The organism is Aquificaceae bacterium (genome assembly GCA_037481935.1).
Lineage (GTDB): Bacteria > Aquificota > Aquificia > Aquificales > Aquificaceae > Pampinifervens.
Map to the genome: position 1 here is coordinate 53,709 of JBBFKQ010000004.1, position 52,951 is coordinate 106,659.

Annotated in this window: 68 protein-coding genes and 5 tRNA genes (2 of these 73 only partly in view); 38 read left to right on the top strand and 35 right to left on the bottom strand. The window is 47.1% G+C overall.

All coding sequences use genetic code 11. The features are described from left to right. The 9 genes from WHS43_04600 to WHS43_04640 form a co-directional block, all read right to left on the bottom strand. A protein-coding gene (locus WHS43_04600; GenBank protein ID MEJ5338918.1) for an NADH-quinone oxidoreductase subunit F crosses the window boundary here: on the bottom strand, positions 1-747 show its 5' portion. The gene continues 531 nt to the left of window position 1, outside the view; the window shows 747 of its 1,278 coding nt (coding positions 1-747); its start codon is at positions 745-747; the stop codon falls past the left edge of the window. Beyond that, positions 722-1,168: an NADH-quinone oxidoreductase subunit NuoE gene (gene nuoE, locus WHS43_04605; GenBank protein ID MEJ5338919.1), complete on the bottom strand. Its 447-nt coding sequence runs from the start codon at positions 1,166-1,168 to the stop codon at positions 722-724. The genes WHS43_04600 and nuoE overlap by 26 nt, the downstream gene beginning before the upstream one ends. A gap of 23 nt (positions 1,169-1,191) precedes the next feature. Beyond that, entirely contained in the window at positions 1,192-2,034 is an 843-nt protein-coding gene (locus WHS43_04610) for an MqnA/MqnD/SBP family protein (protein MEJ5338920.1), read from the bottom strand. Next, complete coding sequence (lpxD, locus tag WHS43_04615) at positions 2,006-3,004, bottom strand: UDP-3-O-(3-hydroxymyristoyl)glucosamine N-acyltransferase (protein MEJ5338921.1); 999 nt, start codon at positions 3,002-3,004, stop codon at positions 2,006-2,008. The genes WHS43_04610 and lpxD overlap by 29 nt, the downstream gene beginning before the upstream one ends. Continuing rightward, positions 3,001-3,486, bottom strand: a complete 486-nt coding sequence (locus WHS43_04620) for an OmpH family outer membrane protein (protein MEJ5338922.1) — start codon at positions 3,484-3,486, stop codon at positions 3,001-3,003. Before WHS43_04620 ends, lpxD begins: the two co-directional genes overlap by 4 nt. 32 nt (positions 3,487-3,518) lie before the next feature. After that, a complete protein-coding gene (gene clpX, locus WHS43_04625; protein ID MEJ5338923.1) occupies positions 3,519-4,757 on the bottom strand; it encodes an ATP-dependent Clp protease ATP-binding subunit ClpX in 1,239 nt (412 codons plus the stop codon). A gap of 1 nt (position 4,758) precedes the next feature. Next, a complete protein-coding gene (gene clpP, locus WHS43_04630; protein ID MEJ5338924.1) occupies positions 4,759-5,355 on the bottom strand; it encodes an ATP-dependent Clp endopeptidase proteolytic subunit ClpP in 597 nt (198 codons plus the stop codon). Then, a complete protein-coding gene (tig, locus tag WHS43_04635; GenBank protein ID MEJ5338925.1) occupies positions 5,342-6,637 on the bottom strand; it encodes a trigger factor in 1,296 nt (431 codons plus the stop codon). The genes clpP and tig overlap by 14 nt, the downstream gene beginning before the upstream one ends. A 16-nt stretch (positions 6,638-6,653) precedes the next feature. Then, positions 6,654-6,739, bottom strand: a tRNA-Leu gene (locus WHS43_04640). A gap of 72 nt (positions 6,740-6,811) precedes the next feature. Here WHS43_04640 and WHS43_04645 point away from each other — a divergent pair. From WHS43_04645 to rseP, 7 genes are read left to right on the top strand one after another with little or no spacing between them, the layout of a single operon-like run. Then, positions 6,812-8,002, top strand: coding sequence for a (Fe-S)-binding protein (locus tag WHS43_04645; GenBank protein ID MEJ5338926.1), 1,191 nt, complete (start codon positions 6,812-6,814; stop codon positions 8,000-8,002). 14 nt (positions 8,003-8,016) lie between these two features. Then, a complete protein-coding gene (gene galE, locus WHS43_04650; protein ID MEJ5338927.1) occupies positions 8,017-8,997 on the top strand; it encodes a UDP-glucose 4-epimerase GalE in 981 nt (326 codons plus the stop codon). Next, positions 8,994-9,305, top strand: coding sequence for a metal-sulfur cluster assembly factor (locus tag WHS43_04655; GenBank protein MEJ5338928.1), 312 nt, complete (start codon positions 8,994-8,996; stop codon positions 9,303-9,305). The genes galE and WHS43_04655 overlap by 4 nt, the downstream gene beginning before the upstream one ends. Further along, complete coding sequence (locus WHS43_04660) at positions 9,293-9,778, top strand: V4R domain-containing protein (GenBank protein ID MEJ5338929.1); 486 nt, start codon at positions 9,293-9,295, stop codon at positions 9,776-9,778. The genes WHS43_04655 and WHS43_04660 overlap by 13 nt, the downstream gene beginning before the upstream one ends. 1 nt (position 9,779) lies before the next feature. Beyond that, complete coding sequence (locus WHS43_04665) at positions 9,780-10,178, top strand: secondary thiamine-phosphate synthase enzyme YjbQ (protein ID MEJ5338930.1); 399 nt, start codon at positions 9,780-9,782, stop codon at positions 10,176-10,178. Between the two features lie 2 nt (positions 10,179-10,180). Next, positions 10,181-10,465, top strand: coding sequence for a hypothetical protein (locus WHS43_04670; GenBank protein MEJ5338931.1), 285 nt, complete (start codon positions 10,181-10,183; stop codon positions 10,463-10,465). 10 nt (positions 10,466-10,475) lie between these two features. After that, the gene (gene rseP / locus WHS43_04675) at positions 10,476-11,771 is read left to right on the top strand and encodes an RIP metalloprotease RseP (GenBank protein MEJ5338932.1); all 1,296 of its coding nucleotides are present in this window, start codon (positions 10,476-10,478) and stop codon (positions 11,769-11,771) included. Here rseP and fsa read toward each other — a convergent pair. Genes fsa through WHS43_04695 form a run of 4 tightly spaced genes read right to left on the bottom strand, consistent with a single transcriptional unit; the run spans position 11,768 to position 14,126 of the window. Then, positions 11,768-12,424, bottom strand: coding sequence for a fructose-6-phosphate aldolase (gene fsa / locus WHS43_04680; GenBank protein MEJ5338933.1), 657 nt, complete (start codon positions 12,422-12,424; stop codon positions 11,768-11,770). The genes rseP and fsa overlap by 4 nt on opposite strands. Before the next feature lie 3 nt (positions 12,425-12,427). Continuing rightward, the gene (locus tag WHS43_04685; protein MEJ5338934.1) at positions 12,428-12,796 is read right to left on the bottom strand and encodes a thioredoxin family protein; all 369 of its coding nucleotides are present in this window, start codon (positions 12,794-12,796) and stop codon (positions 12,428-12,430) included. A gap of 2 nt (positions 12,797-12,798) precedes the next feature. Further along, a complete protein-coding gene (locus tag WHS43_04690; GenBank protein MEJ5338935.1) occupies positions 12,799-13,554 on the bottom strand; it encodes a pseudouridine synthase in 756 nt (251 codons plus the stop codon). Next, complete coding sequence (locus tag WHS43_04695; protein MEJ5338936.1) at positions 13,530-14,126, bottom strand: sulfite oxidase-like oxidoreductase; 597 nt, start codon at positions 14,124-14,126, stop codon at positions 13,530-13,532. Before WHS43_04695 ends, WHS43_04690 begins: the two co-directional genes overlap by 25 nt. A gap of 91 nt (positions 14,127-14,217) precedes the next feature. Between WHS43_04695 and WHS43_04700 the strand changes: the two genes are divergently transcribed. Continuing rightward, positions 14,218-15,354, top strand: a complete 1,137-nt coding sequence (locus tag WHS43_04700; protein ID MEJ5338937.1) for a hypothetical protein — start codon at positions 14,218-14,220, stop codon at positions 15,352-15,354. Here the strand turns inward: WHS43_04700 and lptB are convergent. Further along, positions 15,344-16,060, bottom strand: a complete 717-nt coding sequence (lptB, locus tag WHS43_04705; GenBank protein ID MEJ5338938.1) for an LPS export ABC transporter ATP-binding protein — start codon at positions 16,058-16,060, stop codon at positions 15,344-15,346. The genes WHS43_04700 and lptB overlap by 11 nt on opposite strands. A gap of 23 nt (positions 16,061-16,083) precedes the next feature. On the opposite strand from lptB, the gene WHS43_04710 reads away from it, so the two are divergent. Next, complete coding sequence (locus tag WHS43_04710) at positions 16,084-16,737, top strand: rhomboid family intramembrane serine protease (GenBank protein MEJ5338939.1); 654 nt, start codon at positions 16,084-16,086, stop codon at positions 16,735-16,737. 26 nt (positions 16,738-16,763) lie between these two features. On the opposite strand, the gene WHS43_04715 is transcribed toward WHS43_04710, so the two are convergent. Further along, the gene (locus tag WHS43_04715; GenBank protein MEJ5338940.1) at positions 16,764-18,020 is read right to left on the bottom strand and encodes a transglutaminase domain-containing protein; all 1,257 of its coding nucleotides are present in this window, start codon (positions 18,018-18,020) and stop codon (positions 16,764-16,766) included. Between WHS43_04715 and WHS43_04720 the strand changes: the two genes are divergently transcribed. Next, positions 18,001-18,474 carry a cytochrome P460 family protein gene (locus WHS43_04720; protein MEJ5338941.1) on the top strand — a complete coding sequence of 158 codons (474 nt, stop codon included), beginning with the start codon at positions 18,001-18,003 and terminating at the stop codon, positions 18,472-18,474. The genes WHS43_04715 and WHS43_04720 overlap by 20 nt on opposite strands. Positions 18,475-18,477: 3 nt before the next feature. On the opposite strand, the gene WHS43_04725 is transcribed toward WHS43_04720, so the two are convergent. Further along, the gene (locus WHS43_04725) at positions 18,478-19,107 is read right to left on the bottom strand and encodes a Crp/Fnr family transcriptional regulator (protein ID MEJ5338942.1); all 630 of its coding nucleotides are present in this window, start codon (positions 19,105-19,107) and stop codon (positions 18,478-18,480) included. A 17-nt stretch (positions 19,108-19,124) separates the two neighbouring features. Between WHS43_04725 and WHS43_04730 the strand changes: the two genes are divergently transcribed. The 6 genes from WHS43_04730 (at position 19,125) to rpsT (ending at position 22,276) form a co-directional block, all read left to right on the top strand. Next, complete coding sequence (locus WHS43_04730) at positions 19,125-19,514, top strand: Rid family detoxifying hydrolase (GenBank protein ID MEJ5338943.1); 390 nt, start codon at positions 19,125-19,127, stop codon at positions 19,512-19,514. Between the two features lie 10 nt (positions 19,515-19,524). Beyond that, the gene (gene dnaB / locus WHS43_04735) at positions 19,525-20,925 is read left to right on the top strand and encodes a replicative DNA helicase (GenBank protein MEJ5338944.1); all 1,401 of its coding nucleotides are present in this window, start codon (positions 19,525-19,527) and stop codon (positions 20,923-20,925) included. Between the two features lie 15 nt (positions 20,926-20,940). Next, complete coding sequence (locus tag WHS43_04740; protein ID MEJ5338945.1) at positions 20,941-21,789, top strand: DUF1732 domain-containing protein; 849 nt, start codon at positions 20,941-20,943, stop codon at positions 21,787-21,789. Positions 21,790-21,811: 22 nt separating this feature from the next. After that, positions 21,812-21,883, top strand: a tRNA-Gly gene (locus WHS43_04745). Between the two features lie 4 nt (positions 21,884-21,887). Then, positions 21,888-21,959: transfer RNA gene (locus tag WHS43_04750), tRNA-Cys, on the top strand. 29 nt (positions 21,960-21,988) lie between these two features. Then, positions 21,989-22,276 (top strand): 30S ribosomal protein S20, encoded by a 288-nt coding sequence (rpsT, locus tag WHS43_04755; protein MEJ5338946.1) that lies wholly within the window; start codon positions 21,989-21,991, stop codon positions 22,274-22,276. On the opposite strand, the gene murJ is transcribed toward rpsT, so the two are convergent. From murJ to WHS43_04780, 5 genes are all read right to left on the bottom strand, one after another. Beyond that, on the bottom strand, positions 22,217-23,707 hold the full coding sequence (gene murJ / locus WHS43_04760; GenBank protein MEJ5338947.1) for a murein biosynthesis integral membrane protein MurJ: 1,491 nt from the start codon (positions 23,705-23,707) through the stop codon (positions 22,217-22,219). The genes rpsT and murJ overlap by 60 nt on opposite strands. Continuing rightward, positions 23,694-24,146, bottom strand: a complete 453-nt coding sequence (locus WHS43_04765; protein MEJ5338948.1) for a hypothetical protein — start codon at positions 24,144-24,146, stop codon at positions 23,694-23,696. The genes murJ and WHS43_04765 overlap by 14 nt, the downstream gene beginning before the upstream one ends. Before the next feature lie 47 nt (positions 24,147-24,193). Then, the gene (locus WHS43_04770; GenBank protein MEJ5338949.1) at positions 24,194-24,625 is read right to left on the bottom strand and encodes a hypothetical protein; all 432 of its coding nucleotides are present in this window, start codon (positions 24,623-24,625) and stop codon (positions 24,194-24,196) included. After that, on the bottom strand, positions 24,615-25,169 hold the full coding sequence (locus WHS43_04775; protein ID MEJ5338950.1) for a hypothetical protein: 555 nt from the start codon (positions 25,167-25,169) through the stop codon (positions 24,615-24,617). The genes WHS43_04770 and WHS43_04775 overlap by 11 nt, the downstream gene beginning before the upstream one ends. A 23-nt stretch (positions 25,170-25,192) precedes the next feature. After that, a tRNA-Leu gene (locus WHS43_04780) sits at positions 25,193-25,276 on the bottom strand. 21 nt (positions 25,277-25,297) lie between these two features. Here WHS43_04780 and thiE point away from each other — a divergent pair. Genes thiE through WHS43_04795 form a run of 3 tightly spaced genes read left to right on the top strand, consistent with a single transcriptional unit; the run spans position 25,298 to position 26,992 of the window. Further along, positions 25,298-25,891: a thiamine phosphate synthase gene (gene thiE / locus WHS43_04785; protein ID MEJ5338951.1), complete on the top strand. Its 594-nt coding sequence runs from the start codon at positions 25,298-25,300 to the stop codon at positions 25,889-25,891. Then, the gene (gene miaA, locus WHS43_04790; GenBank protein ID MEJ5338952.1) at positions 25,860-26,777 is read left to right on the top strand and encodes a tRNA (adenosine(37)-N6)-dimethylallyltransferase MiaA; all 918 of its coding nucleotides are present in this window, start codon (positions 25,860-25,862) and stop codon (positions 26,775-26,777) included. Before thiE ends, miaA begins: the two co-directional genes overlap by 32 nt. A gap of 5 nt (positions 26,778-26,782) precedes the next feature. Further along, positions 26,783-26,992, top strand: coding sequence for a hypothetical protein (locus WHS43_04795; protein MEJ5338953.1), 210 nt, complete (start codon positions 26,783-26,785; stop codon positions 26,990-26,992). Between the two features lie 9 nt (positions 26,993-27,001). On the opposite strand, the gene WHS43_04800 is transcribed toward WHS43_04795, so the two are convergent. Then, positions 27,002-28,384 (bottom strand): TldD/PmbA family protein, encoded by a 1,383-nt coding sequence (locus tag WHS43_04800; protein MEJ5338954.1) that lies wholly within the window; start codon positions 28,382-28,384, stop codon positions 27,002-27,004. Between the two features lie 45 nt (positions 28,385-28,429). On the opposite strand from WHS43_04800, the gene efp reads away from it, so the two are divergent. Genes efp through rpsU form a run of 7 tightly spaced genes read left to right on the top strand, consistent with a single transcriptional unit; the run spans position 28,430 to position 34,595 of the window. Further along, positions 28,430-29,005, top strand: a complete 576-nt coding sequence (gene efp / locus WHS43_04805; GenBank protein ID MEJ5338955.1) for an elongation factor P — start codon at positions 28,430-28,432, stop codon at positions 29,003-29,005. Further along, complete coding sequence (accB, locus tag WHS43_04810; protein MEJ5338956.1) at positions 29,005-29,448, top strand: acetyl-CoA carboxylase biotin carboxyl carrier protein; 444 nt, start codon at positions 29,005-29,007, stop codon at positions 29,446-29,448. The genes efp and accB overlap by 1 nt, the downstream gene beginning before the upstream one ends. A gap of 1 nt (position 29,449) precedes the next feature. Then, on the top strand, positions 29,450-29,854 hold the full coding sequence (locus WHS43_04815; protein ID MEJ5338957.1) for an OsmC family protein: 405 nt from the start codon (positions 29,450-29,452) through the stop codon (positions 29,852-29,854). Continuing rightward, complete coding sequence (trpA, locus tag WHS43_04820) at positions 29,844-30,626, top strand: tryptophan synthase subunit alpha (protein ID MEJ5338958.1); 783 nt, start codon at positions 29,844-29,846, stop codon at positions 30,624-30,626. The genes WHS43_04815 and trpA overlap by 11 nt, the downstream gene beginning before the upstream one ends. A gap of 4 nt (positions 30,627-30,630) precedes the next feature. After that, on the top strand, positions 30,631-32,004 hold the full coding sequence (gene ftsY, locus WHS43_04825) for a signal recognition particle-docking protein FtsY (protein MEJ5338959.1): 1,374 nt from the start codon (positions 30,631-30,633) through the stop codon (positions 32,002-32,004). 9 nt (positions 32,005-32,013) lie between these two features. Continuing rightward, entirely contained in the window at positions 32,014-34,380 is a 2,367-nt protein-coding gene (gene lon / locus WHS43_04830) for an endopeptidase La (GenBank protein ID MEJ5338960.1), read from the top strand. 14 nt (positions 34,381-34,394) lie between these two features. After that, on the top strand, positions 34,395-34,595 hold the full coding sequence (gene rpsU / locus WHS43_04835; GenBank protein ID MEJ5338961.1) for a 30S ribosomal protein S21: 201 nt from the start codon (positions 34,395-34,397) through the stop codon (positions 34,593-34,595). Here rpsU and WHS43_04840 read toward each other — a convergent pair. Genes WHS43_04840 through WHS43_04855 form a run of 4 tightly spaced genes read right to left on the bottom strand, consistent with a single transcriptional unit; the run spans position 34,573 to position 37,216 of the window. Then, positions 34,573-35,646, bottom strand: a complete 1,074-nt coding sequence (locus WHS43_04840) for a PilZ domain-containing protein (GenBank protein ID MEJ5338962.1) — start codon at positions 35,644-35,646, stop codon at positions 34,573-34,575. The genes rpsU and WHS43_04840 overlap by 23 nt on opposite strands. Positions 35,647-35,662: 16 nt before the next feature. After that, entirely contained in the window at positions 35,663-36,604 is a 942-nt protein-coding gene (gene trxB, locus WHS43_04845) for a thioredoxin-disulfide reductase (GenBank protein MEJ5338963.1), read from the bottom strand. After that, positions 36,604-36,924 carry a thioredoxin gene (trxA, locus tag WHS43_04850; GenBank protein ID MEJ5338964.1) on the bottom strand — a complete coding sequence of 107 codons (321 nt, stop codon included), beginning with the start codon at positions 36,922-36,924 and terminating at the stop codon, positions 36,604-36,606. The genes trxB and trxA overlap by 1 nt, the downstream gene beginning before the upstream one ends. A 1-nt stretch (position 36,925) precedes the next feature. Next, positions 36,926-37,216, bottom strand: a complete 291-nt coding sequence (locus WHS43_04855; protein ID MEJ5338965.1) for a metalloregulator ArsR/SmtB family transcription factor — start codon at positions 37,214-37,216, stop codon at positions 36,926-36,928. 37 nt (positions 37,217-37,253) lie between these two features. Here WHS43_04855 and WHS43_04860 point away from each other — a divergent pair, with 37 nt between their 5' ends. The 3 genes from WHS43_04860 to WHS43_04870 are packed head-to-tail and all read left to right on the top strand — an operon-like array spanning position 37,254 to position 38,301. Beyond that, a complete protein-coding gene (locus tag WHS43_04860; GenBank protein MEJ5338966.1) occupies positions 37,254-37,670 on the top strand; it encodes a hypothetical protein in 417 nt (138 codons plus the stop codon). Beyond that, positions 37,667-37,891: a YdcH family protein gene (locus WHS43_04865; GenBank protein ID MEJ5338967.1), complete on the top strand. Its 225-nt coding sequence runs from the start codon at positions 37,667-37,669 to the stop codon at positions 37,889-37,891. The genes WHS43_04860 and WHS43_04865 overlap by 4 nt, the downstream gene beginning before the upstream one ends. Next, positions 37,888-38,301: a secondary thiamine-phosphate synthase enzyme YjbQ gene (locus WHS43_04870; protein MEJ5338968.1), complete on the top strand. Its 414-nt coding sequence runs from the start codon at positions 37,888-37,890 to the stop codon at positions 38,299-38,301. The genes WHS43_04865 and WHS43_04870 overlap by 4 nt, the downstream gene beginning before the upstream one ends. Here WHS43_04870 and WHS43_04875 read toward each other — a convergent pair. Further along, positions 38,288-38,890 carry a 7-cyano-7-deazaguanine synthase gene (locus tag WHS43_04875; GenBank protein MEJ5338969.1) on the bottom strand — a complete coding sequence of 201 codons (603 nt, stop codon included), beginning with the start codon at positions 38,888-38,890 and terminating at the stop codon, positions 38,288-38,290. The two genes, WHS43_04870 and WHS43_04875, sit on opposite strands and share 14 nt — an antisense overlap. After that, a complete protein-coding gene (locus WHS43_04880; protein ID MEJ5338970.1) occupies positions 38,868-39,599 on the bottom strand; it encodes an SDR family oxidoreductase in 732 nt (243 codons plus the stop codon). Before WHS43_04880 ends, WHS43_04875 begins: the two co-directional genes overlap by 23 nt. On the opposite strand from WHS43_04880, the gene bioD reads away from it, so the two are divergent. After that, entirely contained in the window at positions 39,598-40,269 is a 672-nt protein-coding gene (bioD, locus tag WHS43_04885; GenBank protein ID MEJ5338971.1) for a dethiobiotin synthase, read from the top strand. The two genes, WHS43_04880 and bioD, sit on opposite strands and share 2 nt — an antisense overlap. On the opposite strand, the gene WHS43_04890 is transcribed toward bioD, so the two are convergent. From WHS43_04890 to WHS43_04900, 3 genes are all read right to left on the bottom strand, one after another. After that, positions 40,219-41,904, bottom strand: a complete 1,686-nt coding sequence (locus tag WHS43_04890) for a penicillin-binding protein 2 (protein MEJ5338972.1) — start codon at positions 41,902-41,904, stop codon at positions 40,219-40,221. The two genes, bioD and WHS43_04890, sit on opposite strands and share 51 nt — an antisense overlap. Then, positions 41,891-43,012 (bottom strand): glutamine-hydrolyzing carbamoyl-phosphate synthase small subunit, encoded by a 1,122-nt coding sequence (carA, locus tag WHS43_04895; GenBank protein ID MEJ5338973.1) that lies wholly within the window; start codon positions 43,010-43,012, stop codon positions 41,891-41,893. The genes WHS43_04890 and carA overlap by 14 nt, the downstream gene beginning before the upstream one ends. Positions 43,013-43,028: 16 nt before the next feature. Continuing rightward, positions 43,029-43,118: transfer RNA gene (locus tag WHS43_04900), tRNA-Ser, on the bottom strand. 64 nt (positions 43,119-43,182) lie between these two features. On the opposite strand from WHS43_04900, the gene WHS43_04905 reads away from it, so the two are divergent. After that, positions 43,183-43,389, top strand: coding sequence for a hypothetical protein (locus WHS43_04905; GenBank protein MEJ5338974.1), 207 nt, complete (start codon positions 43,183-43,185; stop codon positions 43,387-43,389). A gap of 21 nt (positions 43,390-43,410) precedes the next feature. On the opposite strand, the gene WHS43_04910 is transcribed toward WHS43_04905, so the two are convergent. After that, on the bottom strand, positions 43,411-45,423 hold the full coding sequence (locus WHS43_04910; protein ID MEJ5338975.1) for a carbon starvation CstA family protein: 2,013 nt from the start codon (positions 45,421-45,423) through the stop codon (positions 43,411-43,413). Next, positions 45,420-46,124: a dienelactone hydrolase family protein gene (locus WHS43_04915; GenBank protein ID MEJ5338976.1), complete on the bottom strand. Its 705-nt coding sequence runs from the start codon at positions 46,122-46,124 to the stop codon at positions 45,420-45,422. Before WHS43_04915 ends, WHS43_04910 begins: the two co-directional genes overlap by 4 nt. Positions 46,125-46,304: 180 nt before the next feature. On the opposite strand from WHS43_04915, the gene WHS43_04920 reads away from it, so the two are divergent. The 7 genes from WHS43_04920 (at position 46,305) to WHS43_04950 (ending at position 51,664) form a co-directional block, all read left to right on the top strand. Beyond that, a complete protein-coding gene (locus WHS43_04920) occupies positions 46,305-47,081 on the top strand; it encodes a heme-copper oxidase subunit III (GenBank protein ID MEJ5338977.1) in 777 nt (258 codons plus the stop codon). A 3-nt stretch (positions 47,082-47,084) separates the two neighbouring features. Beyond that, positions 47,085-47,855, top strand: a complete 771-nt coding sequence (locus tag WHS43_04925; GenBank protein ID MEJ5338978.1) for an SCO family protein — start codon at positions 47,085-47,087, stop codon at positions 47,853-47,855. After that, a complete protein-coding gene (gene coxB / locus WHS43_04930; protein ID MEJ5338979.1) occupies positions 47,852-48,628 on the top strand; it encodes a cytochrome c oxidase subunit II in 777 nt (258 codons plus the stop codon). The genes WHS43_04925 and coxB overlap by 4 nt, the downstream gene beginning before the upstream one ends. Positions 48,629-48,646: 18 nt before the next feature. Beyond that, a complete protein-coding gene (locus tag WHS43_04935; GenBank protein MEJ5338980.1) occupies positions 48,647-50,296 on the top strand; it encodes a cbb3-type cytochrome c oxidase subunit I in 1,650 nt (549 codons plus the stop codon). A 75-nt stretch (positions 50,297-50,371) separates the two neighbouring features. Continuing rightward, entirely contained in the window at positions 50,372-50,554 is a 183-nt protein-coding gene (locus WHS43_04940; GenBank protein ID MEJ5338981.1) for a hypothetical protein, read from the top strand. Further along, complete coding sequence (locus WHS43_04945) at positions 50,551-51,117, top strand: hypothetical protein (GenBank protein ID MEJ5338982.1); 567 nt, start codon at positions 50,551-50,553, stop codon at positions 51,115-51,117. The genes WHS43_04940 and WHS43_04945 overlap by 4 nt, the downstream gene beginning before the upstream one ends. Further along, positions 51,107-51,664, top strand: a complete 558-nt coding sequence (locus WHS43_04950) for a tetratricopeptide repeat protein (protein ID MEJ5338983.1) — start codon at positions 51,107-51,109, stop codon at positions 51,662-51,664. The genes WHS43_04945 and WHS43_04950 overlap by 11 nt, the downstream gene beginning before the upstream one ends. On the opposite strand, the gene WHS43_04955 is transcribed toward WHS43_04950, so the two are convergent. Both WHS43_04955 and WHS43_04960 read right to left on the bottom strand, forming a co-directional pair. After that, positions 51,661-52,617, bottom strand: a complete 957-nt coding sequence (locus tag WHS43_04955; GenBank protein ID MEJ5338984.1) for a gluconokinase — start codon at positions 52,615-52,617, stop codon at positions 51,661-51,663. The two genes, WHS43_04950 and WHS43_04955, sit on opposite strands and share 4 nt — an antisense overlap. Then, on the bottom strand, positions 52,614-52,951 hold the 3' portion of the coding sequence (locus tag WHS43_04960; GenBank protein MEJ5338985.1) for a nucleotidyltransferase substrate binding protein. The gene runs 31 nt beyond the window's last position; the window shows 338 of its 369 coding nt (coding positions 32-369); its start codon lies beyond the right edge, outside the window; the stop codon is at positions 52,614-52,616. Before WHS43_04960 ends, WHS43_04955 begins: the two co-directional genes overlap by 4 nt.

The window sequence follows — 52,951 nt, forward strand, 5'->3', positions numbered from 1 at the left end:
TGGTCCCGGATAGTCGCTCGGTCCTATGTAGCGGTATTCTTCCCAGCCCATACCCACTATAAGGGGAATATTGCAGAGGGTCTCCACGTTGTTTACCACCGTGGGCCTTCCAAAAAGACCATACTGAACTGGAAAAGGAGGCTTTATCCTCGGAAAACCCCTTTTACCTTCAAGAGACTCAATAAGAGCGCTTTCCTCTCCGCAAATGTAGGCGCCTGCACCTCTTGCCACATAAATTTCAAGGTCAAAGCCAGAACCCAGAATATTTTTCCCCAGAAAGCCCTTCTTCTTTGCCTCTTCTATGGCATCTCTGAGGATGTAATAGCCCGCCGGATACTCGCCCCTTATGTATATGAAGGCCTGGTTGGCACCTATGGCATAGGCGGATATTATCATACCCTCTATCAGAAGATGAGGGTCTCTCTCCATGAGTATTCTGTCTTTAAAGGTGCCGGGTTCAGATTCGTCTGCATTGCATATGAGGTATCTGGGAGCTGGGTTCTGCACCGCAAACTTCCACTTTCTTCCTGTGGGAAAACCCGCACCACCCCTTCCTCTGAGCTGGCTTCTGTCAACCCAGTCTACTATTTCTTCCGGTTTCATGTTGAGAGCTTTCTCCAGAGCCTGATACCCACCGTCTTTGAGATATTCCTCTATGGTGTGAACTCTTGGCTTTTTTGCCCTCTTGAGCAAAAGGTTGAGGGTAGTCTCTGCGTATATATCAGGTGTAACGGGATAGGACCTCATGGAGCTTCTCCTTTGATTCAAACTTGTAGGTGTCTTCGTCCACCATAAAACACGGTGCTTCCGAGCATGCACCTATACACTGCACACCTATTAATTTGAACCTTCCGTCTTTGGTTACCTCGCCGGGTGATATACCTAGGAGTTCATTTATGGCTCCGAGCACTTTTTTTGAGTCCATAAGGTTGCAGACAACGCTTACGCATACCCTTATCCTGTGTCTGGCAGGCTCTCCCCTGTCAAACATGTCATAAAAAGAGACCACGTTTTCCACATGATTCAGCGGAACTTCTAAGAGCCTTGCCACCTCCTCGAGAGCAAAGAAGGGGATGTGTCCGTAGTGGTCCTGAACTTCGTGAAGACAGATAAGAACAGCCTGCTCCTTTCTTGGGAAGTAGTCTGCATGCTCTCTCAACTTCTGCATTAACTCCTCAGGTAAGACACCCATTAGTCTATCACCTCATCGCTAAAGATTACCTGTGGCATTTTAGCTTCAATTATACCTCTTTCAATACCCATCTGTAGCAGAAGCCTTACCGCTCGCCTGCCATCTTCTCCATAATCCAGAGTTCGCTGGTTTACATACATACTCACGAACCTCTCAGTTCTTGCCGTGTCCTCTTTTATCTCTCTGGCATACTCTCTGGCAAAGCTGAGGGCTTCACCCCTATTTTCAAGGGCATATTCTATGCTCTTTTTCATGAGTCTCTCCATCTTTTTTATCACTTCCATGCCCAGGTCTTTTCTTATAACGTTGCACCCTAAGGGAAGGGGAAGCCCGGTTTTTTCCATCCACCACTGGCCAAGGTCAAGGAGCTTTTTGAGCCCTCTGTCCCTGTAGCTGAGTTGCCCTTCGTGAATTACCAGCCCGGCGTCAACCCTACCCTCTGCAACCGCATCCAGCACCCTGTCAAAGGGGAGCACAATCTCTTCAAAGTCCGGCTCGTAAAGCTTCAGAACAAGGTATGCGGTGGTGAGTTTACCCGGAATTGCTACCCTTTTACCTTTAAGACTCTCCAAATCTCTCACAGATACTACGATTGGACCATATCCCTCTCCAACGCTTCCACCACTGGGAAGCACGAGATAATTCTCTGCCACATAGGGGTAGGCATGAAAGGAAAGTGCCGACACCTCGTAAGTGCCCTTCAGAGCTTCTCTGTTGAGTGTCTCAATATCCGCAAGCACATGCTCAATCTGGAGACCTTCTGTGTCTACCTTGCCCGTGGTGAGTGCGTAAAACATAAAGGCATCGTCCGAGTCAGGACTGTGGGCTATTCTTATCCTCATGCCTTCTCTCCTTAAAAAGCTCAGGCAGTTTTAAAATATATGCATAAAGCCTCTTCCACTTTGACCACTCCATAGCCGGAATGGCTCCTCCATAAACCTTTCCGCCTTCAAGGCTTTTTGAGACGCCTGCCTTTGCAGAGACAACTGCCCCATCGCCTATTTCCACATGGTCTGCGACACCCACCTGTCCAGCCAGAACTACCCCCCTACCCGTCTTGACGCTACCAGACAGACCCACCTGAGATACAATTATGTTCCCCGCACCTATCCTGCAGTTGTGACCTATCTGAACAAGGTTGTCTATTTTTGTGCCGCTCCCTATTAAGGTCTGGTCTATTAAGGCTCTGTCTATGCATGTGTTGGCTCCTATCTCCACATGGTCCTCTATGACCACCTTCCCAATGTGGTTTAGTTTGAGTATCCCCTCTGGACCCACGTAGTAGCCAAAGCCATCCGCCCCTATCACAGAACCGCTGTGAATTTTTACCCCTTCACCAATCACGCAACCGGGATAGACATGAACACCGCTGAAAAGAACGCTGTTCTTTCCTATTCTCACACCCTCACCTATATAGCAGAAGGGATATACCTTCACGCCATCATCAAGAACTGCACCCTTTCCAAGATAGACAAAAGGACCCACATAGACATCTTTCCCAATGCGAACGCCTTCTTCAATATGGGCCTTTTCAGATATGCCAGAGGGATGCTTCTCTGGATACGCATAGGACAGGAACCTGGCAAGGGCAAGTCTTACCGCTCCTACCCTGATGTAATTGGGGAAATCTACCTCTTCAGAGACCACCAGCACAACTCTCAGACCCTTTAGTTTTTCCACCTGCTCTTTTTCCTGACAGAAAACTACGGTGCCTTCCCTCGGGTTTTCCACAGAAGAGAGGCCTTCTACTTCAAAGTCTGGGTCTCCATACAGCTTCCCCTGCAAGAGCTCAGCAACCTCAGAGAGCTTCATTTTTGCTGGTCAAGCCTCTGGATGACCTCCGCCGTTATGTCTATCTCCGCAGACCTGTATACGAAGGCTGAGCAGTCTAGAATCCCTGTGAAGCCTTGCCTTTTGGCTATGTCCTCTGATATACTCCTCACTCTGGATATTATTTCTTCTTCCATCTTCCCCTTAATTTCTGAAAGCTCCCTCTGAGCCTTCTGCTGGAGCTCCATACCCTCTGCCTCTGCCTTCTGATATTCTCTTATCCTCTGTTCCCTGACGTTCTGGGCAATTCCCTTGCTTTCTATCTGTTTTCTGAGCTCTTCAAGCCTCTTGTTAATCTGGTCCAGTTGCTTCTGATACTCTTCCGCCTTTGTTCTTAGCTGGGTTTCTTTGCCTTTTACCAGCTGAGATTCGGAGAGTATTCTGTTAGGGTCTACGCAGGCGAACTTCTGCTGGGCAAAGCCAAGTGTGGAAACAAAAAGGAACATAATCAGCGATTTCTTCATTCTTTACCTCCTTTAAAAATGATAGCATAGACTCAGACTGCCTCCCTCATTATGTAGGTGGGTTTGAGCTTGTTTTTTACCACCTCAGCGTTTACGAGAACCTTTTTCACGCCACGCATGGAGGGTATCTCAAACATCACATCCAGCATTATTTCCTCCATAATCGCTCTTAGACCTCTTGCACCCGTTTTTCTTCTTATTGACTCCCTTGCTATCTCCACAAGGGCATCATCGGTGAACTCAAGCTCCACCTCTTCCATCTCAAAAAGTTTTTTGTACTGTTTAACAAGGGCATTTCTCGGCTCTACAAGGACCCTTATAAGTTCCTCCTCTGTTAGCTCATCCAGCACTGCAATGACTGGAAGCCTGCCCACAAACTCGGGTATTAGCCCGTAGTGTATAAGGTCGTCCACCTCCACAAAGTGAAGAGGGTTTTCCCCCTTCTCAAACTTTCTTATTTCAGCCTCAAAGCCAACCACTGACTTTCCGAGCCTTCTCTTTACTATGTCTTCAAGCCCAACGAAGGCTCCACCGCATATGAAGAGTATGTCGGTGGTGTCTATCTGTATAAACTCCTGATGAGGATGCTTCCTGCCTCCCTGGGGTGGAACATTAGAAACTGTCCCCTCAATAATCTTCAGGAGCGCTTGCTGAACTCCTTCACCGGAGACATCTCTTGTTATGGAGGGGTTTATACCAGCCTTCTTGGCAATCTTGTCTATCTCGTCAATGTATATTATTCCCCTCTGCGCCGCCTTCACATCATACCCGCAGTTCTGCAAAAGCCTTACCAGCACATTTTCCACATCCTCTCCCACATAACCCGCTTCCGTGAGAGTGGTTGCGTCGGATATGGCAAAGGGCACATCCAGTATCTTTGCAAGGGTTTTTGCCAGAAGGGTCTTGCCAGAACCTGTGGGACCTATCAGGAGTATGTTGCTCTTTTCTACCTCCACGTCGTCAAGGCTCAGTCCCAGTTCTTTTGCCCTTATCCTCTTGTAGTGGTTGTAAACTGCAACAGATAATACCTTCTTTGCCCTTTCCTGACCTATCACATACTGGTCAAGCTGTCTTTTTATTTCCTCCGGGGTAGGGATTTCTTTTGAAAGGTTGTAGCTGAGCTGTTTTTTCTGGTCTTTTATGATGTTGTTGCATACCTCCACGCACCGGTCGCATATGAAGGTGTCGTTGGGTCCTGCAATGAGCACAAGCACCTCGCTCTGAGACCTGCCACAGAAGGAACAGTGATTTTCCTGCCTTTTTCTTGACATATCAGCTCCTCTTCTCTATGACTCTGTCCACTATGCCGTATTCCATAGCCTCCTGAGCAGACATAAAATAATCCCTTTCCACATCTCTTTCAATCTTTTCAAGGGGCTGTCCTGTGTGCTTAGCAAGAATTTCATTCAGCATGTGCTTTATCCTCTTTATCTCCTCCGCGTGAATTATTATGTCTGTTGCCTGACCTGTTATACCTCCCAGAGGCTGGTGAATCATGATTCTTGAGTGTGGCAGGGCATACCTTTTGCCCTTTGCACCTGCGGAAAGAAGAACTGCACCCATGGAGGCTGCCTGACCAAGGCATATGGTAACCACGTCGGGCTTTATATACTGCATGGTGTCGTATATGGCCATGCCGGCAGTAACGGAGCCACCCGGGGAATTTATATACATATATATGTCCTTGTCAGGGTCCTGAGCCTCCAGAAAGAGGAGCTGCGCCACTATGAGGTTCGCTATGTGGTCATCAATGGGAAAGCCAAGCAGGACTATCCTGTCCTGAAGCAGTCTTGAGTATATGTCGTAGGCTCTTTCACCTCTTGGGGTTTGCTCAATAACTATGGGAACAAGCTGGTCAAGTATTTTCATCCTTTTCCTCCTTTTTCTCTTCAATTTCTTTCACAACAGCCTTTGAAACTATATCTTCAAGTGCCTTTTCCCTCTTTATGTCCTCCTCGAGGACAGGTAGCAGGTTTTCTCTCTGCAAAAATTCCCTCATCTCCTCAACAGACCTTTCGTAAGCCTTTGCCAGCTCCTCTATCCTCTTCTGCAGTTCTTCCGCACTTACCTGAATACCTTTCTCCTGAGCATATTTGTCCAGTATGTATCTGAGCTTTATGCTCATGACTGCCTGAGGTGTGAGCTCCTGAGCTATTGCCCTGTAGTCCAGATATTTGGGGTCTATGCCCCACTGGGAAAGTTCCCTGACCCTTCTCTCCACAAGGTGTGAAAGTTCCCTCTGCAGAAGGGTCTGAGGGATGTCAAACTCATGCATCTGAACCAGCTTTATTGCCACTGCATCCGCTATCATGGCCTTCCTCAGGTTTTCAAGTCCTGACCTTACCTCTTCCCTTATCTTCTCTTCTGCCTCTGCCCATGTTTGACCAAGCCCCAGCTCCTTTGCAAAGTCGTTGCTGAGCTCTGGAAGCACCTTTTCCTTTACGCTCTTGAGGGTTATCTCAACCTTTGCCTTTCCTGCAGGCTTGCCCTCCGTATCATAAAGGGTAAGGTCATGAAGCACAAAGCTGTCTCCCTCCCTCTTTCCAATAAGCTCTCTTTCTATCTCTTCTCTGAAGGTCTTTGTTCCTATTACCCCAGAGGTCTCTCCCTCTGTGGTCTCACCACTCTCAGTTTCCTCAACCCTGTAGTCCACAACTGCAAGGTCGCCTTCTCTCACTTCCCTCTCCACAGGCTCCCAGACCGCATGCTCCTCCCTTATCTCCTCTATCCTCTTCCTTACCAGCTCGTCGCTGAACTCAACCTTCCTTATCTCAACCTCAAGACCTTCTAAGTTCTGGAGCTCAAACTCCGGAGGGACTTCAAAGGACACACTGTAGCTGAGTTTCTGGGAAGGCTCTTCCAGCTGAACCTTCTCAAGGTATATGTCAGCAACTGGCCTCAAACCACTTTCCTGTATGGCACCTGCCAGCGTTGCGTTTGCCACTTTCTTGCCCACCTCTTCCTGTATGAAGTCCCTGAACTTGGCTTTTATTACCCAGAGGGGGGCTTTGCCTTTCCTGAAGCCTTCCACCTCCGCATTCTGCCTGAGGTAGTTGTAAACCTCATCCAGAGCAGACCTGACCACATCGCCCTCTACCTCAACCTTAAGGGCTTTAAAAAGTCCCTGTCTGTCTTCTACGCTTACCTTCATACAAACCTCCTGCTTTTGGTGCGGGTGGAGGGAGTTGAACCCTCACGGGCTATGCCCACAGGATCCTAAGTCCTGCGCGTCTGCCAGTTCCGCCACACCCGCTCAGAAATACAAAATTATAACCTGCTTTTAGTCAATTCAACGTGCACTGAGAGCCATATATTTACATAGACTATGGAAAAGTTTATAGAGCTTCCTCTAGACCTTGCTCAGAAGTGCGTAAAGTGTGGACTATGCAAGTCTGTCTGCCCCACCTATCCCTATGTGCAGGAAGAGGCAGGCTTTGCCCGTGGAAGGCTTGCCCTGGCAGAGATGGTGGTAAAAGGAGAATTGCCCCTATCTGAGGAGGTGGCAAGGCAGTGGGACCAGTGTGCCATGTGCAGAAGGTGTGAGTGGATATGTCCCAACAACGTGGAATACAAAGAGATAATGGTAAAAGCGAGGGACATGCAAAGAGAAAGCCTCGGGCAGGGAGTGGTGAAGTCTCTTGGTCTAAAATCCCTTGAACTCATGCAGTCTGGTTTTGGCAGAAAGGCTATAAAGCTCGCCGGAAAGCTCCTGAGTCCGTTGCCCTCGGAGATAAAAACCCCCTTTCCCACCGGTGCAGTGAAGTTTATGCCAAAGCCCACAGCCAGGGCTTTTGGACTGAGGGGCAAGGTCTTTGAGGCTCAGGAGGAGAAGGGAAAGCTCTTATTTTTCACCGGCTGTATGATAGATGCTTTCTACGGAAAGACCGGGGAAAATGTGATAAAGCTCATGAACAGGGCAGGCTATACGGTGGTGGTGCCAGAGGATATAAAGTGCTGTGGTGCTCCACACTACTACTCGGGAAACCTTCAAGCCTTTGAAAGGTTGAGAGACCATAACTTGAAAGAGATGGGGAAATATGACTTCGACGCAGTGGTGGTTGCATGCCCTACGTGCGGGGGAGCCCTGCAGGAGGACTATAAGTTAGACAAGCCAGTGTATGACTTTGCGGAAATCGTCTTCAAAAGTCCCTTGAGGTTTAGAGGCTCAGGAAAGAGGCTGACCTTTCATGTGCCCTGCCATTCATACAGCGCCATGAAGGTAAACGATAAGGTTTTCTATGGAGTTATGGAGAGGGTTGAAGGTGACGAGGTGAGGAAAGCTGAAAAGGACAAATCCTGCTGTGGCTTTGCAGGTCTCTTCTCCATTACAAACCCCAAAATGTCCGACCAGATACAGAGGGAAAAGATAGAAGACCTTCAGAAAACTCAGGCTCAGGTGGTGCTCACCACATGCCCTGGCTGCGTGCTTAACCTCAAGGACGGGGTCAAAAAACACTGCACGGGTCAGGAAGTTATGCACCTTGCGGACTACCTTGCGGAGAACCTTCAGGGATGATAGAATAGAAGAGCATGAGAATACTCGTAACGGGGGGAGCCGGATACATAGGCTCACACATGGTAAAGCTTCTCGGGGAAAGGGGTTACGAGGTTCTTACAGTGGATAACCTCTCTGAGGGAAACCCGTGGGCAGTGTTGTATGGGGACCTCAGGGTGGTGGACCTTCTGAACTACAAAGCCCTTGAAGAGGTCTTGCTTGATTTCAGACCAGAAGCGGTCATACACTTTGCCGCAAAGGTAAAGGTGCCAGAAAGCGTAAGGAAACCTCTCCATTATTACGAGAACAACCTTATGGGCACGGTAAACCTCCTTCAGGCTATGCGGAGGGCAGGGACTGAGTATCTCGTCTTTTCTTCAACCGCCGCCGTCTACGGAATTCCGGAAAGAATACCCGTAAGAGAGGAAGACCCCACAGTTCCCATAAACCCCTACGGATGGAGCAAGCTCTTTGCAGAGCAAGCAATAAGAGACTTTTCTCATGCCACAGGGCTGAAGTATGTTATTCTCAGATACTTTAACGTGGCAGGAGCAGACCCTGAGGGAAAGATAGGTCAGGTAAGCAAGGAGCCCACCCATCTCATACTGAGGGCTGTAAAAGTGGCAACCGGTCAGATACCCTACCTTGAGGTCTTTGGCACCGATTATCCCACAACAGACGGGACATGCATAAGGGACTTTGTGCACGTTATGGACCTCTGTGAGGCACACCTCGATGCCCTCAGTTATCTGCAGGAGGGTGGAAAGCCAGACATCTTCAACGTGGGTTACGGCAGAGGATACTCGGTGCTGGAGGTGATAAACAGGGTAAGGGAGGTTTCGGGGGTGGACTTTGAGGTAAGGTATGCACCAAGGCGTGAGGGAGACCCTCCAGCTCTAGTGGCAGACAGCACAAAGATAAGGGAAAGGCTCGGCTGGAAGCCAAAATACGAAGACCTCCCATATATAATAAAGACCGCCCTTGATTGGGAAAAGTCCTATATTTATTCTGAATGATAGAGTTTGAAATTCTGGAAAGGTTGAAGGAGATAAGAGACCCGGAGATACCCATAGATATAGTGAACCTGGGGCTCATATACGGTGTGCAGTTAAAGGAGAATGTGGCATACGTGGACATGACGCTCACGGTCCCTTCCTGCCCTGCAAGGGGCTTCTTCGCCCAACATATAAGAGAACACCTCCTCAAAAACTTTCCACAGTTAAAAGATGTTGTGATAAACTTTGTATTTGAGCCTGCCTGGAGCAGGGATAAGATATCTGAGGAAGGCTTGCAGAAACTCAGGAGTATGGGATGGAATATCTGAAGGATAAGTTCAGGGCGCTTGCAGAAGCCATCGAAAGGGAGTCTGTGCTTGTCCACCGTGCTGCCCTTGTGGATGGATACAGGGACATACACAAACTCAGCAAACTGGGCATTGACAAGGTAATAAAGAAGGCAACTCAGTTTGGCGGGAAAAAGGGTGCGAAGATACTCAAAGAAAGGTATGGCATATACACAGACAGACTGGATGAAGCCCTCGATGTGCTGACAGTCATAGCAGAATCCTCAAGGCTTCTGGATGTGTTTGAATATGACCTTGACAGGATGGAGATAAGAGTTGATGGCTCAATTCTCGTTGAAGCCGTTGGGCAGAGCAAAAACCCCGTATGTGAGCCTATGGCTGGCTTCTTTGAAGGTTTTCTTGGCGAGCTTCTGGAGAGAAAACTGAGCGTTAAGGAAATTGCCTGCAAGGCTCAGGGACATGAAAGGTGTGTTTTCAAGATAACTCTCAAGTAGCATGGTGGTAATCAAGGTCAGGACCACAAAACATACCAGTTTTGTAAACATAACAAGTCAGGTCCGAGAAATAGTGAAGGCATCCGGTGTAAAATCGGGCATATGCCTTGTCTATGTCCCTCATACAACTGCCTGTGTCCTTATAAATGAGGGTGCAGACCCTGATGTGATAAAGGATATAGCTTACTCCATAGAGAAGCTGGTTCCATGGAGGGACGCCTATGCCCACTCGGAAGGGAACTCTGCAGCGCACATAAGGAGTGCCATAATAGGCAACTCAAGGGTCATACCCATAGAGGATGGAGACCTTGTCCTGGGCACCTGGGAAGCCATATTCCTTACAGAGTTTGATGGTCCAAGGGAAAGAAAGGTAGTGGTTAAAATCATAAGGGAAGAATAAGCATGAAGCTAATCTTGCTCCTGATTATGCTCGCTGGTTTAGCGTTTCCAAGAGAAGTTCCTTTTACGCAGGAGGACAGGGACAGGATTATAAGACTTGAGGAAGGACAAAAACATCTTCAGAAGCAGATAGATGACCTTAAAAAGCAGATAGATGACCTTAAAAGAGACACACAGCGTCAGTTTGATGAACTCAGAACCTTCCTTTACTGGGGCTTTGGCATACTTTTTGGAGGCATGGAGATACTAATAGGCTTTGTATTGCTAAAAGAAGAAGGACTTGTGTAGGAGGTAAAGTATGGAATATGTGCTGGCTTTTCTGGTTTTGATAGGTGTGCTCATATGGTTTCATGAGCTCGGGCACTTTCTCATGGCAAGGCTCTTTGGTGTCAGGGTGGATATATTTTCCATAGGCTTTGGTCCTGTGCTTTTCAGCAAAAGGGTTGGGGACACTGAATACAGGGTGTCCGTCCTTCCCCTTGGTGGCTTTGTCAAGCTCTACGGGGAGGAGGAGCAGATTCAGGACCCGAGAGCCTTTTCCTCAAAACCCAACTGGCAGAAGATACTCATAGCCTTTGGAGGACCCCTGTTTAACTTTATTCTCGCCATAATTCTATTTGCCCTTATATCAGTGGTAGGCAGAGAAGTGCCGAAATATCTTTCTGAGAAGCCCCTTGTGGGCCATGTGGTAGAAAACAGCATAGCCCATAAACTGGGCATAAGGGAGGGGGACATCATAATAGAAGTCAATTCAAAACCTGTAGATAAATGGAGAGATGTGGAAAAGGTGGTCTTTGAAAATATACTCAGCAAAAGCTGGACAGTAAAGGTCCTCAGAGACGGCAGGGAATTAAGCCTTCATGTGAAAGACAGCATAAGTAGGTCTGCAGGCTTTGGTGCAGAGCCGTGGCTTCCCGCCGTGATAGGAAGGGTGGTGGAAGATAGTCCTGCAAGTCAGGTGGGGCTTCAGGCTGGGGACAGAATACTCCGGGTTAACGGTCGTGAGGTAAGGGGCTGGTATGAGCTTGTAAGGCTTATAAGAGAATCTGGGGACAGACCAATAACCCTCGCCATACAGAGGGGAGAGTATATGGAGGAAAAGACGGTCATTCCAAAAGTAGACCAGAGGACAGGTCTGCCAGTTCTGGGTATAGCTCCCCACGTGGAAAGAGAGGAAAGCAGAGAGCCACCACTGCAGGCTTTTATTGATGGAGTTCAGAGAACCTATATGCTGAGCCTTCTTTCTCTGAAAGCTCTCTGGAGTCTTATAACGGGCGGTCTGTCCATAAAGACCCTTGGGGGCCCCATAGCCATAGCTCAGCTGGCAGGTGAGTCCGCACAGCAGGGCATACTTCCCTTTGTGGGCATGATGGCTTTTATATCCGTTCAGCTTGCCATATTCAATCTCATACCCCTTCCCGTTCTTGATGGAGGTCTTATACTTCTGTTTCTTATGGAATCCATAAGAAGGAAGCCTTTCTCACCAAGGTTCAAAGAGGTATGGGTAAAGGCCGGCTACGCCATAATAATAGCCCTTGCGGGCTTTGTGATAATAAACGACATACTGAGAATACTGAGCGGCGGAAGGCTCTAAAAGGGCCTTTCCGGGACCTTTTCCCAGTCTTTTATGAAAAGTTCCATGCCCTTATCGGTAAGAGGGTGCTGGAAGAGCTTTTTCATGACTTCAAATGGCATGGTGCATATGTCTGCACCTATAAGGGCTGCCTCCACCACATGCATGGGATGTCTCACACTGGCAACTATAATCTCTGTGTCCACTATGTCGTAGTTGTCAAATATCTGCTTCACCTCCCTTATAACCTTCATTCCATCGCTTGAAACATCGTCTATTCTACCTATGAAGGGAGATACAAAGCTTGCACCCGCCTTCGCTGCGATAAGGGCCTGAGCAGGTGAAAAAACAAGGGTGACGTTTGTGGGTATACCCTCAGATTCCAGAACTTGAACCGCCTTCATGCCTTCAGGAGTCATGGGTATCTTAACCACCACGTTGTCGCCCAGCTCCGCCAGCATCCTTCCCTCCCTTATCATGCCCTCTGCATCCCTTGAGACTGTCTCAAGGCTCACTGGACCGTCCACCAGCTGGAGTATCTCCTTAGCCACTTCCAGAAAGGGTCTTCCTGTTTTTGCTATCAGGCTCGGGTTGGTGGTCACACCGTCAAGTATGCCCCATTCAATAGCCTGTTTTATTTCGTCCACCATACCGGTATCAAGGAAAAACTGCATAACTTACACCTCCTGAAGTATTCTCTGGTGCCTAACAACACCCACAAACACCTTCTTAATTATACCATCCTTAACCACAAGGGTTGTAGGCGTTGCCATGATTCCCAGCTCTTTTGCCTTCTGGAAGCCCTCGGGCTTTGCCACATCCATCTCTATAATTGTCAATTTCTCCTTGAGTTTTTCTATTTCGGGCTTCATCAGCTTGCAGGCTCCGCATCTCTCAGAATAGAAGTAAACTATCCCATCCCTTAGTATTTCAGTTTTCCTTCCAAGCATCTTCTTGCTCCTCATGCCTGCGTAAAATCTCAAGCCCAGCATCAGTCCAAAGAAAAGAGCCAGAAAAAGTGCAATGAGCTTCAGGATGTTCTCCACTCTTATCCCCTCCTTACAGGTGTTAGACCAAGGGCTTTATGCAGGCTCTTTAGTTCCTCTTTTGTCATGTCCCTCCACTGACCTGGCTTGAGATTCCCCAGCCTTACAGGTCCTATGGCGACCCTTTTTAGCCTTGTAACTCTGTGCCCGAAGCTGGAGACAAACCTCTTTACTATATGCTTTCTCCCCTCATGGAAAACCAGTTCTATAAGGCTCATATCTTTTTCATGCTTTATAAGTCTGACACTGTCTGGTTTTGCAGGACCATCTTCAAGCAAAGCACCTTTTTTCATGGCGTCAATCGTATCTTTGCTCACTTTCCCAGAAACCCAGACAAGGTAGGTCTTCGGAAGTTTGTGCCTGGGGTGCATTATCCTGTGAGCAAGCTCGCCATCGTTGGTAAGTATGAGAAGCCCCTCTGCATTGTAGTCAAGCCTTCCTGCGGGATAGACCTTTTCAGGGATATCCTTTATCAGCTCCTCAATGGTCTTTTTGCCATCTCTGGGTGGTCCAAGGGCAGTTAGATAACAGCAGGGCTTGTAGAGGATTATGTATCTGCATCTTAGAGGCTTTACTTCTTTTCCATCCACCTCCACCACGTCCTTCTGCGGGTCTACTCTCCATCCCAGCTCTTTCACCACAAGCCCATTCACCTTTACCCTTCCCTGCAGTATAAGCTCATCTGCCCTCCTTCTTGAAGCAACTCCGCACATGGAGAGATATCGGTTCAGTCTTACCAGTATCGCTCCTCCTTCCATGGGTCACCCCTCATGTTATAACCCCTTTGCTCCCAGAAGCCCGGCACATCCTCATCAATCAATTCTATACCCCACACATACTTGGCACTCTTCCAGGCGTAGAGCTTTGGAACTATAAGCCTGAGTGGGTAGCCGTGTCTCAGAGGTATGGGTTTTCCATACATTTTATAGGCCAGTATGCTGTCCTCTTCGTAGAGGTATTGGAGTGGTAAGTTTGTGGTGTATCCTTCCAGACAGTGAACCATAACATACCTTGCGGTGGGCTTTGGCTTTGCAAGGCTGAGTATGTATGAGGTCTGCACACCTTCCCATTCTATCTCCTTTACGCTCCATCGCGTAACGCAGTGAAAGTCCGCTATGAGCTCTACAGAGGGTAGTTTTAGGAGCTCTTCGTAGGTAAGCTCAAGGGGATTCTCCACAAGACCGAACACTCTGAAGCGATAACCCTTAACATCCCAGCTGGGGATTTCCTCTACTATGTCATAGACTATGGGCGCAGATATCCATCTCTGACCGGGCGGAAGCCTGTCTTCCTTGAGGTTTATGGGGCTAACAATAATTTTTTTCTCCATGCTCTTTTATTATAGGCTTTAACTTCCACCATTCACTGCTTTCTGTCATCCTGACTTGACAATAAATAAGTAATCGCTTACTATATAAATCATGTTTTACATATCAAGGGTAAGCATACCCTTTTTCTTTCTGGCTATATCTGATCTTCTTTACTCTTTGATAATCAAGAGCCTTCAGCTTGACCAAAAAGCCGTTTGGATAGTTGCGGTTTTTGGCTTTGTGGCCCATACCATAATGTCCGCCATGTATCAGATAGTTCCCAACTCTCAGGGCAGGCCTCTCGGACTTCAGTGGCTTTCCTACCTGGTCTTTGTCCTCAGTTTCCTTGCCTCTCTTCTTTTTTACTCTTTCCAGACGCTCCACGCAAGCCTCTTATATGCCTTTGCCTCTTTACTCTTTACAGTAAACATACTGATATCCGTAAGAAACTGGCAACCTGTAACTGTTAAGTTCCTTGGTCTTGGCACCTTCTACCTTCTTCTTGCCAGCATTTTTCTTCTTCTTTCAGAACTTGGCTATCTTCCCCTTGCACTTGCAGTGCATACGCTTACTCTGGGTTTTATGTTAAATGTGGTTGTTGGTGTTGAGCTTGCGTGGATACCCATGCTTTATATGGAACCTCTCAACATAGTCCTGAGTAGAAGGCTTTTCTACCTGAGCCTTTTATACCTTCCTCTTTTTCTTCTAAGCCTTTATTTCCTTAACTACAGGCTTGTTTCCCTCGCAAGCCTTCTAGTGCTTGCTTTTGCTGGATACTTTCTATACATACTCTACTCGGTATTTTCCAGAAGACGCATGCCTAAGGAGATTCCCCTTGTGGTAAGGTATTTTCTCTTGGCCCTCATCATATTGCCCTTCGGTCTTCTTCTCGGCTCTATAATGGCAGGTGAGGGACTTGTTTCCTTTCTTCTTCCCATACATTTTGACCTTCTAATTTACGGCTTTACTGGAATAACCATAATGGGCGGGCTTGCACACCTCTATCCGAGGATTGTTTACAACTGGAGGTTCTCTGGAATACGGGGGATTTCCATATCAGACCTTCTTGATGAAAAGGCTCTGAGAAGAATTCTCCCCTTATTACCTTTCAGCCTTTCATGGATGGTCTTTGCAGATGCTTATGGCAAGCCCATTTCTTTCTTCTCAAACTTTCCTTATCTAATTCTCTGGCTGTATTTTATGGTGTCAGTCCTCATAAAATCCCTTCTTTTCAGACCTACCAGCTAAAATCTCTCCCCAGATACACTTCTCTCACATCCTCCCTCTCGCTCACCTCGTGGGGCTCACCCTCTGCAAGTATCATACCATCGCTTATTATGTATACCCTGTCCACCATCCTTATAGTTTCCCTGACGTTATGGTCTGTTATGAGAACTCCTATGTTCTGATGTTTGAGGCTCATAATCATGGACCTTATGTCTGAGAGCATTATGGGGTCTATACCGGTGAAGGGTTCATCAAAGAAGATGTATCTTGGCCTGGGTATCAGGGACCTTGCCACTTCAAGCCTTCTCTTCTGACCCCCTGAGAGCCTCCCCGCCTTTTGATTCCTGAGCTCCCAGAGCCCAAAGTCTGCAAGAAGCTCCTCTGCTCTCACAAGCTGTGATTCTCTTCCCTCTTCAAAAAACTCAAGGAATATGAGGAGGTTCTCAAGGACTGTAAGGTCTTCAAAGGTTGTATGCTCCTGAGGAAGGAAGGTTATTCCCTTTCTTGCCCTTTTATGGGCTGGTAGATGGGTTATATCTTCACCCTCAAGCTCTATCCTCCCGCCATCAACGGGTAAAAACCCCACAAGGCAGTTAAAGAGCGTTGTTTTACCGGCACCGTTTGGACCAAGAAGCCCCACTATCTCTCCTCTTCTAAGCTCAAGGTCTACCCCTCTTAAAATTTCCCTTTTTCTAAAGCTCTTTTTTATCTCCCTTGCAACCAGCACCTTAAAGATTTTAAACTATTGGCATGATACCCATAAAGGATGTCAACCCTCACAGGAGCTTTCCTGTGGTAAACCTTGGCATCATACTTACCTGTTCCGTTGTGTGGCTTTATGAAGTAAGCCTTTCTGATGAGAGGTTGAATCTTTTTATATATTACTACGGGCTTGTCCCTGCCGACCTTTTTGAAAGACCTCAAACGCTTCTCACACACATGTTCCTCCACGGAAGCTGGCTCCACATAATAGGCAACATGTGGTTTCTCTGGGTATTTGGGGACAATGTGGAGGACAGAATGGGCAGGCTCAAGTATCTTCTTTTCTATATTCTGTCAGGACTAGGCGCGGCTCTAATTCAGATGCTTGTCAGCCTGCTTTTTGGCGGGGCCGAAATTCCTATGGTGGGTGCCAGTGGTGCCATAAGCGGTGTTCTTGGTGCATATCTCTGGATGTTTCCCCATGCCCGCATACTCGCCCTTGTTCCCATTTTCTTTTTTCTTACCTTTATGGAGCTTCCTGCAGTCTTCTTCATAGGCCTGTGGATACTCATACAGGTCATAAACGGGCTCATAACCCTCCCCCTTATGGGTGTTGGAGGCGTGGCATGGTTTGCCCACATAGGAGGGTTTGTGGTAGGTTATTTGCTTGCCAAGAAAATGTTCAGGAGAAGATGGTATTAAATTGAAAAAGACCAAACGAATGGTTACTAAAGGACCTGAACCGTATATTTTGAATATTCAAAAGTAAGCGTGAACTTGTTTATCATTTTGCCCTCTACTTCTGCCACAGGATACATGAATTCATTAAGAAATTCCCCGCTTGACATGGGCGGCTTCAGTTGAAAATCTCTTGCATAGTTGAAAGCGACCCAGTGCACATCCCATCCACCAAACATAAAGTTTCTAATTCTCTTCACCTTTGGGTGATTCAGGTCAAGTTTCTCTTCAAGCATAAGCTTCCTTACATCTGCAGGGTCTGCAGGTATCCATTTTCCCAGATAAAATTCTGCTCTGCAGTGCTGCGCTTTTGTAGCGTCTCCCTGAACCTTTGATATGCCCTCTGAAAGCTTGGAGGTTAAAACTCTTAAACCAAAAATCTCTCTTGCAGGAATGCCTGAGGCTCTGCACAGGGCAACAAATAGAGAATTTATGTCTGTGCATTTTCCTCCAAAGTATCCGCTCTCCAACATGCTCTTTACGTCTCCAACACCACAACCAAGAACTTTCGGGTCTCTAAAAGTGTTTTCAACTACCCAGTCGTATATTGCCTTCGCCTTCTGTAAATCTGTCTTTGCCCCCTTCGTTATTTTATCTGCATACTCCTTTACTATACCATCCGTCTGTATATGTTGTGTTGGTTTAAGGTAAAAAGCTACGTCTTCTGGTATTTTTGTATTATTAGAGGGTAAGGTTTTCCAGTTTATGCTATCTCTATTCCAGATTTCAACATAAAAACTTACTTCGGCAAACTTTTTCTCTGAACCACTTTGAAATTCTAAATACACGATGGGCGCCTGGTATACATCGTCTTTTGTCAGAAGAACCTTCGAAGCGTTAGTCTCTATTTCCAAATCAACCAGTCTCTGGTAAGTTGCGTTCGTAGGAGCTGGAACCCACAGCCTTGTGGTGTCTTTAAAAGCCAGATTTGTAGAGTAAGTAAGTTTCAAACTTTTTCTGTCCCTTAATCCTGTGCCTGATGTTGTTCTGACTGGTATGGAAATGAGTGCAAGTCCGTAAGCAGCTCCTTTTAAGAAGGTTCTCCTGTCCATTTTTGACCTCCTTCTGGATTCGATTTCACGATTAATATACGGCGGTCCATTGTATGTATCATCAGATTTATTCAAAGTATTTGGAGAAATTATTTGAAAATTTTGTAACTTTGTTACAGACAATAAAAAATAGTCTTTCCATAATCTAAATAAAACTCCACAAGGAGGTGCTGTCATGAAAAAGTTTGTAGCCATAGGAGTCATGGCAGGTCTCAGTCTTGCACTGGCAGAAGCCTTTAAAGTAGCTCCTGAAAAATACAGGAGCTGGAACCATGTAAAAAGCATGGTTATATTTGACCAGAAGCATCCCCTCTTTAACCCCTTCAGCGGTGTTCATCATGTTTACGTAAACGATAAGGGGCTGGAGACCATCAAGAAGGACGGGAAAAGAAACTTCCCCGATGGAACGGTCATAGCTATAGTTTTCTACGAACATGTGCCGGACAACGGAGCCTATGTAGAGGGTGCAAAGAGGATAGAGGCTTTTATGGTTAAGGACAGTAAGAAGTATAAGTCTACAGATGGCTGGGGATATTATGGTTATGATGGTAAGGGGAACAATCTGGTAAAGGACATGGCAAAGGACTGTCATGCCTGTCACGCTCAGGTTAAGGACAGAGACTTTGTCTTTTCTGTTTGGACTAAATAGAACCTATGGGCGGGTTATTCCTGCCCGCCTTTTGAGAGCTTCATGGTCTTTAATTAGCAACCTACCTCTGCAGAGCTCTATAAGTCCATCCCTTTCAAGCTCCTTTAAGACTCTGCTGACCACTACCCTCACACTTCCCACATCTCTGGCTATCTCCTCGTGAGTTTTTTGAATAAAACTCCTTCCTTCAGCTTCTGAAAGTAGATAGTTTATGAGCCTCTCTTCAACCCTTTCTGACACCATTGAATTGAGCATACCCGTCACGGAGAGCAAATTCTCTGAAAGGACATTCATGAAAAGGCTCCTCCACAAGTGGTTTTCCTCAAACCATCTCAGAGCAAGGTCGCCAGGAACCATGAAAATCAGGGAGTTTTCTTCAGCCCTTGTGTAAGCCGGGTATTCATTACCTGAATAAACTGTAATCATGGCAAGCATGCACATCTGACCGGGCTTTACCCTGTAGAGGGTTAGCTCCCTGCCTGAGTCAGATATAAGGTAAACCTTCAGCTCACCTTCCTTTACGAATGGCACGGCGGGACAGAGACTTCCTTCAGAAAAGAGCAATGACCCTTTATCAATCTTTACTGGATGAAACATCCCCTCCAGAAGACTCTCTACTTTTTCCAACCACATGCCTTAAAATATAAGGTATGACACCCTTCTTCACCGAAAAAGCTCCCAAGCCCATAGGTCCCTATTCTCAGGCAATTTCGGCGGGTGGATTTCTATTTCTGTCGGGTCAGATAGGCATTGACCCTGACACGGGAAAGCTCAGAGAAGGCTTCAAAGAGCAGGCAAGGCAGGTCTTTGAGAACATAGATGCAATTCTGCAGTCCGCGGGCATAGACAGAAGTAGAATTGTGAGAGTTGTAGTGTATCTGAAGGATATGGGACTTTTCAGAGAGTTTAACACCCATTACGAAGAATATTTCAGAGATGTTCCTGTAAAGCCTGTGAGAACTACAGTTGAGGTGAGTGGTCTCCCACTTGGCGCCCTTCTTGAGGTTGAGGTAACTGCACTTATGGACAAAGAGAGATAACTTAATAACCATGATACCCTCCGACCTTGAACCACCACACGATGAACTTGCAGAAAGAGCAGTTCTGGGTGCAATAATAGCGGACCCGGAAACAATGCCCACCGTGCTTGAGTATCTGAAAGAAGAGGATTTCTACCTTGAAAACCACAGACTGCTCTTTTCTCTGCTTTATAAGGTATGGGAAGATAAGGGCAAAGACTGGGATGACATAGTTTTGCGGGAGTATATAGAAAAGAGAGGTCTTAAGGAAAGGCTGGACATGGGCCTCATCTATGCCCTTGTGGAGGAGGCAGCAACGGGTAGCCTTCTTGAGGAAGCCATAAGGAATGTGAAGGAAAAATCTGGTCTCAGACGCCTTATGGACCTATCTCTCAGCGTGCTTAAGGGTATAAAGGAGGAGCCGGACCTTGAAAACCTTCTCGAGCTCCTCAATACAAGGCTCATAGAAATATCAGAAAAACAGCTTGTAAGCCACTACTGGCATATAAGAGACGTGGCAAGGGATGTGATTGATATAATAGAGAAGCACAGAAAGCAGGAAAAGCTCATAACAGGGAGGGCTACAGGTTTTCTTGACCTTGATACCTTGACCACTGGCTTTCATCCCTCTGACCTTGTTATAGTGGCCGCAAGGCCCGGCATGGGCAAGAGCAGCTTCATGCTTTCCATGGCCATAAACATGGCCATGCAGGAGAAGGTGCCAGTGGTCATATACTCCCTTGAGATGAGCAAAGAGCAGCTCGTTATGAGAGCCCTTTCAGTGCTTTCTGATGTCCCTCTTCAGAATATAAGGAGAGGTTTTATAAACGAAGAGGACAGAAACAGGCTTATATCCGCTGCCCTTGACCTTTCAAGGTGTGAGATATACATAGACGATACACCCGGACTCTCCACCACCGACGTCAGGATAAAGACCAGAAAGCTCAAAAAGGAAAAGGGCGTGGAAGTGGTCTTTGTAGACTACCTTCAGCTACTGAGACCTCCAGCAAGAAGAGCATCCAGGCAGGAGGAGGTGGCTGAAATCTCAAGAAACCTCAAGGCTCTGGCAAAGGAACTTTCCATGCCAGTCATTGCCCTTGCCCAGCTCTCCCGTCAGGTAGAACACAGGTCTGATAAAAGGCCCCAACTGGCAGACCTCAGGGAGTCTGGACAGATTGAACAGGACGCTGACCTTATAATCTTCATACACAGACCCGAATACTACAAAAGGAACCCTTCTCCAGAAGAGCTTGGGGTTGCGGAAATCATAGTGGCAAAGCAGAGACAGGGTCCTACTGGAATAGTAAAGGTTGCTTTCCTCAAAGATACAGCCAGCTTTAAACCCCTTCTGGCTGGCTTCTCTCCTGCTGTGGAAAGTTATGAACCTGAGCCTGAGGATTTTTCAGAGGAGGAGCTTGACCTGGACTTTTAGCTTATAATCTTCCTGATGCTCAGCATGACAGGTTATGGCTCAGGAACCTTTGAAAACGATAAATGGATGGTCAATGTATTTGTGAGAAGTCTGAACGGCAAAGCTCTGGAAATCTTCATAAAGTCCAACTACAATCTCATGTCTCTTGAATTTTCAATGAGAAAACTGGTAAAGGAGTATGTAAGAAGGGGAACTATCAACCTTCACGTTGAGGTAAAGAGAAAGGAAATAATTGAACCCGTGAGTCTGGAAACCCTGTTTACCAACATAAACTTCTTCAAGATATTGAGGGAGAAGCTGAGCCTGAGTGTAAGCGATGACACCATACTTCAGCTTGCCGCAAGGTTCTCCGAATTTCCCAAGGAAGAGATAGACCCTGCCCTTGAGGAAGCCATTTCCTGCGCACTGACGGATGCTCTCAAAGAGCTTCTTAACAGAAGAGCGGAAGAGGGAGAGCACATAAGAAGAGATATGGAAGATAGACTTGCAAAGATTGAGAGCCTGCTTCAGGAGATAATGAACAGCAGACAAGAAGTTTATGAGAAGGTAAAAAAGAGAGTAATGGAAAAGGCAAGAGAACTTGGACTTTCTGAAGACAATGCCCTTGTGCTCAATGAAATCGCCCTTATACTCTCCAAAATGGATGTGGAGGAAGAGATAACGAGGTTTAGAGCTCACCTGAGCAAAAGCAGGGAGCTTTTTAAATCACAGGATGATGTGGGAAGAAAGCTGGAGTTTCTCTTTCAGGAGATGCACCGCGAGATAACCACCCTTTCCAACAAACTGCCAGACCTTTCGCCTCTGGCGGTGGAGATAAAGACGGAGATTGACAGGCTCAAGCAACAGGTGGCAAACGTGGAGTAAGTGATATAATATATATACCTTAGCGGGCGTAGCTCAGTGGTGGAGCGGCTGCTTGCCATGCAGCAGGTCGCGGGTTCGAGTCCCGTCGCCCGCTTTTAGGCAACGTGGCCGAGCGGCTAGGCGAGGGACTGCAAATCCCTTCTACGGCGGTTCGAATCCGCCCGTTGCCTCAAAAAGGTAAAAATTAAGGAGGTTTTTTATGCCCAACACGAAGCAGGCTGAAAAGCGTATGAGAAGAGACGCAAAGAGGAGAATAAGAAACAGGTATCATCTCTCAAAGATGAAAACCTACATAAGAAAGTTCAGAAGAATGGTGGAGGCCGGTCAGTTGGAGGAAGCTAAAGAGTTTTTGCCTGAAGTGGTAAGTATCATCTACCACACGGCGTCCAAAGGTGTTATACACAAAAACGAGGCAGCAAGGAGAGTTTCAAGGGTTAGCCTTCTTCTCAACAAGGCCCTTCAGAAGGTTCAGGGGCAGGTAAGCTAAAGGCTCTTTAAGCAGCAGTAAAAGCGCCCAGTATAGTAGAATAGCAAGCGGTATAGCATAGAGTGTTTCATAGGGAGAAGGGTTTATAACAATAAGGAAAAGAGACATAAGGATAGTTGCAAGAAGGGTCTTTAAAAGTGTATTGGCATAATCCCGTGTCTCCAGACTTTTGTCTTTCCATAGGTAAAGAAGAAGGCTAAACCCAACGAGAGATGAGCTGGCGGTTCCAAGGGCAAGACCTACAACACCGAGCTTAAAGAGGAAGGCAAATATAAAAGCGAGAAGGCCTTCCGCAGTAATCGCAAAGAGTGAAGACAGGACTGGAGTTCTGGTATCTCCCTTTGCAAAGAAAACACTTGACAGCACCTTTTGAAGAGAAAAGAACAGAAGACCAAGCGAATACACTGCAAGCACCTTACTGGCTATGGCTATATCTTCCTCTGAGAACTTGCCCCTTCCGTAGAGCAGGGCTATTATCTGACGGGAAAGCACAAGTAGACCACCAGTAGCTGGAATAGAAAGCAGGGTTATAAACCTGAAGGCAAGGGTTATGTTCTTTCTGGGGTCATGCCCGCCGGATAGAATAGAAAGAAGAGAGTTTGCCATACCTACCGAGAGAGCACCCAGCGGAAGTTGAAATATTCTGTTGGCAAAGTAAAGGTAGGATATGGCACCGAGGGTCAGAAAAGAGGCAAGAAAGGTGTCTATGAAAAAAGAGAGCTGGGCAACGCCAAAGCCCATAAGGGCAGGCAGAAGCCTTTTCAGAAGAAGGTGCAGGTCTGCATCTCTCTGAAAGGTCAGTCTGGGAATGAGTCCCTGAGAGATGGCTGATGGGATGTGAAAAAGTAGCTGAGCAAAACCTCCCACAACCACTCCTATAACAAGAGCCATATAACCAAGGCTGTGGGCAGTAAGGGCTATACACACAGCCATCACTATGTTAAAAACGGCCTGAGCAAAGGCAGGAACAAAAAAGACCCCCCTTGTATTGAGCACGGCCATGAAAAAGGCGCTCAGCCCTACAAAAAAGAGATAGCTAAACAGAAACCTTGCCATAAACACAGCCAGCTCAAAGTAGCTCTTTTCCACCACACCGGGGGCTATAAGCCTTATAACCCACTCTGCAAAGATTATGCCGGTAAGGGTCACCAGCAGGTTAAAGAGCGTGTAGTAAGTAAAGACAGAGTTGAGAAGAGGTCTCTCAGTGCCCTCTTTTAATCTCTGGGCAAAGATGGGAACAAAGGCGGCGTTAAAGCCGCCCTCTCCAAAGAGCCTTCTGAAGGTGTTGGGAAGCCTGAAGGCTACAAAGAAGGCGTCGGTAATCTGAGAAACCCCAAAGTAGTAGGCTATCATGGCATCCCTTACATATCCAAGAATTCTACTCAGAAGGGTGGCTGTGGAGAATGAAACAGAGTGTCTAAGGAGAGCCATCTGCAAAGTTCCAGACTTTACTGGGTTCGTAGCCTTCGCAGGGGAAAAAGGTTCTGTGAGCGGGATTGTCTCGTGAAGGGGTAGCATAAACCTCACCGTAATTTTCTAAATTTGCACACTCTAAAATTGTAGGATTTGCATTATTAAACTTTTCCTGAATGGTTTTCAGCAACTCCTCTAAATCTACAAAGACAGATAGACCGCACATCTTACATGCTAACTCCTCTATTACTCGCCCACTCCTATCAATGGCTCGCTTCCTGAAAAGTTTAGGTTTGCTTACAAAATAGGGGTATGCATCCCACCAATCCCTCTCAAATCTATAGTAAACTCTACCCTTTTTCTCTTTACTGCTGTTTAGTATCTTCTTCGGGCAGATATCCTTTATAGTATCCACAACTCTGTGAATATCCGGTTCTATTTTACCCTCTCTTTTCAAATCTTCCAATTGCTTTATATACTCATACCTGGCGCACATATTTTGTATTACTCTATTATTTTGTGAGGTAAGGGTGGAAGTATAAGTCCTGCCTCTCTCTTTAGCATATCCACAACATGTCTGATGTATGGGTATACAAGGAGCAATCCAGAGTTTTTTGCATAAGCATTCAAGACATTCTTATGTGGTATTTCTCCTTCCTTGACTTTCAATGTGAGTAAATAGGAAATTCTAATGTCTAATCTTTTCCCAGATACAGAAAATGTCTCCGCATATGTATATGCAAACTCAACCCGTGATTCAGATCTAGTAAATGTCCTTACAGAGAGGTCTACATCTACATTTACTTCAACTTTTTCATCATCTTCGGAGGGCACATCTGACAAAAACTCCAACTTGCGAAGCCTTACAGATTCTATTTCAATACGCTCCAGAAAGTTTCTAAGCGACTCTTTTAACTTCTCTTTACTACGCCGCATACAACAATTCTCGCTCAGTCAGATAGATTGGAGTGTAGTCGTATTCCGTTACGATCTTGGGTTCGGATTTTATTGAATCAGTATAAGCACGCCTGAAGGTGTAAAACTCATCAAGTTCAATAAGTTTCCTGAAATTCCTGTCAAACATTTTCACAAATTTCTTGTATACTCTAAGAGCCTCTTCTGAGCTGTCAGGTCTTGGTAGGTATATATCCCCAGGGGGCACTTTATATCCTCCATTCCCCTTCTCCAAAACCCTCACAGTTTCGTATGTGTCATACCTGCGCTCACACAGCCAGAGAACACCCCGATTAAACAATTCCTTTAGTGGTTTAACACCCCTCAAATATTCTGCAGTCAATTCAGGCTCAAGCTCAAGGAGAAACCAGTGTTCGCCCTCTTCCAGACTTTTCACCCACAGCAAGTAAAGACTTCCGTCGGTGGATACTAGCTCTACGGGTGTATCTATGACGCTCAGAGGCACGAAGTGCCCTGCGAATTTACCCTCTATGTTTATTCTTTCCTTCTCCCAGATATATCTCACCTTCTGCACCTCTTTTTTCCCAATGCCGGAGGCGGGAGTCGAACCCGCACGCCCTCACGGGCACTGCCCCCTCAAGACAGCGCGTCTGCCAGTTCCGCCACTCCGGCTCAGATGGTATATTATACACCATGGCTCTGGATTTGCCAAGACTTTACGCCATAACCGACAGCAGGAGATATCCGGATATGCTCCGGAGGTTAGAAAAAGCCCTCAAAAAGGGTATAAGGATGGTTCAGTTAAGAGAAAAGGAGATCTCGGGGCTTGAATACTACAGGCTGGCTTTGAAGGTGAGAGAGCTCACGGGAGAATACGGAGCAATGCTTTTTATAAACGACAGGGTGGACATAGCTCTTGCGGCGGGTGCGGACGGCGTCCATCTGCCTGAGAAGGGACTTCCACCCAGTGTGGTAAAGAGGATAGCACCCCAGCTTATAGTGGGATACTCGGCGCACACTCTGGAAGGGGCTCTGTGGGCTCAGGAGGAGGGTGCAGACTTTATTACCTTCAGCCCCATCTTTAGAACCCAGTCCCACCCCGAGGCTGAGCCACTGGGACTTATGGCTCTGAAAGAGGTCTCTCAGAAGCTTTCCATACCCGTTTACGCCCTTGGAGGCATAACATGGGAAAAAATTAAACTCTGTTACAGAAATGGTGCCTACGGCGTTGCTGGCATAGGTCTTTTCTTTGACCATGTTGATAGTGATTGGGGGTCCCACGGGTAGCGGAAAGTCGGAGGTCTGCTGTCTCCTTGCTCAGAGGCTTGGTGGGGAAATAATCAGCGCAGACTCCATGTGCGTATACAGGCATATGGATATAGGGACTGCAAAGCCTTTGGAGTGTATGGAAAAGGTCCCACATCATCTTGTGGATGTGGTAGAACCCGGCCAGGTCTTCGATGCCAAACTCTTTGAGGAGCTGTCTCTGAAGGCCCTGCAGGACATAAGAGCCAGGGGTAAAGTTCCCATAGTATGCGGTGGCACATACCTCTATCTGCAGGCACTCCTGCATGGCATTGAGGATACGCCACCACCTGACTGGAAGCTGAGAGGCAGACTGTATGAAATAGCTGAGAAAAAAGGTAGTGAGCATCTACACAGAAAGCTAAGAGCTGCCGACCCCCTCTATGCCAACAAAATATCACCGAGGGATACAAGAAGAATAGTGAGGGCTCTTGAGGTTTTCATAAACTCTGGCAGACCCTTCTCCTCCTTCCATCACTGGGACAGACCAAGGCTGGATTTTGCCGGCTTTTATCTGAGCTGGAGCTGGGAGAGCCTCTCCAGAAGGTTAGAAGAAAGGGCATCAAGAATGCTACAGAAGGGGCTTGTGGAAGAGATAAAAAAGCTCCTTAAGATGGGTTTTGAAAGCTTTCTCACTTCTCCGCAGGCTATAGGATACAAGGAGTTTATACCCTGTGTGAAGGGCGAAAAGCCCCTTCAGGAGTGTCTTTTACACATGATAAAAAATACAAAAGAATACGCAAAAAGACAGACAAGATGGTTTAGAAGGCAGGGCTGGAAGAAGGTAAACATGGATGTGCTCGGGATTGAAGGGGCTGTGGGGGAGATTCTGAGCAACTTGACTTTCTTCGTTAAGGCTATAAAATGATGCCTATGGAACCACTTCAGCTCATGGCGATGATAGCCAGTGTAGTTGCAGTTGTGGGCTTTGCCACCACACTCATAAATAAACGCATAGACGAACTGAGCAAAAGGGTTGATGACAGCAACAGGCGAATAGATGAACTTAAAGAGGATATAAGAGAACTCAGGAAGGATATGAAAGAAGTGCTCAGAATACTCTATAGAGAAGAGCCTGCCTAGAAAAAATAGTCACACCTCCGTCCCACCCAGCACCATAGACCTTATCCTCAGAGTGGGCTGTGCGTCGGTGACGGGCACCCCCTGTCCATCCTTTCCGCAAGTCCCTATGCTCCATCCAAGGTCTGAGCCTACCGCATCCACATCCATAAGAGCCTTTGGACCATTACCTATAAGAGTTGCAGACCTTATGGGGTATGTGATTTTCCCATTCTCTATCATATATCCTTCCATCACCTCAAATACGAAGTCTCCGGTGACCGTGTTTACCTCTCCTCCTCCCATCTTTACCACAAGAATGCCCTTTTTAGTGTCTGCTATTATGTCTTCTGGGTTGTCCCTTCCGGGTGCTATGTAGGTGTTGGTCATCCTGACAATGGGAATATGGGCGTAGCTCTGTCTTCTGCCGTTTCCAGTAGATTCTCTACCTTCCTTCATTGCCGTTAGCCTGTCATACATATAACCAACCAGATAGCCCTCCTGAATGAGCACAGTTTTCTGTGCGGGCACGCCCTCGTCGTCCACTGTAAAGGAGCCGTTGTGGTTCTCAAGAGTGGCATCATCTATTACGGTTATGAGCTCGCTGGCCACCTTCTGCCCCAGCTTTCCCCTGTAGACAGAAAGCCCCTTCTGCACAAGGTCCGCCTCAAAGCCGTGCCCCACAGCCTCGTGTATCATGGTTCCACCTGCCTGAGAAGCAAGCACCACCGTGAAAGTCCCGGCGGGTGCAGGCTTTGCACTCAGCATAAGAATGGCTCTCTCTGCAGCCTTCCTTGCCACCTCTTCTGGGCTCACCCTTTCAAAGAGCTCAAAGCCCCCTCTTATGCCTGCGGATTCATAGCCTCTCTGCATTATACCGTTCTGAGCAGCCACCACATCTGTGTAGAATACAACCCTCTTCTGAGTATCCTCCGCAATCTCACCAAGGCTGTTTATTACCATTATCTCCCTGGTCCTGTCCATTAGCACCACAGTGACCTGTCTTATTTTTTCTCCATAGCTTCTGGCAGATTCGTTTGCCCTCTGTAGAAACTGAACCCTGTAGTTTATATCTTCTTCGTCCGGGTCTATTACCAGCTCTGTCCAGCCAACTACGCGTTTCTGTCCCACTTTGACTGGTCCATGCCCAAGGCCTCTTGCAAGAGTTCTGACAATCTCCATCATGTTTTCAAAGGTTGGCTCGGTGGTGTATCCGTAGTGAGTCTTTCCATCCTTTATGAGCCTTATACCCACGCCCTCGTCTATTCCCCACTGAACCTTTTCTATCTTGTTGTCCTCAAGATGCATCCTGCAGAGTCGCACCCGCTCGTAGAAAATCTCACCATACTCTCCGCCCTGAGACAGGAGGTTGGAAAGAAGAAAGCTGGATTTTTCTTTGAGTGTATCCTTAACCATTCTGAACCTCCAGAGAGTTAAAAATATATGCTAAAATCTTATACCATGGGTGTAAAAATAGACATAAACAGCGTGCAGAGGGATATGTTTATTGAACACAACGGCATGCCACACAGAGTGCTGGATTACGAGCATGTAAAGCCCGGCAAGGGTCAGGCTTTTGTGAGGGTCAAAGCAAAGAACATGCAGACGGGCAACGTAATTGAAATAACCTACAAGTCCTCTGACGCTATTGAGCTTGCAGATTTTGAACAGGTCTTTGCAGAGTATTCATACAGCGATGGAGACTACTATTACTTTGTGAGCCAGACCACCTACGAGATGGTGCCCGTGCCAGCAGACAGCATAAAGGAAGAGGTAAAGTTTCTCAAAGAGGGTATGACGGTGGTGGTCTTTTTCTACAAGGGACAGCCCATTGGGATTGAGCTACCCAAGCAGGTGGAGCTTGCGGTGGTGGAGACAGAACCTGCCTTCAAGGGTGATACGGCGGCTGGTGGTTCAAAGCCAGCAAAACTGGAGACAGGTGCAGTGGTGCAGGTGCCCTTCTTTGTGAAGGAGGGGGACATAGTAAAGGTGGATACTCGCACTGGTGCCTATATAGAAGTGGTAAAGAGAGCCTGATGGACAAAGATTTTGTAAAGGAAATAATAAACCTCGTCAAGGGAAGCGATATAAAACAGCTTACTATAGAGGCAGAGGGCTTCAAACTTTTCATAGAAACCCATCAGAAAGAAGTGCTACAGAGGGTGGTTGAAACACCTTACAAAGAGGTTCGTTATCAGGAGGTCATACCTTCCACTGAGGAGGTTCCTCAGGAAAACCTCCATGTGATAAAGAGCCCTCTTGTGGGCACCTTTTACAGGTCTCCATCCCCTGGGGCTCCGCCCTTTGTGGAGGTGGGTGATATGGTATCCCCCGGTCAGGTGCTATGCATAATAGAAGCCCTTAAGGTGATGAACGAGATAGAAAGCGATGTGAGAGGAAAGGTTATAAAAATCCTTGTGGAAAACGGTGAAACAGTTGAATACGGACAGCCTCTGTTTATCATAGACACAAGCGCCTAACATGGAAGAAAAAAGCATCAGTCTCAGGCTTTCTGAGCTTGAGCATACCTATATGGCAAAGACAAGCAACGGTGAGCTTATGGTGGGTGAGCAGGGCTTCAGACCCATGGAGCTACTTCTGGCCGCCCTTGCAGGCTGTAGTGGTGTGGATATTTCCCAGATACTGAAAAAGAAAAGGCAGGAGGTAAGGGACATACAGATTGATGTGAAGGGCACAAGAAGGGATGAATATCCAAGGGTTTACGAGAAGATAAGCCTCAGATACAGGGTTTACGGGAAAAATGTCAAAGAAAAGGCTGTGGAAGAAGCCATAAGACTTTCTGTTGAGAAATACTGCAGTGTTTATGCCATGCTGAGTAAGGCGTGTCACATTGAGGTGAGCTTTGAGGTGGTCAATGAGGCTTGAAAACTTCTGGAAAAAGGGGAAAAAGGCTCTACTTTCTTACATGATGGTGGGCTATCCTGACTACCATACATCTCTTGAGGCCTTCAGAGTTCTTCTAAAAGAAGGAACAGATATACTGGAGATAGGCTTTCCCTTCTCTGACCCTGTGGCAGATGGACCCACCATACAGACAGCCCATGAAGTCGCTCTTGGGAAAGGCATAAAATCAGAGCATGTTTTCAGACTTTCTGCCACTCTCAGAGAGGAATTTCCAGAAAGGCCCTTTCTCCTTATGACTTACTACAATCCCATGTTCCGCATGGGTATTGAAAAATTCTGCAAAAGGGCAAAAGAAAGCGGTATTGACGGCTTTATAGTGCCCGACCTTCCACCGGAGGAGGGTGGTGAGCTAAAAGATGTATGTTCCACCCTTGATCTTTCTGTGGTCTTTCTGGCTTCGCCCACGAGCACTGAAAAAAGACTCAGGCTAATATGTGAAAGCTCTGACCATATGGTATACTTCGTATCCCTTACTGGAACTACGGGGGTGAGAGATGAGCTCCCTATGCACAGGCTCAAGGAAAGTCTGAGCCTCTACAGGTCCGTCTGTAAAAAGCCTGTCGTGGTGGGCTTTGGTATATCCAAGCCAGAGCAGGCAGGGGAGGTGTCCGCCATTGCCGATGGGGTAGTTGTAGGCAGTCATTTTGTAAGGCTTGCTGGCAGGGGGGACCTTGAGGGGCTTTCAAAAAGCGTAAGAATCATAAAGGAAGCCGTTGAAGGTGTAAAATATTAGACCCATGCTCTTCTGGAGGAAGTCTGAAGAAGAAAAGCTTGCAGAAAAGGGAGACAAGAATGCCATACTTGCCCTCATAGAAAAGGGGAAGAGGGAAAAGGCCATTGAAATACTGGAAAAGTTTAAGGAAAACCCTGAGCTGAGGGGACTTCTCTTCAGGCTTTACATGGAAGAGGGAAAATATTACTATGCCTACCAGCTTATAGAACACTACGACCCTGAACTTGCCACAGCAAAGGAGAAAGCTCTCATATACGAAAGGGTTGGGGAGCTGGAAAAGTCTGCAAGAGAATATTCAAAGCTCGGGGACTGGGAGAGCCTCAAGAGGGCTGGACTTTTAATGTGGCAGGCAAAAAGGCCAGAAGAAGCCCTTGAGCTTTTAAACCGCTCGCTCAAACTTGCTCCAGCTCTAAAGAGGCAGGAAGTAGAGGAAAGTATAAGAAACATTCAGGAAGAGCTTGGTTTAATACAGAAGGAAACCCTTCTTGAAAAGCTCAGGAAGGGGCTTAAAAAAACCAGAGAGGCGGTAGAGTTTGGCATACTTTTTGCAGGAAGGAAGATAGATGATGAGCTCTTTGAGGAGCTGGAAGAAAAGCTCATAAGGGCGGATGTGGGAGCAAAGACTTCTCTGCAGCTCGTGGAGGAGCTCAGAAAGGAAGCAGTAAGGAGAAACCTCAAAACTTCAGACCAGCTCTCTGGACTCCTAAAGCAAGCTCTTCTTTCGCAGATAGTAAAGTGTGAAGCAACCCTCAGAGAGCCTCACGAGGGAACCAGCCTTTATCTTTTTCTCGGCGTAAACGGCTCAGGCAAGACTACCACCATAGGAAAGCTGGCTCACAGGTTTGTGAAAGAGGGCAGAAAGGTTTTGCTTGTGGCAGGGGATACCTTCAGGTCTGCAGCAATAGAACAGCTTGAGGTGTGGGCTCAGAGGAGCGGTGCGGACATATTCAAAAAGCAGGAGGGCGCAGACCCCGCCTCTGTGGTATACGAAGCTCTGCAGAAAGTAAAGGAAGAGGGATATCAGGTGGTGCTGGTAGACACTGCCGGCAGGCTTCATACAAAAGAGCCTCTTATAAGGGAACTGAGAAAGGTAAGGGATGTTATAAAGAGATTTCTGCCAGAGGAGCCCACAGAGACTCTTCTGGTTCTTGATGCCACTATAGGCCAGAACTCCATACAGCAAGCAAAAGTTTTCAAGGAAGCGGTTGAAGTTACAGGTCTTGTGCTTACAAAACTTGACGGCTCTGCCAAGGGCGGAGCCATAGTGCCCATATGTAAGGAGCTTGGCATTCCAGTAAAGTTGTTAGGCGTAGGCGAAGGCATAGAAGACCTTCAACCCTATGTGGCTGAAGCTTTTATAGAGGAGTTAATCTCTTAGGAGGTAGACATGTTTCCAGAAGAGCTTGTAAGGGTTCCTGACGTGCCTTCGGATGTTTTTGAGCTGCCTGCTATGCCCCTGAGGGACCTGGTGGTTTTCCCCACCATGGTAATACCACTCTTCGTCGGGAGAAACTTTTCCATAAGGGCGGTTGAGGAGGCCCTTAAAAAAGACAGGCTCATATTTCTCATATTGCAGAAGGATAAGAGTATGGAGTCTCCCAACACGGAAGACCTTTATACGGTTGGCACAATAGCCCATGTGGTGAGGTCCGCACCCATAGAGGAAAACAGGTTAAAGATACTTGTGCAGGGGATAAAGAGGGCAAGGCTCTTAGAATACAGACAGACCGGGGATTACTACACGGCAAGGGTCCAGCCTCTGGAAGAGGTAGAGCTTGACCCTGAAACTCTCTCCAGTGAAGTCAGGGCTTACATAAGGTCTGTAAAGGAGCAGCTTGATACTGCAGTTTCTCTGGGGAAGCAGGTTATACCGGACCTTATCATGGTTATAAAGGACCTTGAAGACCCCGGGAGGCTTGCGGACCTGACTGCCTCCATACTGGATATAAAGGCTGTAGAAGCCCAGAGAGTCCTTGAAACCTTTGACCCTGTGGAGAGGCTAAAGCTTGTCCATCAGTATCTTCAGAGCGAGGTGGGACTGCTTGAAGTGCAGAGCAAGATAAGGGGTGTGGCAAGGGAGAAGATAGAGAAGGAGCAGAGAGAGTATTTTCTGAGACAGCAGCTTAAGGCCATACTGGAAGAGCTGGGTGAAGGTGATGAGAGAAGGGCAGAGATTGAGGAATACAGGAAAAAGCTCAGCAGGCTGAAAATTTCAAAGGAAGCCAGAGAGGAGATAGAGAAGCAAATAAAAAGGCTTGAAAAGCTCCATCCAGAGTCTGCAGAGGCAGGCGTTCTCAGGACTTGGCTTGAGTGGGTGCTTGACCTTCCATGGGACAGGAGCACAAGAGACAGGTATGACCTTGACAAAGCAAGGGAAATACTTGACAGAGACCACTACAACCTTGAAAAGGTAAAGGACAGGATAGTGGAATACTTAGCGGTCAAAAAGCTTACAAAGGGCAAAAGCCATGCGGTGCAAATACTCTGCTTTGTAGGACCACCGGGGGTCGGCAAAACTTCACTTGGAAGGTCCATCGCAGAATCCCTTGGCAGGAAGTTCGTCAGGATATCTCTGGGCGGTATAAGGGACGAGGCGGAAATAAGGGGGCATAGAAGGACATATGTTGGAGCAATGCCTGGCAGGATAATACAGGCGGTCAAGCAGGGGGGAACGAAAAACCCCCTCATAGTGCTTGACGAGGTGGACAAGCTATCCCTTTCCTTTCAGGGTGACCCTGCGGCAGCACTCCTTGAGGTGCTTGACCCAGAGCAGAACAAAAACTTCGTGGACCTTTACATAGGTCTACCCTTTGACCTTTCTGAGGTTTTCTTTATATGCACTGCAAATCGCGTGGATACAATACCAAGACCTCTCCTTGACAGAATGGAAGTTATACACCTTTCTGGATATTCTGAGGAAGAAAAAGTCTTTATAGCCAGAAACCACCTGCTTCCAAAGCTGCTCCCAGAACACGGCTTTAAAAGGGAGGAGGTCATATTCCATGATGAAGCCCTGCTGGAAGTTATAAGGGGCTATACCAGAGAGTCGGGTGTAAGAAGCCTTCAGAGACAGCTCAGTTCAGTATTGAGAAAGCTGGCTCTTAAACGTCTCAAGGGCGAACCCCTGCCCTTTGAAGTAAAGCCTCAGGATATAAAGGGCTTTCTGGGCGTTTCAAAGAGGTTTACTGTCTCTGAAGAAAAGCCTATGGTGGGAATAGCTGTAGGGCTTGCATGGACAGAGGTGGGTGGTGAGATAATGATAATAGAGGCCACCAAGTTCAAAGGTAAGGGGAGTCTTATACTTACAGGCTCTCTTGGGGATATTATGAAGGAGTCTGCGCAGGCGGCCCTTTCCTACATAAAGTCAAAGGCAGAAGATTACAGCATAGACCCAGAAACCTTTTCAGGCTACGATGTGCATGTGCACGTGCCAGAGGGTGCTGTGCCAAAGGATGGCCCCTCTGCAGGCATAACCCTTGCAGTGGCGCTCCTTTCTCTTTTCACTGGGAGGGAAGTAAGAACAGATGTGGCCATGACGGGCGAAATTACCCTGAGGGGAAGGGTTCTGCCTGTAGGTGGTCTCAAGGAGAAGATACTGGCTGCAAAAAGGGCTGGCATATACGAGGTCATACTTCCCTCAAAGAACAGAGATGAAGTGATGGAAGACCTGCCACAGTATGTGAGGGATAAGATGACTCTGCATTTTGTAGACAGCCTTGATGAGGTTTTTGGTATAATATTCTCCAAAACTTAAGGAGGTGAAAAGGCTTGGCTATAGTTCAGGTTATGGAAAACGAACCCTTTGAGAAGGCTTTTAAGAGGTTCAAAAGGATAGTGGAGAAGGAAGGCATACTCACAGAGGTGAAAAGAAGACAGTTTTACGAAAAACCCAGCGAGAAGAAAAAGAGGAAGGAAAGACAGGCAAGAAAGAGAATAATCAAGGCTCTTAAGAAGAGGAGCCTTCTTTAGGCTCTCCCATCTTATAGGTTCTGAGAAGTTCCCTCTGCTCTTCTATTATGAACTTCCTTATGTAATCTTCATCCGTCTTACTCAGATTTTCAAACTTTATACCCAGACATGTTCTGTCCACTCCACCTCTGACATTTTTCACGGTTCCAAGGGTCCTTATTGGGTAGGATTTGAGTTCAAAGTTCAGGTAAACCTTTTCTCCACCCTTTACCTCCACAAAACCTGACAGGCACACCCTTACACCCTGAACGCTCAGGTCTTCTATGGTGCCTTCTATCGTATCTTCAGGCTCCTCAAGTGATAACAGAGAGTTGTTTCTGTATATGTGTATCCTTGCTGGTATTCTCACCCTCCAGCGGAGGCTCTCTCTGAGCTGAATTTTTGATAGCTGGTCTGTATGAGGTAGCACAAGAACCAGCTTTGTTCCATCCCTGTATGTTCTCAGTATGTCGCCTTGAAAATAGTATCTGCCATCACCCTCCCTCAGGAAGGAAAACTTAACCTTCCCCCCGGGCTGTATTGGTCCTGCAGGTCCATCAAGCATAGCTATGTGAAGTTCAAGCTCGTTTTTTTCCCATACGGCAGAACTGTAAGCATGGCCTTCGTAAGTTATAAACCCGGTCTGATAAAGGTCTATATCCTTTGTGCTATTAAGAGGAAGGAACCATGGAAGGCTATCAAACCTGAGTTTTCTCCTTATCTGGGCAACCATCTCTATTTTTGATGAGTCTTCCTTTACAAGTTTTGAAATACACCTTTCAAAAACTGCCTTTGTCTGCATTATCTTGACGGGTTCTCTGGTTATGTTTGCACATTTCCACAGAAGGAGGATTTCTTCTCCATCAAGCCCCATGGATTTTCCCATGTTAAAAAACTCTTTCCTGAGGTCCATTCTTGCCCTGTATCTTGACCAGAGATAGGGAAAGACTATAAGAAACCCCACTGCAAGGGACAGGCCCATAAGCACAAAAAGCACATCAAAAAGGCTTGGGGCTCTGAACATGTATCTGGTGGCTTCCCTGAAGGTTTCAAACCCTCCCTGATATTCCATGTCAGCACCTTATTATCTAAAATTTATCCTCTATGTATCTTTCTGCTTCAATGGCCGCTATGCACCCCTCTCCAACTGCTACAGCTACCTGGCCGGTAGCACCGCTTCTACAATCACCGGCAGCAAACACACCCTCCATCGAAGTCCTCATCCTCTCGTCGGTGATTATGTATCCTTTATCGTCAAGTTCAAGGCTTCCCTTAAGAAAGCCCGTGTTTGGTTCAAGACCTATAAATATAAAAAGGCCTTCAACCGGTAGTTCTGAAAGGCTGTTGTCTTTTGTGTCCCTCAGAAGCAGTTTTTCCACAAAATCACCGCCCTTTATCTCTTCCACCACCTTATTGGGAACAAAGGTTATTTTGGGGTTGGAAAATACCTTTTCCTGAAGATGCTTCTGAGCCCTCAGCTGGTCCCTTCTGTGCACCAGATACACTCTGCTGGCAAACCTCGTGAGGAACAGGCTTTCCTGTGTTGCTGAATCTCCCCCACCAACAACCGCTATAGGCACCCCTTCAAAAAGGGCACCATCGCAGGTGGCACAGTAGGAAACACCCCTGTTCAAAAACTCTTCCTCTCCAGGAACTCCCAGCCTTCTCGGGTTTGAACCCACAGCAAGTATGACCGTCTTGCTCCTTACAAGTTCACCTGTCCTGAGGTGAAGAAATATCTCTCTGCCAGCTCTCTCTATCTTTGAGACTTCTTTCCTCAGTATGTGGAGTCCAAACCTCTCTGCCTGGTCCTTAAACCTCTTAGTGAGCTCCTTTCCACTTATGCCCTCAGGAAAGCCTGGATAGTTCTCCACCAGGTCTGTTATGGCTATCTGCCCTCCCAGAGTCCCCTTCTCAAAGAGAAGGGTGTTCATTTTTGCCCTTGCACAGTAAAGCCCCGCCGTGAGCCCTGCGGGACCACCTCCTACTATTATGCAGTCGTAAAGTATGTCTTCAGAAAGTTCCACCATCACAGGTGGCTGTTAATCATCTGCCTCAGGGCCTCCTTTGGCTGAACTCCAATACGTGTATCCACCACATCACCGTTCTTGAAGAGCATTATGGTGGGTATGGCCCTTATGCCATATCTCATGGCTATGTTTGGGTTTTCGTCCGTGTTCAGCTTTCCAAACTTGACCTTATCGCCCATTTCCATCGCCAGTTCTTCCACTATGGGTGCTATTATTCTGCACGGTCCACACCAGGGAGCCCAGAAATCTACCACAACTGGCCTGTCAGAGTTTATGACCTCTGTCTGCCAGTTGCTCTCAGTGAGCACTATAACTGCCATCTTACACCTCCTTGCTCAGTATTTCGTAGATTTTCACCACCCTTTCATCCTTGATGTAGTAGCACACTATGGACCCATCCCTTTTACACCCCACAATACCCCTGTTCCTGAGTATGCTCAGATGCTGAGAAACATTGGGCTGTGAGGTGTGAAGGAGGTCACTCAGGTTTTTCACACACTGCCTGCCTTCAATCAGCACGGAGATTATCTTGAGCCTGATAGGATGAGCCAGAGCCTTTAAAAATTCTGCCCACTCTTCTAACCTTTCCTCACTCAAAACCTCAGCTTGCATATTTTCACCTCATATGCTTATATTCTATCATAGGAATATGGAAAAGGTATACACTTACAGAAAGAGGTCAAGGCATCTTCACTATGCCTTTGTGTTTTCTCTTGTGGTACTGTATTTTGCCTGCCTTCCGCTCTATCCCTATTTCAGGGTGCCTCTGCATGAAAACCTTGTCAGCTTTTTTACAATCTTTGTCCTGGCAGTGGGCCTGATTTCACTACCTCCAGCACTCCTTCTCAGGAAAAGGCTCTTTCCCGTAGAGACCCTTCAGGACCCATACTGGAGCTACACTGCTACCAGAAGATACTTCTGGCTGTATGTGCTCTGCCTTGTTCCTTTTGCCTTTGCACTACTTGTTTTTATTGCCTTTGCCTCATTGGTAGTTCTGTCTGTAGGTTTTTTAGTAAGCCTTTGTGGTTTAATATTAGTAAGACCAAAAGAGGAGGACCTGAAATGAGCAGAGAGGAGGTAATCCAGAAGCTTCTTCAGGAAAACAAAGAATTCAGATACCATTACGAAAAACACCATGAGCTGGATGCACAGGTGGACAAGCTGGAAAAGCACCACCCAATGACCCATGAGCTGGAGATGGAAATAGAGAGGCTAAAGAGGGAGAGGCTCTACCACAGAGATATGATGGAGCGGATGATTAACGATTTCATGAAAAGCTACGCATGAAAAGCCACACGGTATATCTTTCTTTCAACACAAAAAACAGAAGGGAGCTGGTGAGAATAACGGAGGATGTAAAGAGGATAGTGGAAGAGTCTGGAATAAGGGAAGGGCTATGTCTTGTTTCTTCCATGCACCTAACTGCCTCTGTCATAGTTCAGGATGATGAGGAGGGCCTTCATCAGGATATATGGGAATGGCTTGAAAGGCTTGCACCCTACAGAGAAGACTACGAACATCACAGAACCGGCGAAGACAACGGGGACGCACATCTGAAAAACCTTCTTACACACCTTCAGGTTGTCCTGCCCGTCACCAATGGCAGGCTTGACCTGGGACCATGGCAGGAGATATTTTATGCAGAGTTTGACGGACAGAGGAAAAAGAGGGTAGTGGTCAAAGTTATAGGTACGTGAAGGCCTCCTGTCTTTCCCTGCACTTTTCACATTTTCCGCAACTGACTATTTTGCCCATGAGCTTCTTTGGTCTAATGCACGACAGTGTCCTCTCAAGAGGGACACCCTCTGAAAATCTTTTAAGCACCTCATGCTTTTCCATCCCCATGAAGGGGGTCAGGAGCTCTATGTTCATCAGAGACTGTAGCTTTTTCATATAATCTGCGTTGTTGTCGGGGAAAGGATAAATGCCCAGACTGCCTATTGCCACATGCCTTATACCCTTCAGTAATGCGTAGTTGCCTGCCATAGACACCAGACTCATGTTTCTCAGGGGTATGAATAGATTTCTGTTATGTTCTCTTCTGTTAACCTTTTCTGGATTTATCATGGATACGACCCTGAGAGGCATAAGATTTCTGTGCACTTTCATTGTATAAAGCCATAGATTTCTCCCATTTTCAAGCTCAAGGGCTTCCCATGGATAGCCTGCCTTTACATAGACTGGGTAAACAAGCCAGCCTTCTCTGAGATACATGTAAAGCAGGCATGTGCTCTCCACCCCACCGCTGAAAAGAACCACTATCCTATGAACATTCACCTGCCACATGCCTCCCGCTGTCAAGGTTAATTATCTCCCCCGTCATACTCTCCACCTCAAGCAGGTAATGGGTGAGCCTGACCACGTCTTTCACAGAAACTTCCCTTTTGAGGGGAGTTTTGTTTATGTATTCCTGCCACTTTTCTTCGGAGAAGTCTGGAGGTTTCACGGTGGGACCCAGAGCTATGGCGTTTACCAGCACATGGGGTGCAAACTCTTTTGCGAGCACCTTTACTGCGGTGTGCAGTGCACCCTTGGCAAGAAAGTAGGCTGAATAGTTTCTGTAAGGAGTGGTATTTGTGGCCCAGTCGCCGAAGGCAACTATTCTACCCCTTACGCTGCCGGGGTTTTTCATCATGGCAGGAAACAGCTCCCTGCTCATCACTACAAAAGCCTGAGCTATGGGTCTGAAATGGTGGTATATATCTTCTTCCCTCAGGTCTTTCAGGGGTGTGGGTTCATAGGGACTTGAGAGATGAAGGAAGGCGTCCACGCCGCTTAAAAGCTCAAGGAGCTTTTCTGTTGCCCTTATGCAATCTTCCCACAGACTCAGGTCTGCCCTAACTCCGTAAACTCTATCACCATAAGCCTCTTTAAGTTTTCTGTAGACATACTCAGAACTTTTATAGACGAGCCCCACACTCCAGCCTTCCTGGAGCAAGCTTTTTGCTACCTCGTGGCCAATCCTTCTTATGCCTGTTATTATGGCTCTCTTCATGGCTATAATTATAAAGGTGAGAGCTGTTCTTATAACCGCCACAGATACGGGTGTGGGCAAAACCTTCATAAGCTACAACCTCCTCTATGCTCTCAGGGAAAGAGGAGTAAGAGCAGGCTATCTCAAGCCAGTTGAGACGGATGTTAAAGACTTTCCTGCAGACGGTGGACTGCTTGCCTCTCTAACAGGTCAGCCTGTAGAGGAGGTTGTTCCTGTGAGTTTCAGCCTCCCTCTTTCGCCCTATGCAGGTATACTGGAAGAGGGAAAGGATTTTTCACTGGAGGCTCTCAGGGTCCATTTTGAAGAGCTTCTTGACAAATATGAGTTTCTTGTGGTAGAGGGGGCAGGAGGTGTGGCTGTGCCCGTAAAGGGGAATTATGACTATGCAAAACTTGCCAGAGACTGGGGATTAAAGACCATACTGGTTGCAAGGGCAGGTCTTGGGACCATAAACCACAGCTTTCTGAGCTGGTTTTATATGAAAGCCATGGATGTTGAGCCCATAGCCATAGTAATGAATGGTTTTGAGGGCAGAGATGTTTCTGAGAGAACAAACCCCTTTATTGTGGAAGAGCTTACAGGTGTAAGGGTTATAAAAGTTCCGAGGGTTGAGGGGCTTTTACTGCCTGCTGAGAAGAGAAAGCTGCTTGCTGAGCTTGTCGGGTTCTAAACGGTAGTAAAAAGCCACTCGCTCCACAAGCTCTTTGAAGTGAGGTGCAGCCACAGTTCCTCCATATGGGTCTGGACCCCTGGGTCTGTCCACCATTATGCCGGCTATAAACCTCGGATCGCTCGCAGGAAAATAGCCTACAAAGTAGGTTACCAGTTCTTCTCTTGAGTATCTTCCAGTGCTGAAGTCAAACTTCTGGGATGTGCCAGTCTTGCCTGCTATGGTAAAGTAATCTGACCTTGCCCTTGTTGCAGTTCCCTCTTCAACCACCTTTGTGAGGTTTGTCTGCAGCCAGCCAAACACCTGCGGTGTGTATATGTTCTCCCTCAGAACCTGAGTTTTTTCATCCAGCAATATCCTTGGCTTTACTATCCTGTTTGTGGCAAGGGCATTGAAGCTGACACAGAGATTTAGGAGGTTTGAAGCAAGACCCTGACCTATGCTGGCGTAAAGTATATTTGCGGGGTAGCTGAAGTTTGGAAGTCTTGGCTTTACTTCCCCAGGAAGAAGATTGAACCTGTCCGTCATGTGTATTTTTTCCAGTATCTCCTCCACATCCCTTTTTGAAAGGTATCTGGCTACCTTTATGGTGCCCACATTTGAAGACTTTACGAGCACCTGCTCAAGTGTCAGCCTTCCTGAGGGCTTTACATCCTTCACATATCTGCCAAAAACCTCTGTCCTGCCACCTTCTGTGTCTATCCATATGCCTGGCTTTACATAGCCCTTCTGTAGGGCCTGACCTATAAAGAAGGGCTTCATCACAGAGCCGGGTTCAAAAAGGTCTGTTACTACAAAGTTCCTTCTGTGTGATGGTGGGAACCTCTGATAATGATTGGGGTCAAAGGTTGGGTAGTTTGCCATGCCAAGTATTTCACCCGTCCTGGCATCCATAAGCAGTATGCCCACCCTGTCAGGGCTCCACTGCTTGACTATTTTGTCCCTTATGTCTTCCAGTATGGTCTGCACACCAAGGTCTATGGTAAGCTGCACATCTTTAGAGTTCATATCTTCAGACAGAGGGCTGACCGCCAGCCTTCCAAGATAAAAAACTCCCTTAATCTCCTTACCCTTAAGGTCCCTGTCAAAAATGTATTCAAGACCCTCAAGACCCTCTCCATCCTTTCCTACAAAGCCAAGGAGATTGCTGGCTAAGTTGCCATGAGGATAGAATCTTTTATACTCTTCCTGTAATCCTACCGCTTTCCCGTTTTCAGTATCCCTTATAACTGCTCTGAGGTAGGGCATATAGACCTTGTCTAAGTGCCTTACCAGCCAGACGAACTTTCTGTCTGAATTGAGCTTTTCAGTAAGCTCCTTTTCTCTTATTTCTGGTAATGCTGAGAGCCTCCGGACCAGTTCATCCCTGTTCTGCACAAGATGTGGAAAGGCGTAAATGGAAACTGTGGGGATGCTTATGGCAAGGTCATTTCCCCTTCTGTCCTTTATGGAACCCCTCGGTGTGGAAAGTCTGACCACTGAAGCTTTGGGAAACCTTTCCACAACCTTGTCCACGTAGCTTTCTTTTCCTATCAGCTGTATGTAGGCAAACCTTAAAGTTATAAGGGCAAAGCCCAGAAATATGAGAAAGGATACCAGAGATATCTTGGCATTGCTGCCTTTAAGGTTTTGCATGGCTCATGGCGAGCTCTACAAATTCCCTGAATATACCCTTAGAATCGTGAGGACCAGGTGAGGCCTCTGGATGATACTGAACGCAGAACATAGGAAGGTGCATGTGCCTGAAGCCCTCGAGGGTTTCGTCAAGAAGGTTTATGTGGGTTATTTCCACATCTCTGAGAGTATCCGGGTCAACGGCAAAGTTATGGTTCTGTGCGGTTATCTCTATATGCCCGTCTCTGAGGTCTTTTACTGGATGGTTGCCGCCATGATGTCCGAACTTCAGCTTGTAGGTCTTTCCACCTAGAGCAAGACCCATTATCTGATGTCCCAGACATATGCCCATTATGGGCAGTTTTTCCATGTATTTTCTCACCAGCCTTATGCCTTCCACCACCCTCTGGGGGTCTCCTGGTCCGTTAGAGAGAAAGATTGCGTCAGGATTAATTTCCTGAATTCTCTTTTCCACATCATAGGGAGGGACCACAAGGACCACCGCACCCTCCTGTGTGAGCCTCCTGAGTATGTTTCTCTTTACACCATAATCCACGACCATTATCAGAGGTCTATGGTTATCCCTGTATAGGTAGCCTCTTCTCAGGTCCCAGTCTCCTTCCTTCCAGTAGTAGACCTCTCTGGTCGCCACTTCCTCAACCAGGTTTATCTCTGATATATCGGGCAAGTCCCTTGCCTTTTCTATAAGCCTCTTCGGGTCTTCTTCCTGGGTAGAGATAACTCCCCTGAGGGCTCCTCTTTCTCTTATCCTTTTGACCAGAGCTCTCGTGTCAATACCCCATATACCCACAACCCCGTTCTCTGCAAGGTATTCGTGCAGGCTCTTTTTTGCCCTCCAGCTGCTGTAAATAGGTGAAAGCTCTTTTATGACAAGCCCATTTGCCTGAACCCTTGAGGACTCCACATCCTCATAGTTTACGCCGTAGTTGCCCATCTGGGTGTAAGTCATCACCACAATCTGACCCCTGTAGGATGGGTCGGTGATTATCTCCTGATAGCCTGTCATGGAAGTGTTAAAGACGACCTCTCCTGATGCTTCTCCCTCCGCACCGAAGGAATAGCCCACAAAGTAGCTCCCGTCTTCAAGGGCGAGTATGGCTCTTTTCATGTCTTTTATCTTAACACGGAGAGGGCGGGATTCGAACCCGCGGTAGGGCTGTTAACCCTACAACTCCTTAGCAGGGAGCCGCCTTCGGCCTCTCGGCCACCTCTCCTGCAGAAAATAGTATAACAGTAAAGTATATGCAATACAACTTCAAAAGGCTATATTTAAATGCCATGGAATGGCAAACGGCCCTGACCATAATAGTTAGCATAATAACTGCCCATGTAGTGGTGCTTGGGCTGGTGGCCGGACTTTTCAATAAGAGGATAGAGGACCTCAGAGAAGATACAAACCGGCGCTTTGACAGGGTGGAGGAGGAAATAAGGGATTTAAAGCAAGAAATAAGGGAAATAAGACAGCTCCTGTATAGATTTTTTTGAAGTGCCTCAGAAGAAAGAAGATTAATCTGCCTTTCTTACAGCCATGAACATACGGTATAGAGCTATCCCTATCACACACAGCACAAGAGATACATAAAGCGTTCCCATAAAGGCGTTCACATAGTTGTTAAATATCACCCTCTGGGCTATCTCCACGCTGGGTAGGGTGGCAGGTAGTTTACCAGTCAGGACTGCCTGCTTTAAGAAGGCCGCCTGAGCCAGAAATCCTATTGCCTTATCAGGATGAAAGACCCTCATAAGACCCGCTGTTATGGTGTTTACCGCAAGGAAAAGGGCAGGTATGCCTGTAATCCATGCATACTTCAGCCTTCCGCTGTTGACAATATAAACCGTTGCAACCACGAGGGCTGTAGTTGCCAGAAGCTGGTTGGAGATGCCAAAGAGTGGCCAGAGAGTCTTTATGCCTCCATAGGGGTCAATTACGCCCACGTAGAGAAAGTATCCCCACCCTGCCACTGTTATACCGCTTGTGAGCATGTTGACCCAGATATTTCTGTAGTCCTTAAAGACCTGCCATATGCCTGAAAGAAGGTCCTGGAGGATATACCTTCCCACCCTTGTCCCCGTGTCTATGGTGGTCAGTATAAAGACTGCTTCAAAAAGTATGGCAAAGTGATACCAAAAGGCAAGGAGTGCTTCACCGGTGATTTTTGCAAATATAAGAGCCATACCTATGGCAAGGGCTGGTGCACCGCCAGTTCTTGAGAGTATGGTGGGCTCTTCTATTTTTCTGGCTATATTTTCCAGATATTCGGGTGTAATGTAAAAGCCCCAGCTGGATATCTTCTGCGCTGCCTCCTGAACTGTTTTCCCTATCTCTGAAGCTGGGCTGTTTATGGCAAAGTAAAGACCAGGGTCCATGGATACTGCCGCAATAAGCGCCATAACCGCTACGAAGGACTCTCCCAGCATACCTCCGTAGCCCACAAGCCTCACATGGCTTTCTTTGTCAAGTAGCTTTGGAGAGGTGCCCGAGGATATAAGGGCATGAAAACCAGATACCGCACCGCAGGCTATGGTTATGAAGAGAAAGGGAAAGAGGTCTCCCTTCCACACGGGACCGTAACCGGTAAAGGCATACTGGGTAAAGGCAGGCATCTTAATATCAGGGTTAACCATAGCAACCGCAATGGCTATGAGGATTATGGTGCCCAGCTTGAGGAAGGTGCTCAGATAATCTCTGGGTGCGAGCAGGAGCCACACAGGAAGAACGGACGCAAAAAAGCCGTAAACCATCAGAGCTATGGCGAGCTGAGATTCAGAGAGGGTAAAGAGCTTCCCGAGGGCTTCGTGCTGTGCCACCAGCCTTCCCACATACAGGCTCAGAAGAAGGGCAAAAACACCAAATATAAAGGAGTGAAGAACTGCACCCGGTCTTATGTGCCACATGTATACACCCATTAGCATGGCTATGGGGACGGTCATAAAGACGGAAAAAGTTGCCCATGGGCTTTCTGCCAGCGCCTTTATAACAACAAGACCAAGCACCGCAAGAAGGATTATGAGTATGCTGTATATGACCAGAAGGGTTATGAAACCTCCTACCCTACCCAGCTCCTCTCTTGCTATCTGTCCAAGACTTCTGCCTCCTTTACGCATGGATATGGTAAGGACCACCATATCCTGAACAGTTCCAGCAAGAACTGCTCCAAGGAGTATCCAAAGAGTCCCCGGAAGATACCCCATCTGTGCGGCAAGAACTGGACCCACCAGAGGACCTGCGCCGGAGATAGAGGCAAAATGGTGTCCAAAAAGCACCCACCTGTTGGTTGGCACATAGTCAAGCCCATTGTAGAACCTGTGGGCTGGTGTGGGGTTGTTGTCGTCAATCTGAAAGGCTCTGTAAGCTATATAGTATGAGTAAAACCTGTAGCCTATAAAGTATATGCAGAGGGTTGCTATAAGAAGCCATACAGCCCCCACAGGCTCGTCCCTTGAAAGGGCAAGCACCGCAAAGGCGATGGCACCAATTATAGAAACCGCAAAGAGAATGAGCCTATCCTTCCATGTCATTTAAGGTGCTTGTTGAAGAAGGCTATGGTCTTTTCCCACACATCGTTGGCGTATTCTTCGTGGTAAACCTCAGGCCTTGTGTTGTTGAAGAAGGCATGGTCCACGCCGGCGTATACTAAAAACTGGGCGTCAATCTTGTTTTTGTTGCATTCTTCTATGGCCTTCGTCACCTCTGAAAGGGGGATGAAAGAGTCCATGCCTGCATGAACCGCCAGCACTGGAGCCCTTATCCCTGAAAAGTCTATGGGGACGATAGAATAAAGTCCATAATAAGGAACAAGCGCCTTGAAGTCCCCTGCAAACTTTGCACCAAAATACCATGTGCAAGTTCCTCCACAACAGAAGCCAGTAGCCCCTAGCATAAACTCACCAATCCTAGGCACATAACCCATGTCCTGCTCTTTAAAGTGCGCTATAGATGCCCCTACCATAGCCTCAGCTTCTGAAAGCCTGTTCTGGAAAAGGTCCTGCATGAGCTTTCCAGCATTATCTGGGTCGCTGGCTGTTTTGCCCCTGTAGAGGTCAATACCAAAAGCATAAAATCCTTCCTTTGCGTAGCGGTCGCAAACATCCTTTATGTGTTCCACAAGCCCCCACCACTCGTGGAACACAAAGACCATGGGTCCTTTCCCGAACTCTGGCTCAGAGAGATAACCTGAAACCTCCACTCCATCCTTTTTGAAAGATATGAGTCTTCCCATGATACACCTCCTTTGGACTTTTTTGAAAATTTTAGGGCATGTTCCTTTTTGATGCAAGTGTTTAATTACAGATTTATAAATCTTAAAATCTCACTATCTTGAAATATTATTAATTGATAACACTTGACAAAGGACTAAAAATGATTTATATCATTAGTAAAAATCACAAGGAGGTGAAAGATGGCGCACGAGGGAACCCATGTGGCGCACCACGAGACCAGCGTATGGGCTCTGCCCGTAGGTTTGTCTAGTTTTTTTCTGGCTCTTGCTGCCATAGCCTACTTCACCTGGAAGCTTGCTCTTCTTGCGGTTGTCACCGGCGGAGTGGGTCTTGCCCTTCTGGCAATAGGCATAGCTGGGTGGGCGAATGAGTATTTTTCAAAGGGGCATGATGAGGGGCTGGGTTTTCAGGGTATTGTATGGTTCGTCTTTGCAGAAGTAGTGATTTTTGGTACCATCTTTGCTGGCTTCTGGATGGCAAGGGCAGCCCATGCGGATGTATGGGTGAGGGAATGGATTCCAGAGGGTGGTATGAACCTCGCCCTTGTTGCACTGCTCACTTTAATTCTCTGGACCTCCAGCTTTACCATATGGAAGGCAGAGCACAGCATTGAGCAGGGAGACCTTGGAGGCTACAGGCTGTGGCTTCTTGCCACCATGGTCCTTGGAACTCTGTTTCTTCTGATTCACGGCTGGGAGTGGCTTCACCTGTGGAGCAAGGGCTTTACCATAAGTGCCAACATGTATGGGACTGGGTTTTACATGCTCACCGGTGTTCACGCCTCTCACGTTCTTGTGGGGCTTGGTATGCAGCTGGTGCTTCTCATAAACAGCGGAAAGGCTCTCAACAAGAAAACTCCTGCAAGAGCGGCAAGCTATTACTGGCACTTTGTGGACCTGGCATGGCTTCTTGTGGCAGGAACCGCTTACATAGTGGGTTCCTTTGGTAAGTTCTGAGCCATGAAGGGTTTGGTCCTCCTTTTCCTGTTCTGGGTATTTGCCTTTGGCACACCACAGCCAAAAAATACCCCGAGCATGTTTGACGCCACCATAATGCAGATAGAAGAAGAGAAGTATCTGGGAAACAGAGTTGCAGACGTGGAGTTCATCAGAGAGGACGGGAAAAGACAGAGACTTTATGAACTCATAAGGGGTAAGCCCACCGCACTCATACTCGCCTACTTTACCTGTGATTCTGCATGTCCACTGATAGTCAAGTCTGCCCTTGAGGCAACGGGAAACCTCGGGAAGGATGCGAACCTTCTTGTTCTCTCCTTTGACAAGGAGGACACTCTTGAAGACATAAAAAAGTTCAAGGCTCAGCTCGGCGTCAGCAATCCAAAATGGACCTTCGGCATAATGCCTGAAGACCAGATTCAGAAGCTCACACAGTCTCTTGGCTACAGGTTTTTCTACTCCCGTCAGGACAGAGTGTTTGTCCACCCAAACGTGGTTATCTTCATAGCCCCCGATGGAAAGATAGTAAGATACCTCTATGGCATATCTCCAAGGGAGAGAGACTTCCGCATAGCTCTTGCGGAGGCAGAGACCTTCAGGATAACAAGAAACACCATAGTGGATGTGGCTTATATGGTGTGCTACAGGTATGACCCAAACACAGGAAAGTATGGACTGAACCCAGCCATAATCTTCGCCTTTGGTGGGGCAATGCTTGCAAGCCTTACCCTGCTTCATGCCATAGTAAGAAAGAAAAAGGAGGTTAAGACATGAGAAACCTTCTGCTCCTGCTCTTACTGGCAGGAACTGCCATGGCAAAAGAGGAAATATTCGCCTACCCCAGGGCCTTCTGGGAAAACTCTGTAACCGTATGGTTCTGGGTGGCTGTGGCAATTTACATCGTAGTGGCAGTGCCCTCCATCTACTTCATGGTCAAATACCGTTACAGACCCAAGGAGAACGAGGAGGGTGCTCATATTGAAGGTAACACAGCCATAGAAATAGTCTGGACTGTCATACCCACCATAATAGTCCTCTTCCTTGGAACTTACTCCTTTGCCAACTTTGTCAAGCAGAGGAAGGCGCCAGAGGGCTCTCTGGAGATAAAGGTCACTGCCTTTATGTGGGGCTGGGAGTTTGAGTATCCCAACGGGAAGAAGGTCTATACCTTCTTCAATCAGGTAGCAGACCCTGAAAAGAACATCTACCTCATGCCTGATAAGGTTGATGACTCTGCAAAGGCTTATATTCCCGCTGGCAAGCCCATAAAGGTCTACTGCACTTCAAGGGATGTGATACATTCCTTCTTCGTCCACGAGGCAAGGGTTACAGAGGACTGTGTCCCTGGAAGGATTACCAAGCTTTGGTTCCAGTTCAACAAGCCCGGAGAATACTGGGTCTTCTGCAGGGAATACTGTGGCACATGGCACTCAAGGATGGCGAGCGTTCTGAAGGTTGTTCCCGAGGATGAGTTCAACAAGTGGCTTGGTGGGGATGCCCAGCAACCAGCTCCTGCAGAACAGCCGGCTCAGCCGGTTCAGCAATAAATATAAAGGAGGTATACCATGGCGGTAGCGCACTTACCACCCTCAGGAACATGGTATGGTGCCACTCTGAAGGAGTGGATATTTACCACCGACCACAAGAAGGTGGGCATGCTCTACTTCATTACAGCACTTGTATTCTTTGTGGTAGCCGGTCTTTTCGGCCTGATTATCAGGTTTGAACAGAGCGCCCCTGGTATCCAGCTTCCGGGTATGTTTGGGCAGGAGGGTGCAGACCTCTACAACTATGTCCTTACAGGACACGGTGCTGTAATGCTTCTATGGTGGGCGGTCACTGTATGGACTGGTGGTTTTGCCAACTTTCTGGTTCCTCTCATGATAGGGGCGAGAGATGTGGCTTTTCCAAGGCTTAACGCCTTCAGCTACTGGTCCTTTTTTGGTGCAAGCCTTCTGGTGCTTCTTACACTCATACCAGGCAACTGGATTAAGATGCTCTGGACGGGTTACGCACCCTATTCTATGAACGATAATGCAGGACCAACATCTCTCTACGTTCTCATAGTCCTTCTCTACAGTGTATCCTCCACTGCTGGCTCTGTTAACATGATAACCACCATAGTGAGCATGAGGGCAAAGGGCATTGGCTGGACAAAGCTCAACCTCTTTGTTCATGCCATAATGGCTGCAAGCCTCATACAGCTCTTTGGTGTTCCATCTCTGATGGGAAGCGTCATACTTCTCTTTACCGATAAGTATCTTGGAACCAACTTCTACAACCCCATGCTTGGTGGCGACCCACTTCTGTATCAGCACCTTCTGTGGTTCTACTCTCACCCTGTTGTCTACGTGATGATACTTCCAGCCTTCGGTGTATTCTCCGAAGTGATTTCCACCATGTCCAGAAAGCCTATATTTGGTTACATATCCATGGCACTTGCCATATACGCCATAGCCTTTGTGGGATTTGAAACCTGGGTTCATCACATGTTTGTCTCCGGCGTGCCAGACTGGCTCAGGGTTCTATTCTCTTACACAACCCTCTTTGTTGCTGTTCCCACGGGTATAAAGATATTCAACTGGGTGGCGACACTGCACAGGGCAGCCATAAGGTATAACACTGCCATGCTCTTTACCTTTGGTGGAATCCTCATGTTCCTTATAGGCGGTCTCACCGGTATACCCAACGCCATGGTCTCCATAGACCTTGGTATATCTGACTCTCTTTTCATCGTAGGACACTTCCACTACGTGCTCGGTATGGCTCTCACCTTTGGAGCCTTCAGCGGAATATACTACTGGTATCCCAAAGTAACTGGAAGGATGTTCTCAGAAGGGCTTGGAAAACTCAGCTTCTGGCTCATGCTTATTGGAGCCAACATAATGTTCTTCTTCCAGATGTACATGGGAATGGCTGAGGGTATGCCAAGAAGGTATCCAGACTATCCACCCATCCCAGAGTGGGTTCAGCTCATGCAGATACAGACCGTTGGAGCCCTCATAATGTCTGTGGGAATACTGATTTCTTTCATAAACTGGTTCAAGAGCCTGAAGGGTCCAAAGGCTCCCGACAATCCCTGGGGTTCTCCATCCCTTGAGTGGAGTATGACGACAACACCTGTTGGTCCAAATAACTTCAAGAAGTTACCAGTAGAAGTTCCTGATGACTGGCACCCCTACGCCTACTACAAGGGATACCACACGCATATTTAAAGTGGTGGTGCACCTTTTAACTTGGCTCCCCATCTTGGGGAGCTCTTTTTATTCTTTATCTGGAGGTATTATTATATGACGCAGGAACAGAAAAAAAAGCTGACGGGCATCATAGTCGGTCTTATAGTCCTTGGAGGTTTCCTCACCGGGCTTCTTGGCATGATTTTCTCTGAGAAAAACAGGGAACACTTCATAAACAGGCTAAAAAACATAAAGAACGTGCCCTACATAAGGCACGATAAAGACCCAACAAAATGAACCTTGATGCAGTTACCCTTGGTCATATTCTCATAGTGGTTGCAAGGCTCTTGGAGATGTTCAGCTTTGGAATGGTCCTTGTCTTTATCTTTAAGGGTGTGGCCCTCAAGCACATATTCCTCACTGCGGGTATAACGGTTGGTGGCATACTTGTTTCCATATTTGGCTATCTGGGAAGCTTCCTGTCTCCAATGGCGTCTTTTGCGGTAGATGCTTTTGTTTTTTCTGTGGTTCTTGCCATAGCCTTCTATGCCTTTATGGAAAAAAGGGAGTTCAGAATAAAGCCCCCACCCCCACCTCCAAGGGGGACGAGATGCCCCGTGTGCGGAGGTTTTGTAAAAGCCGAAGATGACTACGCCGTTGCAAGAGAAGGAAGAGACCTGCTTTACTTTGATTCAAGGGAACACTTAGAGAGCTTTCTTGAGAGCTTTCAGGAGTATAAAAGGCTGAGAAGGCTGAACTTCAAAAGAGTGGAGGATTTCTACCTTAAGGACTCTGGTGGTTGGAAAAAGGTTGAGGAATTAAAGAAGGATATAAAGTATAATGATACCTATGAAGCTTAAGATATTTACTTTACTGACCCTTTCTGTGTTTGCCTGTGCAGAAAAGACTACCGTCGTCGTTGGAGATACGGCACCCCCTGCAAGACCACCGGGTCTCGTGGTTGCATCGGAAAAGGCATTAGAAAATGGAAAAAAACACCTCCGAAAGGGCAACTGCAGAAAGGCTATTCACGAATTTGAAAAGGCTCTTGACAAGAACCCCAACAACTTTGAAGCCCTCTACTGGCTGGGCGTTGCAGAGGGTATGTGCGGATATTACAGCAGAGCCTACGACAGGCTTGTGGTTGCTCTCAGATATTCGCCAGACAGGGGCTGGCAGGCAAGGGTTAACGCAACCATAGGCATAACCCTTCTATACATGGACAGGGATGAGGATGCTGTGGTTTACTTTGAAAGAGCAAGAGCCCTTGACCCAAGAAACGAAATAGTTATAGCCTACTACGACTGGGATGAGCCTGGAAAAGGCAAGGGCCCCAAAAAGCCAAAGATAAAGAAAAAGCCAAAGGATAGAGAGGGCTTTGAGCTCACCCTTAGGTGGCTTGACTAAGTTATATTCTCTGCGTATGCTCTGCTAAGTTTGAAGAGCTTCTGTGCAAGAACTCTGGCTTCTTCTTTTTTCTCATAATGGGGGTCATCTAGGAGAAAGCTGTTCACCTTTCCCCTCACATAGGCTCTGTAGCACTTGAAAAAGGGCAGAAATAGGTCAAACTCTTCATCCTCAGTAATTTTTCTGTATTCTTCTTCATAGGCCTCTGAAAGGTCTCTTCTGCTATGAAGCTCCAGCTCCATGGAGAGAAAACACATATCATTAAGCATGTCCCCACATCTGAAGCGATCGTTGAACTCAATGCAGTCAAAGACGCATATACCCTCTGGAAGAAAAGCCACATGCTCAAGCCTTATGTCTCCGTGTCCGTCCCTGATGCGTCCATTCTTAACGCGCTTTTCAAAAAGCTTTGCGTATTTTCTGTAAAAACCTTCTGTCTTTTCCTTTATAAACTCATAGTCTTCCCTGTCAATGGTTATTCCCACGTATTTTTCCGTCTGGGCAAAGTTTTCATCCGTGTTGAACTTCATAACCTCAAGCTTTCCAAACTCGTCCTTTCTTTCAGCCCTCAGATGAAACTCTGCTATGTGCCTTGCGAGCTTTCTCATGTCCTCCTCTGAAACTTCTAACAGCCTGTTTCTGAGCAGGCTATCTTCCGGAATCCTTCTCATCTTGACTGCATACTCAACAGGCTCCGATGGGTCTTCAAGAGCATACCTTCCGTCCTTCAGGCTTATGGGAACAACCCCCAGATACACCCACTGGCAGAGCCTTCTGTTTAACTCCACCTCCCTTTTGCAGTTTTCAAGCCTTTTCTCCAGCGTGGAGTAGTCCAGAAAGCCGAAATTCACGGGTTTTTTTATTTTGTAGACCACATCTTCAAGAAGTAGGACCCAGCTGGTGTGCGTCTGAAGCACCTGGGCCCCGAGCTCCCTTGCAAGCTCCTCTATCATGAAATTATCCTATAGAGCTTTTTAAAGTATTTTAGCACCTCTGGAAGCTCCCTGTATATCTTTTCTGCAAGCTCTTCATTGTAGGTGTGAGATGTGAGGTTTCTGAAGTCACATATCTTTAGCCAGTATTCGTCGTGGTCTATGAGACCCAAAGAGAAGGCAAGTCTAAAACAGCTCTTTGGAGAGTTACACTCAAGCCCGTGAGCTTCCAGTATGTAGTCTTTCAAAGACTTCCATGCAAGGTCAAAGGTGAACTCAAACCTCTGGATGGCAGAATCTCTGAAAATTTCATTTTCTTCCTGAAGGCTGAGGACCTCTTCAAGCCTCTGTAGGG

Coding starts and splice junctions, on each gene's coding strand:
- WHS43_04610 (MEJ5338920.1), bottom strand. CDS start 2,034: ATGAGGATAAGAATAGCCCACAGTCCTGACTCGGACGATGCCTTTATG.
- WHS43_04855 (MEJ5338965.1), bottom strand. CDS start 37,216: ATGCAAGCTGAGGTTTTGAGTGAGGAAAGGTTAGAAGAGTGGGCAGAA.
- WHS43_04950 (MEJ5338983.1), top strand. CDS start 51,107: ATGAAGCTTAAGATATTTACTTTACTGACCCTTTCTGTGTTTGCCTGT.
- WHS43_04955 (MEJ5338984.1), bottom strand. CDS start 52,617: ATGATAGAGGAGCTTGCAAGGGAGCTCGGGGCCCAGGTGCTTCAGACG.
- trxB (MEJ5338963.1), bottom strand. CDS start 36,604: ATGGTGGAACTTTCTGAAGACATACTTTACGACTGCATAATAGTAGGA.
- WHS43_04920 (MEJ5338977.1), top strand. CDS start 46,305: ATGGCGCACGAGGGAACCCATGTGGCGCACCACGAGACCAGCGTATGG.
- nuoE (MEJ5338919.1), bottom strand. CDS start 1,168: ATGCAGAAGTTGAGAGAGCATGCAGACTACTTCCCAAGAAAGGAGCAG.
- WHS43_04715 (MEJ5338940.1), bottom strand. CDS start 18,020: ATGGCTACAAACTTTTTCATGACAGCACCTCCTTGTGGAGTTTTATTT.
- WHS43_04910 (MEJ5338975.1), bottom strand. CDS start 45,423: ATGACATGGAAGGATAGGCTCATTCTCTTTGCGGTTTCTATAATTGGT.
- coxB (MEJ5338979.1), top strand. CDS start 47,852: ATGAGAAACCTTCTGCTCCTGCTCTTACTGGCAGGAACTGCCATGGCA.
- WHS43_04660 (MEJ5338929.1), top strand. CDS start 9,293: ATGGAATATCTGAAGGATAAGTTCAGGGCGCTTGCAGAAGCCATCGAA.
- carA (MEJ5338973.1), bottom strand. CDS start 43,012: ATGAAAAGAGCCATACTCGCCCTTGAAGACGGGAGCTACTTTGTGGGC.
- rseP (MEJ5338932.1), top strand. CDS start 10,476: ATGGAATATGTGCTGGCTTTTCTGGTTTTGATAGGTGTGCTCATATGG.
- WHS43_04915 (MEJ5338976.1), bottom strand. CDS start 46,124: ATGGGAAGACTCATATCTTTCAAAAAGGATGGAGTGGAGGTTTCAGGT.
- WHS43_04725 (MEJ5338942.1), bottom strand. CDS start 19,107: ATGTGGTTGGAAAAAGTAGAGAGTCTTCTGGAGGGGATGTTTCATCCA.
- WHS43_04890 (MEJ5338972.1), bottom strand. CDS start 41,904: ATGCAAAACCTTAAAGGCAGCAATGCCAAGATATCTCTGGTATCCTTT.
- WHS43_04720 (MEJ5338941.1), top strand. CDS start 18,001: ATGAAAAAGTTTGTAGCCATAGGAGTCATGGCAGGTCTCAGTCTTGCA.
- WHS43_04940 (MEJ5338981.1), top strand. CDS start 50,372: ATGACGCAGGAACAGAAAAAAAAGCTGACGGGCATCATAGTCGGTCTT.
- WHS43_04800 (MEJ5338954.1), bottom strand. CDS start 28,384: ATGGTTAAGGATACACTCAAAGAAAAATCCAGCTTTCTTCTTTCCAAC.
- WHS43_04795 (MEJ5338953.1), top strand. CDS start 26,783: ATGGAACCACTTCAGCTCATGGCGATGATAGCCAGTGTAGTTGCAGTT.
- WHS43_04695 (MEJ5338936.1), bottom strand. CDS start 14,126: ATGGAGAAAAAAATTATTGTTAGCCCCATAAACCTCAAGGAAGACAGG.
- galE (MEJ5338927.1), top strand. CDS start 8,017: ATGAGAATACTCGTAACGGGGGGAGCCGGATACATAGGCTCACACATG.
- WHS43_04935 (MEJ5338980.1), top strand. CDS start 48,647: ATGGCGGTAGCGCACTTACCACCCTCAGGAACATGGTATGGTGCCACT.
- rpsT (MEJ5338946.1), top strand. CDS start 21,989: ATGCCCAACACGAAGCAGGCTGAAAAGCGTATGAGAAGAGACGCAAAG.
- WHS43_04665 (MEJ5338930.1), top strand. CDS start 9,780: ATGGTGGTAATCAAGGTCAGGACCACAAAACATACCAGTTTTGTAAAC.
- WHS43_04865 (MEJ5338967.1), top strand. CDS start 37,667: ATGAGCAGAGAGGAGGTAATCCAGAAGCTTCTTCAGGAAAACAAAGAA.
- WHS43_04710 (MEJ5338939.1), top strand. CDS start 16,084: ATGATACCCATAAAGGATGTCAACCCTCACAGGAGCTTTCCTGTGGTA.
- WHS43_04840 (MEJ5338962.1), bottom strand. CDS start 35,646: ATGGAATATCAGGGAGGGTTTGAAACCTTCAGGGAAGCCACCAGATAC.
- WHS43_04870 (MEJ5338968.1), top strand. CDS start 37,888: ATGAAAAGCCACACGGTATATCTTTCTTTCAACACAAAAAACAGAAGG.
- miaA (MEJ5338952.1), top strand. CDS start 25,860: ATGTTGATAGTGATTGGGGGTCCCACGGGTAGCGGAAAGTCGGAGGTC.
- accB (MEJ5338956.1), top strand. CDS start 29,005: ATGGACAAAGATTTTGTAAAGGAAATAATAAACCTCGTCAAGGGAAGC.
- WHS43_04945 (MEJ5338982.1), top strand. CDS start 50,551: ATGAACCTTGATGCAGTTACCCTTGGTCATATTCTCATAGTGGTTGCA.
- clpP (MEJ5338924.1), bottom strand. CDS start 5,355: ATGAAAATACTTGACCAGCTTGTTCCCATAGTTATTGAGCAAACCCCA.
- WHS43_04905 (MEJ5338974.1), top strand. CDS start 43,183: ATGGAATGGCAAACGGCCCTGACCATAATAGTTAGCATAATAACTGCC.
- WHS43_04730 (MEJ5338943.1), top strand. CDS start 19,125: ATGACACCCTTCTTCACCGAAAAAGCTCCCAAGCCCATAGGTCCCTAT.
- WHS43_04670 (MEJ5338931.1), top strand. CDS start 10,181: ATGAAGCTAATCTTGCTCCTGATTATGCTCGCTGGTTTAGCGTTTCCA.
- WHS43_04815 (MEJ5338957.1), top strand. CDS start 29,450: ATGGAAGAAAAAAGCATCAGTCTCAGGCTTTCTGAGCTTGAGCATACC.
- thiE (MEJ5338951.1), top strand. CDS start 25,298: ATGGCTCTGGATTTGCCAAGACTTTACGCCATAACCGACAGCAGGAGA.
- trxA (MEJ5338964.1), bottom strand. CDS start 36,924: ATGGCAGTTATAGTGCTCACTGAGAGCAACTGGCAGACAGAGGTCATA.
- dnaB (MEJ5338944.1), top strand. CDS start 19,525: ATGATACCCTCCGACCTTGAACCACCACACGATGAACTTGCAGAAAGA.
- WHS43_04620 (MEJ5338922.1), bottom strand. CDS start 3,486: ATGAAGAAATCGCTGATTATGTTCCTTTTTGTTTCCACACTTGGCTTT.
- efp (MEJ5338955.1), top strand. CDS start 28,430: ATGGGTGTAAAAATAGACATAAACAGCGTGCAGAGGGATATGTTTATT.
- clpX (MEJ5338923.1), bottom strand. CDS start 4,757: ATGTCAAGAAAAAGGCAGGAAAATCACTGTTCCTTCTGTGGCAGGTCT.
- ftsY (MEJ5338959.1), top strand. CDS start 30,631: ATGCTCTTCTGGAGGAAGTCTGAAGAAGAAAAGCTTGCAGAAAAGGGA.
- lon (MEJ5338960.1), top strand. CDS start 32,014: ATGTTTCCAGAAGAGCTTGTAAGGGTTCCTGACGTGCCTTCGGATGTT.
- WHS43_04645 (MEJ5338926.1), top strand. CDS start 6,812: ATGGAAAAGTTTATAGAGCTTCCTCTAGACCTTGCTCAGAAGTGCGTA.
- lpxD (MEJ5338921.1), bottom strand. CDS start 3,004: ATGAAGCTCTCTGAGGTTGCTGAGCTCTTGCAGGGGAAGCTGTATGGA.
- WHS43_04770 (MEJ5338949.1), bottom strand. CDS start 24,625: ATGCGGCGTAGTAAAGAGAAGTTAAAAGAGTCGCTTAGAAACTTTCTG.
- murJ (MEJ5338947.1), bottom strand. CDS start 23,707: ATGGCTCTCCTTAGACACTCTGTTTCATTCTCCACAGCCACCCTTCTG.
- fsa (MEJ5338933.1), bottom strand. CDS start 12,424: ATGCAGTTTTTCCTTGATACCGGTATGGTGGACGAAATAAAACAGGCT.
- WHS43_04875 (MEJ5338969.1), bottom strand. CDS start 38,890: ATGTGGCAGGTGAATGTTCATAGGATAGTGGTTCTTTTCAGCGGTGGG.
- WHS43_04880 (MEJ5338970.1), bottom strand. CDS start 39,599: ATGAAGAGAGCCATAATAACAGGCATAAGAAGGATTGGCCACGAGGTA.
- trpA (MEJ5338958.1), top strand. CDS start 29,844: ATGAGGCTTGAAAACTTCTGGAAAAAGGGGAAAAAGGCTCTACTTTCT.
- tig (MEJ5338925.1), bottom strand. CDS start 6,637: ATGAAGGTAAGCGTAGAAGACAGACAGGGACTTTTTAAAGCCCTTAAG.
- WHS43_04700 (MEJ5338937.1), top strand. CDS start 14,218: ATGTTTTACATATCAAGGGTAAGCATACCCTTTTTCTTTCTGGCTATA.
- WHS43_04690 (MEJ5338935.1), bottom strand. CDS start 13,554: ATGGAAGGAGGAGCGATACTGGTAAGACTGAACCGATATCTCTCCATG.
- WHS43_04860 (MEJ5338966.1), top strand. CDS start 37,254: ATGGAAAAGGTATACACTTACAGAAAGAGGTCAAGGCATCTTCACTAT.
- WHS43_04655 (MEJ5338928.1), top strand. CDS start 8,994: ATGATAGAGTTTGAAATTCTGGAAAGGTTGAAGGAGATAAGAGACCCG.
- WHS43_04740 (MEJ5338945.1), top strand. CDS start 20,941: ATGCTCAGCATGACAGGTTATGGCTCAGGAACCTTTGAAAACGATAAA.
- bioD (MEJ5338971.1), top strand. CDS start 39,598: ATGGCTATAATTATAAAGGTGAGAGCTGTTCTTATAACCGCCACAGAT.
- WHS43_04925 (MEJ5338978.1), top strand. CDS start 47,085: ATGAAGGGTTTGGTCCTCCTTTTCCTGTTCTGGGTATTTGCCTTTGGC.